Origin of the sequence: Methanosphaera sp. ISO3-F5 (assembly GCF_034480035.2) — an archaeon.
In the GTDB taxonomy this organism is placed as follows: Archaea; Methanobacteriota; Methanobacteria; order Methanobacteriales; family Methanobacteriaceae; genus Methanosphaera.
The window spans coordinates 1,141,191-1,198,861 of the sequence record NZ_CP118753.2; the positions used below are offsets into that span (position 1 = coordinate 1,141,191).

Here is a 57,671-nt window from a genome sequence, read left to right on the forward strand (position 1 = left end):
SWKTAAAYWSTWCTNWTKTMWMTWAATNRATAMWATYANRYATRWCTNWTGWATAWRYWSAGNGCARKTSAWWTRWWGANWYGRTAYCGWMWWTYTTWGWWWKKTKAKAWKMMTANWSWMAKAANAYMWWTMTYMRKSTWSWTKMAKKGTYANAGNMRTRTTKWAYGWWRAYRKYWYAKSGWWRMAKWCWWRWWYTMWGCAWANWWWSWTWWMWAMCKMTGNAARYTWTSTRWTWMRWRTWWRTKKTKTARWMGGWSWARTTCTGNWTTMTATACKYYATMKTNGNNGANAYAAMTCYTNANRMWCANSWTAWKGTRYCATTNNWWTWRYTAAMTTTGTAANNNNTNNAAGRWATWYWWTAWWWTCTTNWTMATCAKKKWCTNKKWMTWATYWKMWTKCGNATTMYYYKWARTKKMANNWWCKWMMWWSTWTTAKGKAYWKKWYTWTKMWKYMYTTAKTKWCWRYWTNNWTTTYANAAYGMSWATKRYTTAYRWWWATYCATATNRWYWKSATMCTRWTTKGYTAAANNWWKTMRCRKWMTWTKTTGNNYKWSRAGNTSTWYTAATNGYANWAWGAARTANSKAKYWTTSWWMYATNATGTTKANRMAKSATTNNWMYARTKANTYATNAKYYWMTGNMAYYMAYAANTKATNMTKWWWKCTANMATSGATRRTGKTTNNTWWRGYTNCRYYYWTTTKTMTANGANTGNYANARWKKARKWTCNCTANGWTRYTYTAANAWYSAWRCTMKYWYTTWTKAYYATWWTAKTWAKTKWAWMAKWTAWACATRWAATTNCNTWRYTMKTKGRAKRRTKWWWTWAKYRKCKRANYKRKASTNTWATWSSAKRWWTWTSKTTANGTWRTWGTMTNATTARTTAKYRTWWTSWTWGWMRTAKSTGCTRYWASTRAYGATNNWMCANTWAYANTTYATNNGWAAWTGTTKTAAWYRWTTSWRTACSTNWAYSARWKAAMYTAYCMWTWWYYWMTWTRAMTAATWYARSKWKTAAAYYWTSWMWWMTWWSSYWWRWAKMMKAWSMTSANAAYWYYARWAAAYYWAWTKKWTKYWATKSWTTWRATKANAMWGTNCTRGCWKRTGAANNAATGNKTAANCMAKTANYATKYWAKATMATNNAMCWRCWGNYRTWYTCGGNAGNWWAAWYWWWTTNANTAYATKWARWTAYWYTSATNKRAYANKAATASTNTTTKATNWATAWTWCRKAAAYWGNRATAWWSWRYWRKAYASKATTANTWTTRWRWACATGANTNAMRTSANRAYMACMAWAMYATYAYWWAAWGTTTWKKAWASWTRAYRTKATRYRAWRAWARWYAYYANAYYARAMAYAATANNWGAWWAATGRWCNAWWYSTMTANAMTKACYATNRYAKTAMYRMYTAWSWSKKTRWTKWWGGSTNTAASTKWAGYWKTWWYACATNWATAMYWTAGKWWWTSAKKWARAATYWCMCWTWKTNNTRSTWMAWRMTRTAATCGRSNTTANNNKCTTWTNRAATMAAANCAWGAASTTNTNGAWTANTAAKTWYRKMATWWKYKKTAWTMAWAMYRWYTACNTTKANTGKAAANNNGAKYYACNWTANYTWTWCTGNRTSKKSYRMMRGTWTANRTTANSSTWWYRRWMCAWMAATTNNSTMASATTNSACANNAAWWKTARMMMWYYWRTRMAWARWCWGANAAGANTTYATTNCMWWYTANSTRYWAYCRTATNSATNATGNNTANRYCWTCWRCNAAKARATTRATNNARYRTATRATNCNSWKSATRWRTWCTATNANCTNATWAYRTANWSAYRYAKTGNNMKTCWWWKAAMTMARMWTNNGACNATAKTYMTWWMWATRKMARTWWTRGTTTTGNSWRYMATATATAMTNMATANATNMCATCAWMWCTTWTWWWTANWAYKYMMARARRARKAWWMWTTAAMAAWWWTNNNATATANTCSKMCCNRWAGNWMAWCANATRMMTMAANNSTKAAWAGMAWTNACTTTTTATCAAAATATTTAAATACTATTATCAAATAATTATTAACTATACAATAAGTAATAATTTATTATCTATATTTAATATTTTATTATTTGGTGTATTTTTTTGAAAGTTGTTATGTATAAAAGTTTTGTTGTTCGTATCTATCCTGATGAGGTTCAGGAGAATTTTTTCACCAATCAGTTTGGTTGTTGTAGATTTGTTTTTAATACTTTTCTGGATGCCAAAAAGAAAGCATATACTGAAAATATGGAGTATTTGTCTTTTTATGATTGTTCAGCTATGTTAACTGAGCTAAAAAAGTCTAAAACTTGGTTAAAACGAGTTGATTCCACAGGTTTAATTGAATCATTGAAAAATTTAGAAAATGCATTTAACAGATTTTTTAACCAAATCAGCAAGTATCCACGCCATAAAAATAAATATAATCCAGTACAATCTTATAAAACCAATAATATCAATAACAATATCAGAATTAAGGACAAATTTATTCGTCTTCCTAAGGTAGGTTGGATCCGATTTCGTACCCATCAAAAGATAACTGGCCAAATACAATCTGTAACAGTTAAACAAAAAGCATCGGGCAAATATTTTATTTCTATTTTATGTAAAAATGTTATAAGACATATTTTTAAGAGTAATAATCGTAGTTGTGGTATAGATTTGGGAGTATCACGTTTTGTCACAATAAACACGGGCAAAATAATACAGTTCCCACAACAAAACAAAATCATACAATTAAATAATAAAATACGAAGATTACAAAGAAAACTATCCAAAAAAGAATTTAGCAGCAAAAACTATAATAAAATCAAAAAGAAAATAGCACAAACCTATGAAAAAATACATAACATACTAGACTATCACTTCTATAAGATAGCACAACAATTAACAGAAAAATATCAAGTAATCTGCATGGAAACACTAAACATCAAAGGTATGCTAAAAAACAGCAGACTATCCCGTAGTATACAAGAAAAATCATGGCACATGTTCACAAAAAATAATAGAACAAAAAGAGCATATGAACACGGACGAACACTAATACACATCGACCAATGGTACCCCTCCAGTAAAACATGCAACAACTGCCAATACTACAATGACAAGTTAAAACTCAACAACAGAACATGGACATGCCCACAATGTGGAAACACACATGACAGAGACATAAACGCAGCCAAAAACATACAACGAGAAGGATTAAAAAAAATATAATTATATAAACAAAGTATTTTATATGTGAACCGAGGGTTTCCCGGAGATCGCCTGTACCACTTACTATGCTTAGCATTAGCGGCAATTAGGCAGGAATCAAATGAAAAATACAATTACTCAATATGAGTGAGAATTGTATTATGATGAAGAAAGGAAAATATTGAAATAAAATATTTCCCTCTGTAAAAAAACTATATTTGGGTTATTACTCATATTTCTCTCAATGCAAGGTTTTCTACAGAGCCCATATATACTTCAAACACGATTAAAGAAATAATTGAACCTATACCTAAGCCTAATATAAATCCCATTAGCAGGCCATTTAATCCGAAATTAAGTGTAATACCAATTAAGTATGCGATTAATATTACAAGGAATAGTTCTCGTATAAATGTTAATAATAATGAGAGTGCACCTTTACCCATTGCCTGAAATACCATTGCACATACTCCACCTACTGGTGTAACTAATAAGAATAACAGGGTAACTCTTAATACATGAATAATCAAATGATAAAATTCCATATTGCTTTTATCAACAAACAATAATGCTATTTCCGGTGCAAAAGCAAATAACAGGACCGTGATTATTAATGAAATAATAAGACTAATCTTTATACCATAATGACAAGTTATTTTAACCTTTTCATATTCCTTTGCACCATATGCGACGCCGGCAACGGTTATTGCTGATGTTCCTATAGCTATACAAGGCATCATACCTAATTGTATGATAGAAAAGCTGACATTAAAAGCTGCTATTACATTAGTTCCCGCCACTATAACTAATAAGACATTAAGTATCATGTTAACTACTGATATGATAAACTCTTCTAAACTGGCTGGAACACCAACATTTAAAATTCCCCTAATTAAGGTAGGTTTAAACTTAAAATTACTGATTTCATAGTTCAGATAAGTGTTTTTCTTAATAAACAGCCAATAAATTGATACTAATGTTGGAATGATAGTAGATAATACTGTAGCAAGTGCTGCTCCTTTTAGTCCAAGATGGAATGTGTAAATGAATATGGGGTCCATTATAATATTCAATATGTCAACTGATGCCATTGAAAAAGTGGCCTTTTTCATATCTCCCTCAGTCTTAGTTGGCTGGAAAAGAGAATGTTGAACAGGAAAGCAAATGTGCCCAGTACTAATATAATTCCATAGTCACGAGTATATGCTATGATGGTATTTGCTCCCATAATAGACACTATCTGATCATAATATGGTAATATTATGGCAGGTATTAAGATGGATAATACTGAAACTATAATTATTGAGTGTAAAGCAGTGTTTGAGGCTTCATCATATTCATTAGAACCAATATGCCTTGATATTAATGAATTAGCACCTGCACCTATGCCATTACCAATACCGATGATAATCATAAATATTGGTGTTACAAATCCTATGGCAGCTAATGCATCTGTTCCTAAGCTTGCCACCCATATTCTGTCAATAATATGATTGAAACTTATTAAAAGTAATGAAAATATCATGGGTAATGCAATTTTAATTAATGCTTTTCTAGGATCTCCTCTTAGTATTTTTATATTTTTATTATCATCCAAATTCTATGTCTCCATATATTATATTAATATATATGCAATAAGAAATTATTAAATTATAATTCTTATCATTTTATTTACCTGAATGAGTATCATAGAATTTATTTATTTAATGTTGAACTTTTTGAATAATATTGTATTATCACAATCACAGTCAATAATAATTATTTATAGAAAAAAATATATTTTATTCAATTTTTAAATAAAATATTCTCTATTTTCTAAAAAAGAAATAGATTAATCTAAAATAGTTAAAACTAATATTCAATGCTTAAAAAATTTCTTTAAATTTATAAAAAGAGAATAAATAATGGTTATTTCTCTAAATAAAGTAAGATTAATAATAATTAATATAAAAAAGTCTAATACCATTACAATCAATATAAAAAACACAAATATTTTTATTAACATTATAAAAACATTAGTATAATCTTAAAATAATCCAAAACATTCTAAATAGTCTTTTATACCTTTAACATCTTCTAAATGGGTTTTAAAAATAAATTTTCTACAATACATTTATAAGTGATAAAAAACTTAACATATAACTAAGTTGAAAGTATTAAGACTTTTCGACAATTTAAGAAAAAAATACATTAAATCCAAATTATTATAAATAAGGAGGTTTTATAATTAAGGGTTATTATGGAATGATCTTATTACTCATTGCCATAGTAATGATGATAGGATCAGTAGCAGCAACTGACACTGCATCCAATGACACAATAACAACCAATAATAACGTAGCACAAGCTACACAAACAACAACCGATACACAGACAACATCAACAGATTCAAGCCAAACAAATGACATAACAAGCAAATCAATAACAAAAACTATCAGCAAAGAATCAGTTAAAAGTAGTTCAAGTACTGCTAAAACTACTTCGACAAGTAAGTCAAGTACAAAAACAAAAATAAATGACATAACAGCTACCCGAAATTCCAAAGTTACCTTCAAAGCCGTAGTAACAACAACAAGTGGAAAAAATGTACAGAGTGGAACTGTAACATTTAAATTAAATGGAAAAACAATAGGAAAATCCAAAGTATCAAAGGGTAGTGCTAAACTAACATATACATTACCATCAAAATTGAATGATATAAAATACACTATAACAGCAGCATACAATGGTAACTCTAAATACACTGAATCAAGTAATAAATGTGTATTAAAACTTAAATCTAACCTGGCAACAAAAGTAACAGTTAAAGATATCACTTCAGTACAAGGAGATACAACAACACTAAAAGCAGTTGTAACAACATCTGATGGAAAATATGTGCAGACAGGAAAAGTAGCATTTAAAATTAATGGAAAAACAGTTGGTACAGCAAGTGTATCAAATGGTGGAGCAAAACTAAAGTACACCATACCAAACAGTTATAAAGATAAACAATATACTATTACAGTAGTATATGGTAAAAACGAATATTATAATGGAGCAAAATCAACAGGATTATTAAAACTCACAGCAAAACATAATCCAGCAATAATTATAAGCTCAAATTCAGCCATAGCTGGTCAAACAACAACATTAACCGCTAAAATTACCTCAAAAACAGGGGTAGCAATTAGTGGAGGAAAAGTTGTTTATAAATTAAATGATAAAACAATAGGTTCAACCACATTATCTGGTGGTGTTGCAAAAATCACATACTCAATACCATCAAGTTGGAGTGGTAACTATAAATTATCAGTAGTCTATGAAGGATATGGGAAATATAATCCTGCTGAAGAAAGTTCAACATTCAAGGTCATAAAACCTGTAACTAGTAAAGTTACTATTGATACAACAAGTGCATACTCAGGAGAGTCAATAACATTCACTGCCAGAATCACTGATTCATCAGGAAATAAGATTAGTGGTGGTAAAGCAGCTTTTAAAATAAATGGTAAAACCATAGGCAGAGTTAGTGTAACCGGTGGTGTTGCAAAACTAACATATAAAATACCATCAAGCTGGAATGAAAACTATAAAATAACAGTTGTATATGGTGGACATGGAAAATATACTAAAGCATCAGCAACAACTTCTTTAACAGTATCCAAAAAAGGAAAAATTGTTGTACCTGCAGGATACTCAAGTTATGTTAAATCAACAAGTAATTGTCAAGTATCCAATAGTAAAATTAAAAGTTTAGCAGCATCTTTAACTTCTGGAAGTTCAAATGCACTTTCAGCAGCAAAAAGTATATTTAATTATGTGCGTGATAAAATATCATACACCTTATACTATAATACTAGGGCTGGTGCAGTTGGAACACTTAACAGAAAATATGGAAACTGTGTGGATCAAACACACTTATTAAATGCTCTTATGAGGGCAAGTAATATTCCTGCACGTTATTGTCATGCTACCTGTTCATTTAGAAGTGGTCTGGTAACAGGTCACGTATGGTCTGAAGTATATGTGAATGGTAGATGGTATAAATGTGATACTACTTCACGTAGTAACGGTTTTAACAATATTGTTAACTGGCGTTATTCAACTACTGTTAGAAGATACATTTCATTACCGTTCTAATATTTAGGGTTCATGCAATTTTTTTTAACCTTCAAAATTTTATCTTTTTTTATATTTTTTATCATATAATATAATTCCAAGAATTTCTTTTATTATTCTTTATAATATTATCCCCAATAAAAAAACTATAATAATATATAATTAACATGATAAACATTTACTTATAAAAGGGGATAATAGAAAATGACTAATTTTGACAAAGAATTATGTGATCTATTAAGAGCAAGATTTCCATACATACAAGTCTCAACATATGAAGAAGAACGACTAATTAACGAAGTTAAACGAATAGTTTCAACACCAGAATTAATACATACAGTAAGAAATGTATACATTTGGAAGTCATCCGAAGGATTCAGAGACGAAAATGGATTTATCATAGAAGACACACAGGAAAAAACATCAGCATTAAATTATGTAAAAAACTATGAAGGACCAGCAATATTCATATTCCTAGACTTTCATGTATTCTGTGAACAAATTAATGGAATCCTTGACTATAATATCATAAGAAACTTGAAAGATTTAATGCCTAATCTTAAACAAAGTTTACAACCCAAAAATATAATATTTGTATCTCCAACATTTAATGTTCCCGATGACCTTAAAAAAGATATTACAGTAATGGACTTTGAACTTCCAACAGCTGAAGAAATAGAGGAAGTTCTAGACGAAATTATTGAAGCCAATGCTGGCGGAAATTTAATCATTAACTTAAACGAAAAAGACAAGGAATCTCTTGTTAAGGCCGCAATAGGATTAACATTACAAGAAGCAGAAAATGCATTTGCAAGGGCAATGGTAGATAATGGTTCACTCAGTGGGGAGGATGTGGATCTTATTCTGAAAGAAAAAAGTCAGGTAATTAAGAAGAATGATTTGCTTGAATATATTGATTCAAAAGTAAATATTGAAGATGTTGGTGGATTGGAAAATCTTAAAAATTGGCTGAAAAAACGTGACAAGTCATGGTTATCTTCTGCAAAAAAATATGGTTTACCATCACCACGTGGTGTTTTATTAACAGGAGTACCTGGATGTGGTAAGAGTTTAATAGCTAAGAGCATATCCTCTATGTGGCATTTGCCATTACTACGTTTTGATGTTTCAAAAGTATTTAATAAGTTTGTTGGTAATAGTGAAGCTAACATGAGGGAAGCTATAAAAACAGCAGAAGCTATTAGTCCATGTATCTTATGGATTGATGAGATTGAAAAGGGTTTCAGTGGTTTAGGTAATAGTGGTGATAGTGGTACTAGTAGCCGTATTTTCGGTACCTTCTTAAGCTGGATGCAGGAGAAAACTAAGCCCGTATTTGTTGTTGCTACTGCTAATAATATACATGGATTGCCATCTGAGATGATGAGAAAGGGACGATTTGATGAAATTTTCTTCATTGATTTACCTACTTTTAATGAGAGAAAACAAATATTTAAGGTTCACCTGGAGACTCGTATTAAGGATCCCTCTGTTATTGGTGATTTTATAATTGATGATGCTACATTGAATCATTTGGCTGGTTTAACTGAAGGTTTTGGTGGTGCAGAAATTGAGCAGATAGTTATTATGGGATTATTTGATGCATTTGCTGATGATAGAAGTATTACTATGGTGGACTTTGAGAATGCTGTTAAAAATACTGTTCCTTTAAGTATTACTCAGGCAGAACAGATTAGAGCTATCAGGGAATGGGCTGATGTTCGTGCTGTTGCAGCTACATCTCAGGTTGATAGAAAAGAGTATAATGATAGTCATGTTGAATTTGATAATCCTGGTGATGAGGGTGGTGATGATTCATCGGATATTAATGAGTCTAGGGGTGGAAGAACTTTAGACTTTTAATAATATATTTTTTTAAACATAATGGAATAAATTAAGAAAAAATATAAATACTATATATTCCTAAATAATATAAATAAAGTAAGTATATGATAAAAATTATTGATTTTATAAAAAAAATAGTGTTAATAAACATTATTACAAGTTTTTATGGAATTAAATAAATCATATAATTATATAAAATAATCCAAGGTGGATACTATGATTTTAAACTTAGAATATGTAGATGTATTAGATATAGATGGAATGAAAAAAATTCGAAACGATATAGGATTAATATACCTGGATGATGATGGAGTATACAAAACCGCAAGAATGGATTTTAAAGAAAACTTTGGAACTTTAGAGCATTATATGAAAACATCATATGAATTAGTACCTATCAAAGAATTTAACGAAAAAGAATTAAAAATTATGGAAGAAGATAATTTTGAAGGAAAATTCATTTATAAAATAGTACTAGAAAATGGTGAAGTATTAACCCATGAATACACATTTATGGGAATAGACGAAGATAATTTTGATGTAGTACCTACTAAAATTCCCGTAAAAAATAAGTATACAGTAGATCCAACAAAAATAACTATCACTAAATGGTATTATCTAAAAAATAAGAATAACATAGAATATGTTACATTAAAAGAATTAACAGAAAATATGGAAAAAGAATAGAATTAAAAATTAAATGATTTTGAATAAGCTTTATTCATTGAAGTCTTATTCACACCATCCACTTCTCTAACACTCCGGGTATAAATTACTATATCAACACGTGAAACATTAGTATCCTCTGATAAATTTATATTATTATTGATCGGAAAACTTCCCATGTTCACATGGTCCAGCGTATTGCTGCCATTAGCTATTGTTTGATTGTTATCTGAATAAAGAAGGTATTGACATTCAACATGATTAAAATGTCTGCCAACCAGTAAATTGTAGGTTAAGTTATATGTACCTGGTTTATTAGTATCTTCTTTTAAACTGCAATCGGTCAATGTAAAACCTGAGTGGTCAGCTAATGCAAATACTAATACTGCTAAAATAGTAGTTATAATAATAACCATTGTTGATATAGTGCTTTGTTTCATAATATCACATACATACTAGTATATAATATTATGTTTAATCTTTAATATACTTGTTTTCAACAATGCAAACTTCTTAAGATTTTTTATTCACTTACTTTTTTTTCAGCTTTCACATAATAATTGAACATTTCTTCATCATTTAATTCTTTTATTTCTTCTAAACTCTTATCCTCTTTTAGCATCCTCACACATTCAAATATTACTTCAACATTTTCTACTTCACATAATGATTTAATGTAGTCAGATAATGATTTTTCATGTTCATAGTTTATTTCACATACCATAATATCAACTCATATTATACACTATGTAAACATTATATTATTAAAGTTTTTAATCATTTAACTACAAAGATAATACTATAATAATAGTTAAGGGAATAATTTTTATGGCAGGCATAATATTAGATGATAAAGAACATGCATTAGAAAGAATAGAATACATTAAAAGTTTAAACTATACTGATAAGGAGTATAAGAAAAATCTGCGTAAACACATGTTCAAGTATAAAACAAGGGCAAACGGTATTCTAATTAAAAGAATGACTGCTGAACAGGAACTGTTCATGTTTGAAACATATGGCTATAAAAACTTGGAAAAATATGCATTAGACATACTTGAACAGAATATCCAGTATTGTAATGTTCTAGAGCAGGACACACATTCAAAACAAATAGAAAAAACAATAGAATACATGGAAGAAAGCAATAATAAGGAATACTTATTATCATTAAAAGATTTTGCTACAAAAACTGCATACAATTGGTACATACCAGTAGATAGGTTAATCAATTGGATTGACTGTTATATGATACAAAGAGATGTATTCTTTGAGTATGCATCTAATGAACAAACACTACTCTTTGCACCTAACTATTTCACAGATAGTGTGCTTTTAATGATGGTTGAAACCGATAATATTGAAGAAGACTATGAAGCAGACATAGATACAATAGTTAATGTATATGATACGCTTGTAAAAGGAATAAGCAAAATACTAGAAGAATTACCAGAAGAACAAATGATAGAAAACTTATTCACAATAAGTGACGAAAAAAAGGAAGAAAACAGTAAAATTATCAGCCAACTAGCAAAAGACTATTACAATTACATAGAAGAATCATCAGACGAAGAAGAAACAGAAACAGGAAACTAAAGAAAAGAAAATATGATAATATGAGGATATATATCAACACAGACAAAAACAAGGAACTAGCAATTAAAACAAAAAAAGAACTAATAAAAGCATGCAATGAATTAAAAATAACAGTCACAGATAACCCCCAATATGCAGACTTAATATGTTCCATAGGTGGTGACGGAACTTTCCTATCCTCATCACAACTCTCCAAGGGATGTCCAATAATAGGAATAAACTGTGGAACACTAGGATACCTGACAGATGTAAACCCACAAGAAATCAGAAAAGCATTATCAGATATAAAAGAAGGAAAATATTATATTGAAGAAAGAATGATGCTCGAAGGAGAAATAACAAGAGCAAATGATGAAAAAATCAGTATACCCCCAGCACTAAACGAAATTTCCATCTCAAAGAATACATTAGGAGTAATTAAATTTGACACAATAATAAACGAAAAACTAATAAACTCCTACACCGCAGATGGAATAATAATATGCACACCAACAGGATCAACAGCATACAACTTATCATGTGGAGGACCAATAGTAGAACCAACAGCACAAATAATCACCCTCACACCCATAGCTCCACACACAATAATCAACAGGAGCATAATCTTATCAGAAAATTCAACCATTAAAATCAGGATAAATGAAATAAGAAACAAAAAATCAGCATACGTATTATATGATGGAAAACCAATAGAAATCCGAACAGGAGACACTGTCTGTATAAGAAAATCAAAACAAGTAACTAAGATAATAAAATTAAATTGGCAAAGTTTCATAGAAACAATAAGAAACACAATAAAATAAGAAAAATGGGAAAAAATATGTGGGGGGTTAGAATGATTGGGTACCACTTGATGGTTCAAGACTAACAGACCTAGAATCAAGCTCATTTCCCTGAGAATCATATATTGTAACTATACAATTACTTGGATACAATTCATAACTATCTGCAGCAGGTAATGTAATATATCCTGATGAATCAACAGTTTTAGCAACTAGCCGACCACTGTTTAAGTTACTGCCATCACGACTGTACAATGTACTCATTTTAACGTTTTCACCGGCATATTCAGAACCTACATATACTGTACAAACACTTTTATCCTTCGTTCCACTACCAGTACTTATAGTTCCGGATAATATTTTCATATTACTTACATCACTAGTTGCTTTTTCAACTGGAGCTGTATTTTCGGTATTATTGTTTTCATTAACTGGTATGGTGTTTGTATCGTTATTATCTGTGTTGTTGATAATAGTATTGTTATTAATTGTATTGTTTGTATTGTTTGTATTATTATGGGTCGAGTTATTTTGCATTTCATTAATTATATTAGTATAATTATTGGATGAATTATCCGTAATATTCACATCTATTATTCCAATAAAACTGGTTGCATTAATTGGAATTATTAACTGTGGAGTGCCATGCTGTGAATCCACCGCATTAAATGCATCATTAGCTGCACTGGAAACTTCCTGTGAAGCAATTATATTAGCTCCTAATGGTACTAGAAATAATAGGATAATTACGCCAATTATTGTTCCAAGTAACAGTTTTAAACCATAATTACTATCTCCACCAATACTATCCATTTAAATTACCCCTATTAATATTGTTGAAATTATTATTATAATTCATATTATTATTTAAGTTCTGATTAAATCTTATAAGAACATCATAAGGCTTACTTACATAATAATAAACAATAATTAATGCCATTATGATTGCAAGAATTATTAAGAAAATGCCTATATACTGTAAATATCTAATAGCAAGAAGAATACTGAAAAGATTTAATGGTAGCACTAAATCTGTGATTCTTAAAACATCAACTACTAATCCTGTTAGAAAAGTTATTGCCCCAATTAATGACACAAGTAATAATACATGTACTATTATAGGACCAAAATTCTTTTTAATTAGTCTTGTTTGATATTGAGCTGAAGAAGAATTATCTATTTTAAATCCATTCATCTGGTAATAATTCAGATTTTGATTATATTCCTCCATATTATTAGCATTGATTATAATACTCATGTTATCACTCAACTAAAAAAATTTTATTATTAGTTAAATAATAATATGTACTCTGATAAGATAAATAGGTTAGCTTTTAGTACATAATTGATGATAAGGAAAATAATTTAAAAAAAGTTAAGGAAAATGTGATTAAATGAAATTTGTTACACCTTTTATACCATTTCCCTCTTCATTCGGCACATCAGAATTATAAAAGTTTTCATCATCATACTTTGAATGTAAACTACCATCATAACTAGTATTTAATGTATTATTACCTACACTTAGAACACCATTCACATCATTAAATACTATTAATCCACGTAAATGATTTCCCTCAATACTATTGTTGAATTTATTATCTTTTATTGATATATTTCCAAGATTATTGTATATGACCCCACCACGTGAATAATTACCAATGAGTACATTATTGAATTCATTATTCTCTATTTTAACTGTGGCATTACGATTAAATATTACTCCACCCTTACTACAAGTGGATATGGATGTAGGATCAGGGTTGATGTTAATATTTTCAACTTTATTATCTGTGAATTCCATGTTTCCTATTTCATGATATAATATTCCACCTCTTAATTCACCTTTTGTTGTATCATTGATGAATTCGTTTCCGGAGATTTGAATGTCTGCTTCGTAATTATCTATTAATCCTCCTCGTATTACTCCTTCTTCGTCCATATGGTTGTCTATAAATTTGTTGTTAATTATGCGAGTATTTGTCTGGTTGAATGAATGTATGCAGCGTCCTGTATTGTTTATAAACTGGTTATTTTCGATAGTGTTATTTCCATAGGATACCATGTATACTATTGAGGTTTTATCATTATTTGTTTGTATTTGCTATATTTTCTTTAAATATGCAGTCTTTAATTGTTATTGATCCACCAAATTCTCCATTACTCCAGATAGCACCACCAAGTTCATCAACTGTATTATTTATGAATGTGCATCCTATGATATGGCCAGTACCTCTATTTGTTACTGCACTACCCTTGTTTTTTCCGTAATTGTTGATAAAACTACAATTTTTCATATATAATTCTGATGCAGTTATCATGGTAATTCCACTTGATGAATTAGTATTTACTGGTACTGTATTTTGAACGGTTAAGTCTTTTATTTTAAGATTAGAGTATGCTTTCATGAATTGTTGTTTATTATTTCCATCTATTATATGATTATTACCATTTATTGTGTATTGAGCATCATTATGATAATTTCCGCAGGTAATGGTGTCTGTTATATTATAATCTCCATCATTTAGGTTAAATATGTAGGATTTATTCTCTTTTTTTGATGTTTTTTCTATTTCTTTCTTTAATTCATCATAATTATTAACTTCTATAGTTACAACTTCAGATCTGTCTTCTGGTTCATAGTTATCTTTTGTTTCTAGTCCCACTATTGCTTTAACATTATTGATTTTTTCATTTATCTTGTTGTCTTGAATAGTTATGGCTGTGAAAGCAGTAACTGTTAATAAAATTATGAGAAATATTATGAGATAAACTCTTTTCCTCATAATTAATATGCCCCTCCGTGTATTGTATAATTATTTATAGGTTTATTATCCTTTATATGTATTTGTATCTGCTTATTATTATTTTTTTGTTTTAGTATAATGCTTTGAGTGCTTGTTATTTGTATTTGCAGATGATTAACTTGTAATTATAAAAATATATATACTTCTAAAGATATAAATAACAATTAATATATCTATAAAAACTGATATTCACAAAAAAATTATAAAAAAAAMCAAAAAAAAGAGTGAACATATGACCAAATTACCATTAACACCATTAGGAAGAATTATAAAAAAAGGCGGAGCAAAAAGAGTAAGTAAAAGTGCAGAAGAAGCACTATCAGACTACCTAGAAGACATATCACAAGACATAACAATACTCGCACTAGAAAATGCAAAAAAAGAAGGAAGAAAAACCCTAAAATCACAAGACATAGAAGCAGCATACAACGACTTATTCTAAAACAACCAAAATAACTTCATAAATAAAAAAACAAACAGTATTTATCAAAAAAAACAGGTGAAGAAAAAAAATGATAATTACAACAACAGAAAACATACCAGGAAAAAACTATGAAATAATAGGCCTAGTACACGGAAACAACATACAATCCAAAAACTTCTTAAGAGACTTCACACAAGGACTACGAAACATAAAAGGAGGAGAACTAAAAGCATACACAGACATGATGATAGAATCAAGAAGTGTAGCAACCGATCGAATGATTGAAGAAGCACAACAATTAGGAGCAGATGCAATAATAATGGTACGATACGATACCAGCAGCATAGTAGAAAACTCCTCCGAAGTACATTGCTATGGAACAGCAGTAAAATTTATTTAAAATGAAAACAATTACTGGATTTAACTCTGTAACAATTATTACACAGTTTACATCTAGAAACACCATTCTTATTTTTTTTCCAATCAACTAAAAAATCCGCCTGAGCAACAAAAGGCCTATACATTGAAACAAAATCAATATCATCCCCATTCAAAACATTATTAATTTTATCCAAACTATCAAAGCCACCACCAACAATAACAGGCAAATTAATCCTCTTCTTTAACTCAACAGCATAATCAATTAACTCATTATTCTCCTCATCTTTAGTAAAATACAAAGGAGATAACGGCTTAGTCACTTGAATACTATCAGCACCATACTCTTCTAACAATTCACATATCTTAATACTTTCCTCTTTATCAATTCCACCCTTACGGCCATCATAAGCATTAACCCTACAATTAATATGCAAATCAAAATTATCCTTAATAACCTTAATACTTTCCAAAACAATTCTCAACCTAGCAAAAGTATCCCCACCAAAATCATCATCTCTCTGATTATAATAAGGATTAATAAACTTACTTAAAAAGAAATTATTACCCAAAGCTAACTGAATACCATCAAAACCAGCAAAAGATAACTTTTTAGCAGCAATAATTAAATCAGTTTGAATTTTACGAATATCATCCAAAGTTAAATCATTAACAGAAACATTCATATCAATGCCACGATTAAATTGCACAAACTCCAGCTGAGCAAGAATAGGAACATTATAAGAATGAACCATATCAGTAATTCGTCTAAAATCACCAATAAAATTAGGATCATAAAGTTTATGAGCATACTCATTAAACTTATTCTTAGGATACAATGAAATTAACTCACTAGTAATTAAGCCAACACCACTTTTAGCAATACTTTCATACCTATCATATACATCAGATGTAATTTTATTATTCTTAGTCTCTGACTCCCATAAACCAGTTCGAACAACACGACTTTGTAATTTCAAGTCACCAAGATTAGTCTCATCAAATAAATCTTTCATAAACAACAAGCTCCTACTTTTTAATAATATTTATGTAACTTTTTAAATTAAAAATTTATGAATTAAACAAAAAATAGAAAAATACATCAAAACATATACATGAAACACATGAAAAAACACACTCCAGAACAAAAAAGAAATCACTACAAAAAATACAAATGAATTGCTACAAAAAATTAAATGAATTGCTACAAAAAATATAAATGAATTGCTACAAAAAATATAAATGAATTGCTACAAAAAATATAAATGAATTACTACAAAAAATATAAATAGAAATGATGAAGTGTTAAAATGGAATACATGAAACGATTAATAGATAGGAAATAGACTTCTATCTGGATGTTATAGGTGCTATATTAATTGTTGGACCAAAGTGGTGTGGAAAAACAACAACTGCGGAACAACATTCTAAAAGTATGATTAAATTACAGGATAGAGATAAATCAACATTATATTTACAATGGGCAGAAATCAGACCATCCAAATTATTAGAAGGTGAAAAACCACGATTAATTGATGAATGGCAAGAAGCACCTATTATATGGGATACAGTTAGAAATAGTGTAGATGAAATTAATGAAGATGGATTATATATACTAACTGGTTCTACAGTAATTGATGAATCTGAAAAAATGCATTCAGGAGCAGGAAGAATTCATAGATTAATTATGAGACCAATGAGTTTATATGAAAGTGGAGAATCAAATGGAAAAATATCAATTATGGATTTATTTGATAATCCCGAATTAGATATTGATGGTATTAAATCAGATTTAACTATAGAACAATTAATATTTGCTGCATGTAGGGAGGTTGGCCTGCAAGTTTAAGAAAAAAAACAGAACTTGCCAAATTATCTATAGTATATTCCTATTTGGATAATATTTGTAATACTGATGTTTCAAGAGTAGATGGTGTTAAAAGAGATTCTAAAAGAGTTATTAATTTGTTAAGATCGTATGCAAGGAATATTGGTACTAATGTTAAGGATACAACAATATTAGCTGATATTAAAACAAATTTTGAGGATATATCATTACAAACATATTATTCTTATGTTGATTCATTAAAAAGATTATTTGTTATTGATAATATTGATGCCTGGACTCCTAATATTCGTTCTAAAACATCAATTCGTTCTAATACGAAAAAATTGTTTATAGATCCATCTATTGCTGTTGCAGCACAAAATTTGGATCCTCATTCTTTGGAGAATGATTTGAATACTTTTGGTTTTATCTTTGAAAACTTATGTATTAGAGATTTAATTGTATATTCTAGTCCTTCAAATGGTGTTGTTTCTTATTATAAGGATAGGTTTGGTTTAGAAGTTGATTGTGTGTTGCATTTAAGGGATGGAAGATATGGTTTAATTGAATTTAAATTAGGTAGCAAAGAAGAAGAAAAGGGTGCTCATAATTTATTAAAAATTAATGACTTAATAGTAAGAAGCATGAAGAAAATGGTATGATAAAACCTAGTTTTTTAGCAATTATTACTGCTGGTGAATTTGCTTATACTAGGAGTGATGGTGTGAAGATTATTTCTATTGGTTGCTTAAGATAATTATTTCTATTGGAAAGTTTTTATTATTTTTTTTACATTTATGAATTTTATCTTCTTGTTTTTCATTGTTTTTGGGGTATTTTTTTTTACTTCGCTATACACCGATATAACGAAGTAAAATCATAATTTTTTGAGCAGAAAAAAGTGCCGAAAAACCATACTAAAATAGTAAAAATACAACATTACATATACATCATATAAGTTCAAAATACTATTTTAATAAGATTTTCTGAAAAACATCAAAAAATTGAGTAATACAAATAAATAATCATACAATAGACAATAAAAAGTATTAAGTATTACTATATGATATCAAAACAAATTTGAAAACCCAACCCCCTAATCATATCCAAATCTTCATCAAAAGAAACACCCAAAGTAGTAAGCATATTACCAAGTATAGCAGAATTACTACCAGACATAAAAGCACATCTTCCATGATCAACTAACAAACTCCTACCACCAGCCATACGGATAAAAGAAGACGGATTAATGAAACGAAAAATTGCAATAATACGACAAACCTCATCATTATCCAACACATCATTACTACCCACAAGTGTACCAGGAATAGGATTTAAAACATTAATAGGAATAGAACGAATATTTAAATCACGTAAAGTAAATGCAAGATCAACTCGGTCCTCAAAACTTTCACCCAAACCAAAAATACCACCACTACACGCTAAAAGACGAGTATCATTAATCTTTTCAAGTGTATCAATTTTATCACTATATGAATGAGTAGAACATACATGGGGAAAATACTTTTCAGAACTTTCTAGATTACAATGAACACGCGTAGCACCAACTTCATTTAACTTTCTTATTTCATCTGAACTTAACAATCCAAGTGATACACAAATATTAATGTCATTTTGCAATGTTCGTAATTCACGGATAACTTCAATAATAACATTAAACTCAGAAGAAGATATTTTACGACCTGATGATACGTAACTGATTCTTTTAAACCCATGATTATATAAGTTTAATGTTTCCTGTTTAAGTTTATTCTTATCCATAAGATTGTATTCTTCTATTTTTGTATCATAATGTATTGATTGTGCACAAAATACACAGTTTTCACTGCATTTGCCACTTTTAATATTAATTATTGTACATGCATCAAACCTGTTTCCACAGAAATGTTGTCTTATTTCATTAGCTGCTTGACATAACTCATTTAATGGTGCATTTATTAAAGTTAATGCTTCTTCTTTAGTTATTCGGTGTCCTTGTATTATCTTGTTTTTCAGACTTTTAATGTTCATACTTTATACCATTAATATTTGATGTTAATATACATTATGGGTGAATATATTAATATTTTTAACTACAAATTAATCATTAAGTGTAGATTTTTAAAATATATTGGTTTATGGGAGGGAATATATATTTTTAATAATTTGGAATATTTTAAGAAAACATCAGAAACTCTTAAAGAGGCCACTTTAGCTGAGACTAATCGGTCTGCATTAACAGAGACGTTACTTTTTATTCTTTTATATGTGGCAATGATACTTATTACTGGATTATTCATGTATGTAATAACATTGGGTATTCCTGAGAACACTGATTCTTATTTACTGTTATCATTGGGTGGTTTTATTGTTTCAATTATTTTTACCATTTTTGCAGTTACAAAGATTGAAAAACGTAGCTTAAGGAGTTTAGGTTTTAGTCGTGAAAATATTGGATCTAATTTATTGAAAGGATTTGTTATTGGCTTTGTAATGTTTGTGCTAGTAGTTTTTATTGGTATGATTTTGGGTCAATATACTTTTATGGGATTTGATTTTTCATCTTTGTATCTGGCTATTCCATATATTATAGTGTTTATTATTCAGCCGTTTGGGGAAGAGATTTTTACTAGGGGTTGGATTATTCCATTATTTTCAAAAAATTATAGTGTGTTTACTGCTATTGTGGTTTCTACTTTATTTTTTGTAGTGGGGCATGTTGGTAATAATGGTTTTAATATTGTTGCATTGGTTAATATTTTGTTGATTGGTGTTTTATTATCATTATTGTTTTTAAAATTTGATAATATTTGGATTTGTGGTGCTTTTCATTCTGCTTGGAATTTTACTCAAGGTTATCTTTTTGGTTTTAATGTTAGTGGTCTTAATATGAGTTCTTTACTTCATTTTAGTCAAGCTGCTCCTAATATAGTTAATGGTGGTAGTTTTGGTCCTGAAGCGGGTTTGATTACTACATGTATTAGTGTTCTGATAATAATTTATTTGTGGTAAGTTTATTTGTTGGATAATTTTTCATGTGGATACTACATGGTTTGAATATTTTTTTTTATTTTACTCTATTCTTTTTTTTATGTTTACTATTTTTTTTTAAACCAGGTTTTTTTAGTGTATTTTTTATTTATTAATTTGTCTGTGTTGTGTAATAATAATCCTTTTTAGTAATAACTGATATATAAATAAGTAGGTAAAAATTATTACTTAGGGATTTATAATCATTTATTTTAGTATGTGTTTGTAATGAAAAGTTGTAGGGTTAAGGCTCTTGAATATATTCAAGAGGACAAGAATGAGGATATTAAATCGTTTATACAAATCTATTTATCCATAGGTGTCATGCTTTTAATTATTATGGCTATAATATTGAGTATTGATGATAATTATAACTTATTATTGGATCATAATATTGTGGGCTTAATATTATTAACTATTATCTTTTTAGCTTTGACATTGATTGTTTATGCCTTAGTGTTAAAAATGAGACAGAATGTATTTGAAGAGTCTGTTTTATCAAAGGATAAGAATGCCTTGCTTAATTGGATGAGGAATTTTAATAGTTTTGCCTCTGAAGAAAAAGATTTTATAAGTTATTTTGATGTTTCAAGAAATGCTAATGGTTTGAATATTTTATTATTGCCATTTATGTTTTCATGTTGTTTTTATTTGATTGGTAATGATTTTTTTATTGTAAGTTTGTTTCTGGTATTTGCTTCTTTGGTGATAACTGTTTTAACTCATTGTTTCCCTGATAAGTTAAGTGGTATTTGGGGGATGGATGTTCGTGGGGTGGATGGTTTTAGGAGGTTATTTGTTTTAGGACATTTAACTTTTGTTTTTGCTTTTTTAATGCTTTGTATTATTTTTTAATTACTTTTTATTTTATTTTTGTTGATGTTTATTGTTTCTTTGAATTCTTGGTAATCGTTTTTAAATTCTTCTTCTTTTATGATGTCTGATTGAAATTTTATTACTGAAAGGAATAGTGAACTTAATGCGTTGATAATTTTCTGTAGAAATGTCAAATTTGTTATAATGTCATCTATATCTTTTTGTCTATTTTCATCAAATTTTTGGATTAGTAAGTTGTTTAATGATTCGTTGATTTGTTTGAATATGTTGTCTATCATCTGGTTTATGTCAAAGAAATCTTTGATTATTTTATCGTTAAGGTATGTGACTGATTTGAAGAATTGGAATAATAGTTTGATTAGTGTTTTTTGTGTGAAGCTTAATAGGTGTTTTGTCCTTTTTGCTAGAAATATTATTGATTTTTCGTCCAGGTCATGTTTTGTGAATCCTTGTAAAAGGCTATTAATAAGATTGTTGAAAATTCTAATTTTAAATTTAATTATTTTTATTAACATTTTTTTTCATTCCTATTAATCTATTATTTTTTAATATTATTATATTTAACAGATAAAAGTATTGTTTAACATATATTTATTAATTTTGACTTTGCTTATATGTTTGTATATCTTTTTTTTATTTTTATTTATCATTTTGGTAATATTTATATACTTAATTATTCATAATTATAATTATCAGAGTATTACTTTCAAAGTAAAAATTATGAACTCTGAATAAAATACGAGGTAACAAATAAAACTTATGAACCCCGAATATAAAACAAGAGAAGAAACAGATTTTAAAATAATAAAAAACCCAGACAACAAAGAAACATTAACAAACTTCATAAAACAAGAATACCCCTACATAACACAAGCAATGAAATATGAAGAATACAAAATAGAATACGAAGAATACGACATACTACAAGAATTACTATACGACAACAAAGTAATAGGAATACTAAGCATAGAAGTAAATAATAACACAATACGAACATTATGCATAAACGAAGTATACATATTACCAGAATACAGACATAACGGCATATTCCATGAAACACTATTAAACCTACTAACACAACCAAACATGACAATAGCAATAAAAAATCCAAACAGAACAATCATAGACTTACTACTAAAATACAAACTAGCAAAAAAACTCAAAAATAACATAGTATTAAGCTACATAGATTTCATAGTAGAAGACAAAAAAATATACACCAACAAACAATTAACAATCAAATACGAAAATAATTACATAAAAGACGAAAAAGTACCAACAGATTTCTATGATCTAAACATAAACTCTTGTGTATTCATTGAAATAAATAACTTAAATGACATAAAAAAGAACAAAGCATACATCATAAAAGCACGCTTAACTGATTCAAAAAACGAGAGATACTACAATTTATTAAAAAATGTAGATGAAACATATATAGAAAATTTAAAAGAAAGAATACTAAACATAAACGATGAAGACATAACCTTCCTCGAAAATGTAAGAAAAAGAATAGATGAATATCTTGATATTAATGACATATTAGGAACAGAAAATAACTTAAACCCAATATTCCAGGAAAAACTAGAAGAACACAACCTATCAATAGAAGATGGATTCATCATAAGAAACAAAGTAAACAACGCATTAAAAAATAATGAAATCATACCAAAATCAATGGTTATACGAACATTATACTTACTTGAAACATACAATCAAACCGATTCCCAACTAGAACATTACACCAGTAAACCAGCAACAGAAGACAAATGTCCATACTGTTCAAATAACATCTCATTAATGGAGGAAGTTTGCAGTAAATGCGGATACAATCTCTTATTAGACAATCAACCCCAGGATCTGATAGAGAAAATAACTGAAAAAATGATGTTAACCACATTACCTCCCAGATTAACATTAAAAGAAACTATAAACAATAAACAGCAGAAAATATCAAATATCCTTAAAGAAGAACTAGACTACACATCCTATGATGAAGATGAAGTATACACTATACAGAATATCATATCCACTTACCAGTTTTTAAAGGATATCAATGAAATATTATATTTTGAAATATATAATTATGACTTGCTAAATAATATACAAGAAGGCAGTACATTACATTATGCATTAAAAAATAATTTAATACAAGAAATGAATGATTACCAGTATTATATTAAATTATTAGAGGATTACTTGCCGGACAGGTATTTAAAAAAAATATTATCCGAACATAATTATGATATTGATGGAGATAAAGATGACTTAATTTATCGAATAGAGAAAAATATAAGTCCAAAAGATATCTTTGGAGTAAAATATGTTCTGACAAAAAAAGGAAACGAATACATAGTAAATCAGGATTACCTGGAAAATTACCTGGAAAACTTATCAGAATTCACTTTCTATGAATACTATGATTTTTATAATAAAAACAAGGACAAATCATATGATGAGTTAAATCGAGAATTTATTGAATATATTAAAGAAATTGCATTAGAAACAGATAATTATTATAAGTATCATGACCTTATCCGACATAAAATAAACAGTTCTGATTTAGATCAGGAGGAATTCTTAGTATTATTTACTATGCTATTCATTATTGATATTAATTATTGGATAAATTCTAAGAATCATAGGAAGACTAATAAGCCTATAAGTGTTAATGTTTTAACGGAATTTCCTGAAATTAAAAGATTATATTATCAAAATGATATAGAAGATATTTATTATAAAGCATTTAATTCTATTATGATACCTTCTTTAAAGAATAATGAGGATTTGGTTAAATTTTATTTAAAAAAATCGTTAGAATATGATGATATAGATGATGTTAATAGAGAAATTGAATATAATATTTTTGTGGATGAATATTTACGAAGATATTCTATTTAACTTTATTTCTCTTTTTGATGTTTATATTAGGGAGATATTGTTTTATCAGTTATTGTATATTATTTAATGGATTGTATGAATGATTATATCTTTTCTTAAGAATTGTTAAATTATATTGATAGTATATACTTTTAATAATATATTTATTGAATATAAAGAATAGTTTATTATTTAAATTGTAATTATTAATCATATTTATTATTAAAAATTTATCATTATTTATAATGATTGATATAATTTAATAAAATATAATCAATAATTGAAATTGTTTAATATATGTTTTTACAATTTATAAAATTTAGAAACACTTATTATATACCACTACAAATAATTAAATATAAGGAAAAATCTTATTTGATTATCTATAGAGGTGTTATTATGAGCCCTGAACCATCATTCACTCAATCTTTAAGAGAAGAAGGTTTCATTGAAGGAAGTGAAAGCGGAACAAAAAATAGTGAAATAAAAGAAGAAATTAAGAATAATGTAGAAGAAACAGTAAAAGAAACTGTTCAAAAAGATGTTGAAGAAACAGTTAACAATGCAAAAACAACAGTAGACGATGCAAAAGCTACAGTCGATGATGCAAAAGCTACAGTTAATGAAACAAAGGAATCAATTAACAAAAATGAAGTAGTTAAAAAAGAATCCAGTTCTGGTAATTCAACAATCCTAATAGCAGCAATAATTTTAATTATTATTATAATACTAATATTATTCTTATTATAATTTCTATTTTTACTTTTTTTTTGAAAAAAAACTAAACAATATTCAAAAAATATTTTTAACAAACATAACAACCCCCATATATAACAATAAAACTAATTTTAACAGCACATTAAAAAAAATAACCCATCTAAAACATTATCACTCCAAATACAAAAGCATTGATTAAACTAAATTATAGAAAGATATTTAACTAATCAATAAAATAATAAGAGTAACAAATAGAATAGTTCTATTAAAGGAGTGGTAAAAAATGAAAAAATTGGGATTCGGATTAATGAGATTACCACAAACAGATGATAATCCAGAAAATATAGATCAAGAACAATTAAATCAAATGGTAGATATTTACATGGAAAATGGATACAACTATTTCGATACTGCATACCCCTACCATAACGGATTAAGCGAAACAGCACTAAAAAAAGCAGTAGTAGATAGATATCCAAGAGAATCATTTAAAATAGCAGACAAATTACCAATCTTCTTTATACACGAAGAAAAGGATATGCAACCCTACTTTGAAGAACAACTCGAAAGATGTGGAGTAGAATACTTCGATTACTACATGCTACATAACGTATGCTCATGGAATGAATATGCATTCACCAAAGTAGACTCATTCGGCTTCTTAAAACAAAAAAAGAAAGAAGGACTAGTAAAACAAATAGGAATATCCCTACATGACGAACCAAAATACCTCGAAAAAATATTAGAACAACACCCAGAAATAGACTTTGTACAACTACAAATCAACTACCTTGACTGGGAAGACAAAGCAATACAAGCAAAAAAATGCTACGAAATTGCACGAAAATATAACAAACCAATAATAGTCATGGAACCTATACGTGGTGGAGGATTAGCAAAAATACCAGAAGAAGCAGAAAAACTAATGAAAGAATATAACCCTGAAACAAAACCAAGTTCATGGGCACTACGATTCTGTGCAGGACTACAAGATGTAGTCATGGTACTATGTGGAATGAACAACATAGAACAAATGAAAGAAAACATAGAATCAATGAACGATTATCAGCCAATAAACAAGGAAGAAGAGGAAATACTCGAAAAAGTAGCAGATATAATACATTCAGCAATAGAAATACCATGCACATCATGTAATTATTGTCTGGAAACATGTCCACAAAACATATACATATCCAAATACTTTGAATTATACAATGCAGAAAAACAAACAAAATGGCAGGGATTTTCACAACAATTAAACCTATACCTCACATATATAGAAAAAAATTATGGACGAGCAAGAGACTGCGTAGAATGTGATGTATGCATACATCAATGTCCACAAAGATTAGATATTCCAGGATATATGAAAAAAGTATCCGAAGAATTTGATGATGCAGCTGATGCAACAAATGAAATATTTAGTTAAAACATATTTCAATAAAACTCCACCCCCATCCTCCCTTTTTAAGTGATCTAAAATGGAAAACACATTAAACAACCTAGAAATATATGATAATATAAAATTCATGATAAAATACTGTGACACATTCCTAGACTACTGTCATAACGAAAACTTATCCATAGATGGAAACATAGCAGGAGAAATAGTTGATTCATTAACAAATCTAGAAGAATACCTTGAACAACCAGATGAAACACTAACTAACGAAGAACTACAAAGTATCTATGAAGACTTATCAGACATATACTATGGCTTAACCACAATCAATGATATAAAATTATTCAATAATATTCACATAGTATACTCTAAAGTATTAAAAGAAACAAAGGAAATACTCATAAAAACAGGAATAGAAATGGAATAATGGAGGGGATAATGATGAATAAAATACTATTCGAACCTATCGGTTATATTCATTCAGAATATGAAGATGTTAATCAAATGCCCAAAAGCAGCACGGAATCATATGATAAAACAGCAGAACTAATAGTAGACGAGAAATACCTGGAAAGTATGTCCGATATTAAAAAAGATGAAGAATATATGATCATATTCTATTTCCATAAATCAGAAGGATTTAAACAAAAAGTCAGGATTAGGGGTACTGGACCAATAACAGGACTATTCTCTACACATGCACCAAACAGACCAAACCCTATAGGAGTATCCACCATTAAAATTAAAGATGTAAAGGATAACATAATTACATTTAATGGTGTTGATATGCTTAATAACACCCCAGTACTCGATATAAAGAAAATATTTAAATAATGTTACTCATAGAATTTAGCAACTATTTTTAACATTTCAGGTATATTAATATGTTGTGGACAGTAGTCTACACATGAATTACATTCAATACAATCAGATGCATATATATTATCAGCTGATACTAAGTTTCTATAGTACATGCCCAGTGAATGATTATTATCAAGAAGATGCTGTGAATTATATAATTCAAAGAATTGGGGGATGCGTATACCCTTTGGACAATAATCTGTACAGTAATTACAGGATGTGCAGTTAATATTCTTATTATCAGATATTTTTATAACAACTTTTTCTAATAAATCATAATCTTCGTGAATGAGCTTTTTGAAACTGTCATGTATTGCTATGTTTTCTTTTACCTCCTCCAGGCTATTCATTCCACTTAACACTACCAGTATATTATCTAAGGAATAATTAAATCTGAAACACCATTCCAGGGGACTATTACTAGTATCATAATCATTTAGCATCTTTTGAGCTTCACTTGGCAAGTTCAGTAAAGAACCTCCTTTTAATCCTTCCATGATAATAACTTTCTTTGCATATTTACATGCTACATTGTAACATTCTTTTGCATTGATAACCTTATTATTCCAGTCCAAATAGTTAATTTGTAACTGCACAACCTCTATTTCGGGGTGATTAACTAATATTTCCTCTAGAAACTCCGGACTGTCATGACAGGATATGCCTATGTGCTTAATTTTTCCTTCTTCCTTCTTTTCATTTATGAATTTAAAAGAATCTATGCGAGTAAATTTATCCTTATGCTTACTACTTACATTATGTAACAGATAATAATCAAAATAGTCTACTCCACACTTTTCTAATTGTTCATTAAAAATTTCTTCCATATCCTCTTCTTTTTCCAGATTAAAAATTGGCAGTTTACTTGTTAATATGAATGATTCACGCGGATACCTCTCGGTTAATACTTCTTTAACTATTAATTCACTGCTGCCCTTATGATATACATGAGCAGTATCAAAATAGTTAAATCCTTTACTCATATAATAATCTATCATTTCCTTTACTTTATCCACATCAATAAGTTCTATTTTATCGTTTAATACGGGTAATCTCATTAATCCAAAGCCTAACTTTTTTAACATTAATACACACTTTCCTTTTAGATATTATATGTTTTTACTGATATTTTATATTTCTATTAAAGGAAGATTTAAAAACTAATACATTATAAATATATTATAAGGTGTTTAACATGAAAATTAAATGTGATATATGTGGATATGAATTTGACCATACTGAAGCTGAAACATGTGACTGTGGATATGATCCGGCATCAGCTAACTTAAAATGTCCAAAATGTATGATAGACTTAATTCTTCCACCAGAACTTGAGGAAGAAAGACAAAAAGAGATTGATAAAAATTCTATTTACAGTAAATTAGAAAGAGAACTGGAAGATAAATAATAATTTATCTTCAAAAAATACTTTTTTTTATGGGGATTTATGTTTCATAGAAAAAAATGATGAAAAAATATTATTTCTTCTATGACCCAATAAATTCGATAACTTATGTTAAACATTCATTTATCCAGCTAATTAAATTACCAGTACTGTTACCCTTTCTTTCAGCAGTAGTATGACCTTGACCCCAAACAGTTTCAAAGACAACACTTTCAACACCACTAGTCTGATTTAAAACTAAAGCAAGATCAGCCTCAGTAGTTAAAGCTGTATTTCCTTGTTCAATACCTGATATTATCCTCCAATACTTAGCAACTTTAGAAGATTGATAACCATCATAACCTTCACAGATAAAATACATGGGATTATACATGTTAACGCGTGTCTGAATACTATTATTTAAAGCATCAACCTTTGATAAGTCATTTTTATAATCATCTATAATTGTTCTGTTAAAATCTTCATAAGATGAATATTTATCACTATTATTTTCTAATAAATCAGCAAATACTTTATTAAAATGTAATGAATCAGAATTGTTAATACCGAATAAGTCATTCTGTGATTGATTACGATTCACATTATCAAATGCTCCAATTCTCTTTGTAGGCTTTTTAAATGTTTTTACAAAACCTTCAATATTATCAACTTCAACGGTATTATTCTCTGCATAGTAGTCAACCCAATAAATTTTATTATTTAAAGAATCCACATACTCCTGAGCATTATTATAAGTTTTAATTTCTCCAGTACTGTTAGAAGTATATGGGAATTCTGTATCCTTTAAGAAATTATTTAATGAATCTTCAATTACTGATTTAATATAATCATAATAAGTACCATTATTATAAATACCGGTACTTGATTTTTCTAATTTTAATTCTTTTCCATTAGAATCTTTTAAATTCAGATTATTAATATAATTTGCATATTCAATGGCTAAATCATCAGATAAGCTAGAAGTCCAAGAATTGTCTTCTCTAACACCATTATCCGAGTATTGACCTATATTCCATTCATATGAGAAATCTGCAGAATCGAAACTAGTTATAGGACACCAGCACATTGAACCAGTCACATTATCTGATATACTTTTTCCTTCTTTATCAACCATAGCTGCTCCAATACTTTCAAGATAAGGATAATATAATTCACTGTCTCCAGTAGTGCCTAATAATGCACTCTGTCCACCTCCTCCGCTATGACCAAAAGTAAATAGGTTATCAGTGTTACCTGGTAGTGTGTCATTATTAAATCGTAAATACCTTATTGCAGCCTTTAAGTCCGTAACTCCCCATGGTGCACCTCCATTGTATGTGATGTTATTTTGTTTTCCTCTACAACCAGGATATACATAGATCATACCGTTACTTGTATAATTTGCAGCTTCCTCTCCACTATAAGTATCTGGTGATTTACGTTCAGTATATCCTCCAGTGTGGATTGGCATTAGTAATGGTGCATTTTTTGCAGTGAAGTTTCCAATTTTTTCATCTGTTACTTTACAAGTATAGGTGCCGTTTTTATTGTCTGTTGCATTGAAGTATTTGCCTGGAACATATATTGCTAAACTTTCATGTTCACTTGTTTCGGGGTTTGTGCAATAAACAAGACCTAATTGATAATAAATGTCATTCTCAGAATCATATTTCCAGTTATTCATATTTATTGATAACTTTTGTGTTAATTCAGTTGTATTATAATCCTTTTTATGTTGATTTTCATGATTTTTGTTATTTATGTATAGTCCACTAATAATAATGATAAGTAATACAAATGTAATAATTAATAATTTATGTATTTTTTTCATAATTATCAACTAACAACTTTTTTTTATAATAATGCTTTTTGATATAATTATATTTATCTAAATAGTATTTAATTAATTCTAATAGTCATATGCTTTCGAAAGAGTTTATTACAATTAATGCTAATAGTTAATATAAAATATTTTTTTTGAACTTTTTATCATATTTCAATATATGGATGTATTATGTGTTTATTAATATTGCGATTAATAAGGATTTTTTATTAAAACAATTAAATAATAATGATAATATTGTTTAGAGATTAATAATTACTTAAATTTACTAAAATATTAAAAAAACATATTAATAAAGAATTGGATATATTAATATATAAAGTTATAATTCTCAGGGCGAGGTGAAAGTCCTCACCGGTGGTAAAAAAAATTATTTATAAGTCCACGTGCAAAGAAAATATTTTTTGCTGATTTGGTGAAAATCCAAAACCGACGGTTAAAGTCCGGATGATAGAGAATATAAAATATCTAATTCTTATTTTATTAGCCCTGTTTCATTAAAAAAAATAATAAAAGATAATAGAGGAGATAATATGGAACATGAAGAAATGTTAACAGGTAATTACAAAGAAAGAGTAGAAACTGCAGTAGAAGCTATAAAGAACAAAAAAGGTGTAATAGTAACCGATGACGAATCACGAGAAAACGAAGGAGATATGTTCTTTTCTGCTCAATATGTTACTAATGAACAAATGGCATTATTAATAAGAGAAGGTAGTGGAATAGTTTGTCTATGTATGACAGAAGAAAAGGCAGATGAACTAGAATTACCATTAATGGTAGAAGACAATACAAGTACATATGGTACAGGATTTACAATTACAATCGAAGCAGCAGAAGGAGTAACTACAGGGGTTTCAGCTGCTGATCGTGTAACAACTGTTAGAGCCGCATCCAATGATGATGCTAAACCTGAAGATTTACATCATCCTGGTCATGTATTCCCCTTACGTGCTAAAAATGGTGGAGTACTTGAAAGGGATGGTCATACTGAAGCTAATATAGAATTAATGAAACTTGCAGGTCTTAAACCAATGGGAGTTTTATGTGAAATAACTAATCCTGATGGTACTATGGCTAGAATGCCTGAGATTATCGAGTTTTCTAAAGTTCATGATATGCCGATAGTTACTATTAATGATATTATTCAGTACATATCTGAATAATTATTATTACTTAAATGTTGATGTTTTGTATTGGTTATGTTTACTTTCTAGTAATTATGTATTGATTTTTTAATTATTCTAGCTAGTAAACATGTAAAAAATATATGTTATATCATATAGGGTGGGGGTTATGAATGGCACAAAAAAATATAATTATTGCATTGATTTTATCATTTTTCTTTACTGGTCTTGGACAAGCATATAATGGTTTAGTTATTAGGGGAATAGTTAGTTTTGTAATTGCTATCGTATTGGGATTTTTAAACATTTATGTTTCAAGAATATTTGTAATATTTGCTTTAATTTGGGCATTATATGTTTTATATGACACATACCAATGTACTAATGCTATAAACAATAACGAAGCAATTCCAAAGTTTTTAACACAATTTGATTTAGAATAAACAAGTTATTATAAGTTCTAAACAATTTTTTTAAAATTTATTATTAAATTAGTTAAATATAAAATTATAATATATATAGGTGGTAGTAATGTTACTAGAATGCTTAGCAGTTGGTCTTGGGGGCTTTATTGGTTCCGTACTAAGATATATCATAGGATTAATACCAATACAAGAAACAAGCATATTTCCAATAAATACTTTCATAATTAACATACTTGGAACAGTATTAATTTCAATCATAGCATTTTACATTACCCAAAATGTAAACTATGATGAAAACCTCATATTATTCCTTAAAGTAGGTCTTTGTGGAGGATTCACAACATTCTCAACATTTGCTCTGGAAACAGGAGATCTTATCAAATCAGGAAATGCAGAGATTGCTTTCATATATGTATTACTAAGTGTAATAATTGGTGTAACAGTAATATTCATTCCAGAACTATTAGTAAATTCATAATGAATTAATTATTTCAAATTCCTCTAATTTTTCCATGAATAATTTTCTTTCTTTATATTTATTTTTCAAGACACTTATAACATTTTTAACGATAGGTGTACTATTTTTATAAGTAATCATAATATTAAGATAATGAATAATTAAAGTATAACCTGATATATTCTTAGAATTCATAGCTTCTTTTAGAATAAACTTTTTATAGACATCAAGTATTTTATCCGAATATCTATCACCAATACTGTTCTTATATTCTTCAAAAACTTCAATTCGACAGTTATTCAATATGTTTTCAAAGAGATTATCATATTCTTTTTCATATAGGTACAAATGATTTAAGAATTCATACGCATAAGTTTCATCATAAAACTCGATTAATTCTTTTTTTTCAACAGTCCACTCTTCTGTTGTGCATAATTTCTTTAATTCTTCTATATAAGACATGTCTTTAATATTATAATCATAGAGTATGTTTTTTAATTCATCGATAGCATTTATTTTATCATTTTTAATCTTATATAATTCAAATAGTAATAGGTTAGTTTCTAATGAATATGTGTCTCCATGAATTTCTTTACTTTCTAATAGTAATGATATGGCATTGTCAATATTTTGTTTACCTATTTCTTCTTCTACCAGTAAATTCATTACATCTTCATTATTTCTGTATTTATATAAGAATTCTTCTTGATTTTTAGTAGGATAATTTAACTTCTTCATAAGCTGATACTTGTTTAACAGTATACTGGAGGATAAATTATTTTCTTCCATTAAATTGTCTAAAACATGATCTAACTGTTTATAATATTGTTGTTTAGTAAAGTTTGATAAGCAGATGCTTATAAAGAATGGTGTAATCTCTTCATTAAAATCATAAGAAATCTTATTCAACAAGTAATTAAGAACTTCTTCATTATCTTTATCTGATTGTACTGCAATAATTTTCTCAAGATAATAATTACAGCTACTTAAAATACTGTTTATATCAATATACTGTCCTACATTACTCTTATCGGATATTTTATCATAAATAATGTATAATAATTGTAGCACATACCCATATTCTCCTTTTTTATATAGCATACTGATCTTATCATCAATAAAACTCTTTAAATACCGGTTAAAAGGAGCTTCTTGATAGAAACCATTTTCATTATATAATTCAACTACGTCAATATTAAAAATGTTATCCAGCATACTTTCGTAATTATAGAAATCTTCAGGACTAAAGTCTTCCTGAAACTTGCTGATAAATTCTTCCATAAATTCTGAATCATTACAATATTTATCATATACAAATCTACGTAGCTTGGTGTCATCAAGATTTTTTAATATGTCTGAAAATAATGTTAATTCGTTGAAGTTATCATCTAGGATGTTATTACGTGTATTATGTTCAATTTCTTCTTTTTTATAGAGTGTTGCAACCATGTGTTTACAATTAAAATCAGCATAACAGTATGGGCAGGTACAATATAATGAATCAATTTCATTATCTTTAAATGTAATCTTTACTTCATAGATATTGGATTTAGATCCTTCAACTTTGCTGGTTATTGAATCATCGGTTAAAACAATGTCATAAACTTTATCTGAAATGTAGTAATTGTATCCTCTATCTAATCTGTCTTCATCAAATAATTCTTTCCAATTCATTATATTGCACCTAATATTTTCTTATATTAACATATATAGTTTTTTTTATGAAATATCTTTTTGAATATTAGATGATTTTTAATGTAATTAATCCTAACTTATTTCTGTATCTGTCTACACTTTTTGGATGTAATTTGAAAATAACTTTATCTGCATTATTTAAATTATTAAAAAATTTCTTAGATAATGTAAATGAAGTAGTGGGAATTCTATCTTCTTTAATAGATTTTTTTCGTCTATAAATTAAGTTTACAGTAATATAAGTTACAGGTAATGATGGTTTAGTATCTGTAACTATAACTTGTCCATAAGTATTTTCTTCTTTAACTAAATATAATGAATCATCCTTAATGTTAAAGAATTCGTATAATTCTTGTGGAAAACTTGTGAAATAACTTATATAAGTTTTTTCTTGTCCAGATTTTGATTGGATTTTTCTTGAATCCTTATTAAGTTTTAAAATCCATTTAGTGGATATAATTCCTTCTTTAAAATTCTCTGATAATTGAATCATAATATCCCTAACATTGTGAAAATACTTTTAAAATATTAATTGATTTATTCAAATCATTTCCATTGTTAAGTGTAATACTATCAGAATTTCTATTATTTAAGTCTCTTATATCTTTAAATTTATTCATCATAACTTTTTCCTTCTAAATTTTAGTATAAGAGTAAATAATATAAAATAAGAAAATCGCTATGTTTATTAATACAAAATAATAAACTATTAAGCGTACATGTAAAAATGTATACCATAATTAAGGAATATTTCTAGTTTATATTACTCTTGTATACGCCAATACACAAGATAAGAATAATATATTCTAGATTTTATTCTTATTTTAGTTATTTACTACTTATTTTCTTAATATATTTTTAAAAGCATTTAAATCTTTTTTATAATTTTTAATATATCATAGGTTAATAATAAAAACTATAATTTTCCCTAACCGTGATAACAGAATTTCATTCTGTTTATATAATAAAATTTTAAAATTTTTAATTATCAAAGAAGGGAGGATTAAAGTTGGATAAAAAAATATTATTAGGCTTGTTAGTGATATTTACGGTCATGATAGGATTATCAAGTGTAAATGCAGGACTATTTGATTTTGGAAGCAGCACCAATAATGATATAAATGTTTCAAATATTGAAATAGTTAACCAAGGTTATTCTATGTATGATGTTAATTGTGAAGTAACACCAAAAAAAGATTTTAACTACCTTGAAATGTATGTAATATTCTATGATTCAAATAATGCAGTGGTAGATAAAAGCGTTATGGTATGGAATATTAATAACCCTACTAAAGATCAAGTTATAAAAGTATCAGGTAAAGCATTTATGACTAACAATAATGTTGAACCAACAAGAGCTGAAGTATATATCACTGACTCTGTTGGAGATACTACACCAGAAAACGCAATATTTTCTCAAAATGTAACAATGAATTAAATAACTAAGGTGAAATGATGAAAACATGTCCTCAATGTAAATCTAATAATGAAGACATTGCAAATCACTGTACTAACTGTGGATATAACTTCGTACAAGAACAAAATAACCCTAATGCAGAAGTACAGAACATTCCTGATAAATACTCTGAAAATGAGTTAACAAATACTAATATGCAACAGAATATTCCACAAAATAATGTTAACTATCAACAATACCAAAATCCTAATCAGGGATATAATAATCAGCAAGTCAGGCCTCAAAATCAAAAGAGCAAAGCTGTTGGATTAATTTTAAACATATTAGTGGTAGGATTAGGTTATGCTTATGTGGGTAAGTGGGGTGAAGGAATAGTATTATTTGTAGTATATCTATTAATGTGGATTTTAGGTTTCGCATTATTGTTCCCATTTATTATAGCAATAGCATTATGGATTTACTCATTAATAAAAACTAATCAAATGATAGATAATTATAATAATGGACTTCCGTATTAATTGTATGTGTATTAATTGTGTTATATGAAATATGTTTAATCTCTAACCTTTTTTATTATTTTTTTTTCAAAAAATATTTTTAATAGTATAAACATAAAAATTAATATAATTTATTTGGAGGATAATTTTATGGTAGATGCAAATATGATTACTGGTTTGTTATCAAATGGTAAATTATCAGCTAGTGATATAACAAAATTAGTAGGAGAAAAAAGTCCATTACCAGTTCCTGAAGCTATTGTTCAAGGATTACTTGATCAACTAGTTAGTCAAGGAAAAATAAATAAAACTGAAGAAAATGGTGAAATGTATTATCATTTATGATAATTATTCAATCTTTTTCTTTTTGTGTTTCTTTATATACTTCGTTTAGTATTGCTAATGCATTATGTGTTCTTGGAAAGCCGATGTATGGTATTAATACTGTGATTACACTAACTAATTTTTCTATATTGTTTCCTAATTCTAGGTTGCCCTTTGCATGTATTCTTAATTGATTTTCACATCCTCTTAATGAGAGTATGTATGTGAATGACAGTAATTCTCTGTCATTGTCTGATAATCCTGTTCGTGTATAGAAGTCTCCGAATGCATAGGATGATATGAAGTCCCATATGTGTTTTTGTCCTTCGGGGGTGTTTTCTATGTTATTGTCTATGAATTTTTTTCCAAAATTTCTTGTTTGAATTTCATATCCTTCCTGTAACCTATCCTCGTATTTAACTGTTGTTTGTGATGGTAATGGTAATTTAATCTTTTTCTCGTTAAATATTCTGTTAGTGATTTCAAAGAAGTCATATGTTTTTGATAGTCCAATGTATGCTAATGATTGGTACAGTATTTCTTTTATTTCTATAGGTGTGACACCTATATCAAGTGCTTTAATAATCATCTTTTCATATAAATTATAGGACTGATTACTGACAAGACAAGCAATAATAACAATTAAACGCTCCCTATCACTAAGAACACTTTCATTTAAAACCTGTTTAGACACAAAATTATCAAGAATACACGTCAAATCAGGATCAGTTTCAACTAAAACAGAATCAAGATTTGAAATAATTTCTATATTTTCATTCATAATATAACCCATAAAAGTTTTACTAATTAATAGATATGAATATTAAAATTAAAAAAAGTATCAATAAAAAAAAGATAGTTCCAATTAGAATACTAAAAAAAATATTCCAATGTTTCCTGAACTGTTGTTGTAACAACAAAAAGATCATTATTACCAGAATCAACAAAACCTTCATCAATCATTTCATTCAACATATCCAACATCTTATCAAAGAAATGATTATAATTAAAAATAATAATGGGCTTTTCATGTAATCTAAGTTTTTTAAGAGTTAAGACTTCAAAAAATTCATCTAAAGTACCAATACCACCAGGAGTAACAAGAATACAATCAGAATTTTCTAGAAATTCCTTCTTCCTATCATCCATACCACTAGTAATAATTAATTTACTATAATCTTCAAATAAGTCCTCAAAATCACTCATCAATTCGGGATAAATAGAAATAATTTCACCATCATTATCATAAACTCCCCTGGCAACAGCACCCATAAGACCTTCAGCACCTCCACCAAAAACAAGACAATGTCCATGTTTTGCAATTTCAACACCTAAAGAATATCCAACTTCCAGAAAGTCCTTGTCAATGTTTCTGCTTCCAGCACCAAATAAACAAATTCTCATATAAATCGCCACAGTTTAAGTTTCTTTTAATAGCAACTGGTCAAAATTTATTGTCATATACTTCTTAGAATTTATTGAAAGATTATCCAATAGTAACTGAGCCTCATCGATAGTTATAATATTATCATTATATTCATTAATAATAAAATCACTAATTTGCACAGATTCAATATTAAACTCATTGAAATTATCATTATTTCTATTAGATAATATTGTTAACTTATTATATTTTGCAATTGTTATTGCCGCAGATTCAAGTTTTCCCCGTGATTTACATTCAATACCCTTAATTAATTTCTTATATAATAGGAATTCATCTGATTCAACTTCAAAATCTTCTAGTATAATGAACTTATTTTTTAATAATTTTTTTATAGATTTTTGTAAATCTTCACCCATTTTACATTTAAATTCATCATATACAATTTGAGGAATCACTATATTTGAAAAAATCTTTGTTAAAATTTTATTATCTGCCATTAATAATGAATACAAACAATCAAACTCATAAATTAATAGTTTATTCTTCAATCTAATCAATCATCCGTAATTAATTATATACTAAATTATCATAAAATCCATCAATTAATAATTCATTCATTTTACTTTCACTAATTAAATCATTTTCATAAGTTTTATTAACCAGCTTAATATAATTGCCTAAGATCATGTTTTTATCTTCGGAATAAGGTTGATACAGTTTTAAATCATATCCTCTTAATTCAGCATTATACATAATATCAGGACTGAATTCTTCAGCAGTACGTTCACTTATTTTACCTAAAGTCTTCAATCGTCTAAGCATAGCTCGATGACTTATTTGGAAGTATTGTTCTGCTTGTATAACATCATCCAATGTCCATTCTGTAATATTATTTTCTATTTCAAAATTATATAATGCACCATTACTCATTAATAATGATGATGCAAAAATGTCAGCTTTCTTTTCTATTTCATCATTCTTATGGTCTATATCACAGTTAATGAATTCATCATCATATTTTAAATGGTATATTTCATGGGCTAAAGTAAATCTTTGTCTTCCTAGGGGATGTCTTGAGTTGATAAAGATTATATTCTGGTTTTTAGTTTTAATAGAAGATCCGCTAAGATTATCTTCTGTTTCAAAGAAACATATTGTTACATTATTTATTTTTTCAAGAACTACCCTAAAAATGTCAATAGGAGTATATTCATCAATTTTCCATAATTTCCTACAAATTGCTGCTTTTTCATATAATTCAAGATAGTCTTCATCAAATTCTTCATTATTATTTGTTAAACTTTCTGTTTTGTCTGCTAAAAATTCAATATTTCTGATAATCTTATTCATATTAGCTATTGTATCTAAATTTAGATTTTCGACATTAGACCTGAATGCAATGTTATGTTTTGTTTCATCTTTTATTCCAGATGTAATATATTCTTCATCACAATTATATAATTGACATAATTTTTCTAATGAAGATACTTTTAGTTTTCTCTGATTATTTTCTAATTTAGCTATTTGACCTTGTTGGAAGTCAAGATATTTAGCTATTTGTTTTTGCGTAAAATGATGAGATTTACGTAAAAGTTTGAGTCTATCGCCGATAGTTTCAGTCATATTGAAACCTCCATAATAATAAATACTTTAATATATATGTATGGAATATATAGTATAAATAATTATTTAAGGCCTTATTCCAGGAGTAACATTATGGATAAATTTGTAGTACTTGATATAGAAAGTCCAAACACTTATTTTAATTCGGTATCAGCTATAGGTATAATAATAGTTGAAAATAACAAAATAACTGATAAAATATATAGTTTAATCAATCCAGAAGATGAATTTGAGGAAGATATTATTGAACTCACTGGCATAACACAGGAAATGGTTGAAGATAAACCTACATTCAATGAATTTTGGCCAGAAATAGAAGAACTACTAGTAACTAATACTATTATTGGACATAATATAACATATGATTTAACTGTTATCTCTAATTCATTAGAAAATTATAATATCAATGTTCCAGATTTTAAATATATTTGCACCTATAAATTATCTTATAATCTTCTGAAACTGGAAGCATATTCATTAGAATATATTATGAATCAATTAAATTATGATTATGATGCACATAATGCATTAGCTGATGCAGAAGCAGCATATTACTTATATAAACATCTGGATAATTTACAAAAAATAACACCAATTAATCAGAAAATTTTCTGTAATAAAGACAAGAATAGCAGTATAAACGAAAAATTATATCCAAATATAAATGAATTATATGGTATGATACTAGAATTCAGATATAAAGAAAAAATAACAGAAAATCAGATAAATCTCTTCAAAGAATGGATAAATAAAAATAAGGAATATTCGGATATTAAAGAAATAAAGAATATAATCATCAGATTAAATAGCATAATAACAAAGAATACACTAAACAAAGAAGATAAAATAAATATTTCAACAATAGTTACTAGTGTAAACAAATCCAAAAAATATTCCAATGAAGAACTTAATTTACAAGTTTTAATAGGAATAATAAAAATGTATAAATGTAGCAAAGAAAATAATACTGATGAAAAAGAATTTTTAAAAAAATGGTTAACATATTATACATTACCTAACTCAATTAATGCCTCTATTCTACTTAAATCACTGAATTAATTATCTTTACTCAAAATATAAGTTATATGATATTCAAATATAAATATAAATGTTATATTGATTTTATTATAATTTACTTTATTGAAACTTTAAATTATTCAATAAATAGCATATTTTTATAATTTGGTGATTTTATATGTTAAATAATTTCTTTAAATTAGAAGAAAATTATACCGATATAAAAACAGAAATTATAGCTGGAATAACAACTTTTCTTGCCATGGCTTATATTTTAGGTGTTAACCCTGCAATGTTAGCAGAAGGAGGAATGCCGGCTACGTCCATATTTTTCTCCACAGCTTTAGCATCTGGAATTGCATGTATAATTATGGGATTAATTTCCAATTATCCTATAGGGTTAGCTCCAGGTATGGGTATGAATGCATTATTCACTTATACTATTATATTATCAATGGGTAATTCCTGGCAAGCAGCTCTATCAGCTGTTTTTATAGCAAGTATTTTATTCTTTATCATAACAGTATCTGGTCTAAGACAAGTAATATTAGATGCTATTCCATTAAACCTAAAACTAGCTATAGGTGCGGGTATAGGATTTTTCCTAGCATTTATTGGTTTGCAAGGTTCGGGAATTATTGTATCTGATCCTTCCACTATTGTAGGTATGGGTAATATTCTATCAGCTCCAGCTTTACTGGCAGTTATAGGTATATTATTAACATTAATTCTTTACATAAGAAAAGTACCTGCTGCAGTATTTATTGGGTTAATAGTTACAGCAATAATTGGAGTTATATTCACATTATGTGGTTATGGTATTGGAGAAACAGCAATGCCCGTACTTCCTACTCAGATAATATCTTTTAATTTTGATACCACTGTGTTTTTAGGATTCTTAAATGGTTTTGGGGAACTGTTCTCAAATATTCCCAATCTGGTGATGATATTGTTCTCAATTATCTTTGTAACATTCTTTGATACTACTGGTACATTAATTCCTTTAGCAAAAGAATGTGGATTTGTTGATGAAGAAGGTAAGACAAAGGGTATAGAAAAAGCATTTATGGGTGATGCTGTTGGTGGAATTGTTGGTTCTGTACTTGGAACCAGTACTTTAACTGCTTATGTGGAAAGTGCTACAGGTATTGGTTTAGGTGGTAGAACTGGATTAACTGCCATAGTTACTGGGATAATGTTTTTATTATCTATTTTCTTTGCACCAGTTGTGTTATCTTTATTCACATCATCTGTTACTACCTGTGCATTAGTAATTGTTGGTATATTGATGATTGTTCAATTGAAAAATATTGAATGGGATAATCTTATCGTGGCAAGTTCAACTTTCATGACTATTATCATGATGTTATTAACTTATTCAATATCACTTGGTATAGCTTGGGGATTCCTTGTTTATGCTATTACTAGTTTAGCAACTAATAATACTGATGATATTAATTGGATAACCTGGATTATGGTTATTATATTTGTATTATATATCTTCTTTGGATTATAATATGTTAAAAATAGTTTTAATGGATAAACTTAAATCCATTCTAGTTTTCTTTTTTTTAGATTAATTGCATGATAATTATTTTAAAGATTCTTGCTGTTATTACTAGGCCTATTGCTCCTATAATTCCAGTGATTAATCGTAGATAATTGTTACTTTCTCTTAGTCCCATATATTGTGTTGTTCCATCTATAATATAGGGTAATTGTATTAGAATAGCAAATATTAGTAAGTTATATGAGTAATATACTGGAACTAGAAAAGAGTATATGCAGTAGCCGATAGTTCCTATTATTAAACCTGTACACCTAGCACATACAGGGAATTGATGTCCTCTGAAAAAGAATGACCTATCCGGTCTCTGATGGCACAAATATTTCATGAAACTCATAATCTTATATAGTTTTTTATAATATATATTAATTATAGGTGCATATTATGAATAAAAAACGTTGCGAATATTTTGCTGATAAGGAAGATATTTATATTGAATATCATGACAATGAATGGGGTACTCCTGTTTATGATGATCAGAAATTGTTTGAAATGCTTCTTTTAGAATGTTTTCAAGCTGGTTTATCCTGGATTACTATTCTTAAGAAACGTGAACATTTCCGTGAAGCATATGATGATTTTAATTTAGAGAAGATTATATGTTATGATGAGAATAAAATTGAAGAACTCATGAATAATAAGTTAATAATACGAAATAGGAGAAAGATTGAAGCATCAATCAATAATGCCCGTATATTTAAGGATATTCAGAAAGAATTTGGTAGTTTTTCAGATTATCTCTGGTCTTTTACTGATAATAAGGTTCTTAAGGATACTGATGAAAATTATCTTACAAAATCCAATACTTCTGATTTATTATCCAAGGATTTAAAAAAAAGGGGAATGAAATTTGTGGGTAGTGTAACAATTTATTCTTATCTGGAAGCTGTTGGTATCATCAATAATCATACTCATGATTGTTATAGGTACTAATATAATAATCCCATGAGTAATGTTAGATATGATGGAATTTTTCCTTCATCTTTATTTATCCATAATATCTCTGTATCAAATATTTCTTCTGTGGTCTTTGAAACTAGTGCTCCTAATGATTCCATACTATATAACTTGTTTTTAGGATACCTGCATGGTTTTTTGTCTTTTCTTGTGCATTTATTACATAAATTACAGTATCCTGTGGATAATATCATTGCATCATCGTATTCTTCGGGGTTCATCACTTTTTTATGTAGTTCCTGGAGAATTTTACGTTTTTCATTATATAATGTTATGTTTAGTATGATGTCTATGTCTCCTTTTGAAAATTTGTTTTCTGTAATGAATTCATCATAATTTAGTTTTAACAGGATTAAATCTATGTTAGCATATTTTTTCCATACTTTTAGTATGTCATCTTCGAAGGGTGGACATGACCAGTTGTTATTGTATTGGTCACATATTTTGCATGTTTTTTCTGTAATTGTAAAATCCACATAGTCTTTATAGTATTTTGAGACAGGCATTGTTTTTGTTACTTTTTCTAGTGTATATGATTTTTCAAAGCGTAGCATTTGATTATTATACATTTTAACTCCTTACCTGTAATTTTATTATCATTTAATATCATTTTATTTATTCAGTATTATTGAATAATCATAAGTTTTTATATTTCATTTTATTGATATACTCATGATTAATAATAATTATATGTTCCAAAATACTTGAAAAAAGAGTCTTTTTTTAAATCAAAACTGATTTATATAAAGTTTTATAGAAAAAAATCTAAAAATACTGATTATTATAGCAAAATACATTTATATAATTGATTATATAATGATTACTAGAAAACCTGTTATAAAATAATATATTATAATAATCATAATCAATAAATCAATGGTGAAAATATATGTCAAAACAAGATTGGAGAAACTTAATAAACAAATGGGAAAAAGATGGAACAATAAAACACGTAACAGAAGAAGTAAAAAAAGAATATGAAATAAGCACATTCATGATAGAACTAGAAAAACAAAACAAATACCCAGTAATGATATTTGACAACGTAGAACAAAACAAAATACCAGTAATCACAAACGTACTAGGAACACGTGAAAGATTTGCACAAGCAATGGGCGTTGAAGGAAAAAATGTTGCAGAAGAATATGCAAAAAGAATAAAAAATCGTATCGACACATTTAAAATAATAGAAAACCCACCATTTCAGGCAAATTCAATGATAGGAGACGAAGTAGACTTATACAAATTACCAATAATAACCCATTTCCCAATAGATGCAGGACCATACTTAACTAGTGGACTAGTAATAGCCAAAGATCCAGAAAGCGGTTCAGAAACATTAGGCTTCCATAGAATGCAACTAAAAGGAAAAGATAAACTAGGCATATCATTACATTCCAGACAAAGATTATGGGAATACTTCCGAAGAAGCGAAGAACGAGGAGAAAACCTTGAAGCCGCTATCGTAATAGGAGTACATCCAAACATATCACTCGGTTCACAAGCACTAGTACCATACCATAAAGGAAAATATGGAGCAATAGCAGGATTATTCGGAGAAGAACTAGAACTAGCAAACTGTGAAACAGTAGACATACAAGTACCAGCATATGCAGAATTTGTAATAGAAGGAGAAATATTAGCAAATGTAAGAGAAAAAGAAGGACCATTTGCAGAATTTACAAACTATGCATGTCATAGAAGTACTGAAAACTTATTTAAAGTCAAAGCAATACATTACAGAGAAAAACCATTATTCCATGATTTAACACCCGGATTTAGCAGCGAACACATAACAGTAGTAGCAATACAAAGAGAAGGAGACGTTCTTAATGCACTTAGACAAACATTACCTAATGTTAAAGCAGTAAGTTGTCCAGTATCAAGTTGCGGAATATTCCATTGCTACATATCCATGAAGAAAATAGCCGAAGGACAGGCAATGCAAGCAGTATTCGCAGCATTTGCTGTTGACCATCATATTAAACTGGCAATAGTAGTGGATGATGATGTGGACGTATTTAATGAACAAGAAGTATTATGGGCTATGGCAACAAGATTACAGGCAGATAAAGATGTAATTATAATACCTCAACATATGGGTATGGGTGAAACTTTAGACCCATCTACTGATGAATTAAGCAGAACCAGTAAGATGGGAATTGATGCAACCAAACCATTAGAAGGATTTTCACCTAAAATAGAAATGAATCCTGACGTAGAAGAAGCAGTTAAACGTTTAAACAAATATGTAATGTAAGAAAGTGATAAAAAATGTTAAAAATTGCAATAGATACTGGTGGAACATTCACAGATTATACCTCAATAGGTAGTTTAAACAATGAATCTGAAGAAAAGATTTTTATCAAAAATCCAACAAATCATAAAAATCCAGCTGATGGAATTATTAATGGTTTAAAAGAGTTAGCTGATAAATGGGGTTGTAATCTGGAAACATTATTATCAAATACCTCACAGATTAGTCATGGAACAACACTTGCCCTTAATGCTTTAATAGAAAAGAAAGGAGTTAAAACTGCACTGTTCACGACCGAAGGTTTTCGTGATGCATTAGAAATCAGACGTTCACAGTTAGATAACCAGTGGGATATTCGAGCAGTTACTCCACCCGTATTAGTACCTAGAAGATTACGTTTAGGAATAACTGAAAGAATAAAATATGATGGTACAATCATTAAAGAATTAGATGAAGACAGTGTAAGAAGAGCATGCAGGAAATGTGCCAGGGAAAATGTTAAATCAATTGCTGTATGTTTCTTATTCAACTTTTTAAATCCTGAACATGAAAGACGTGTTAAAGAAATTATAAACGAGGAATTACCTGATGTATTTGTATCATTATCTAGTGATATTTCTCCACAGATAAGAGAATATGAAAGAACCACTACTACTGTTATTAATGCATATGTTACTCCTATAGTTTCCACGTATTTAGAAGATTTGAAGAATAAATTATTCGAGTATGGATGGGATAAGCCAATTAATATTATGATGAATAGTGGTGGTTTATCTGATATTCCAACTATGAATAAAATATCAGCTAAATCATTACTTTCTGGTCCTGCTGGTGGTGGAATTGGTAATGAAAATCTTAGTAAAATTCTTGGAAAGAAACATTTAGTACTGGGTGATATGGGTGGTACTAGTTTTGATTTGCATATTATAGACAATAACGAAACTAAGTTAGTACCTGAATCTCGTATAGAGGGTTATCCTATTACCTTACCTATGATGGATATTAATTCTATTGGTGCCGGTGGTGGAAGTATTATCAGTGTTGATGAGGGAAAAAGAGTTCTTGTTGGTCCAGAATCTGCTGGTAGTGTACCAGGTCCTGCATGTTATAATCTTGGAGGAGAAAAACCTACTATTACTGATGCATTGTTAGTTCTTGGACTTATTGATGAAAGTAATTTTTTAGGTGGTAAAATTGAGTTATCCAAGGAAAATGCTGTTAATGCCATAAGGGAATATGTTGCAGCTCCCCTTGATATTAGTGTTGATGAAGCTTGTATCATCGTTTATAAGGTTGCATGTGAACTTATGGCTGATTCTCTCAGATTAATTACTATGAAAAGAGGTAATGATCCTCGTGATTATAGTCTTGTTAGTAGTGGTGGTGCTTTTGGACTTTTTGCTGCTAATATTATGGATTCTTTAAAGATGAACGAGGTTTTAATTCCAGTGCAGGGGCCTGTTTTCTGTAGTTGGGGAATGCTTGGTGCTAAACGTAGGTATGATATAACAAAAAGTTTCTTTATGGAGAAAAAGGATTGGAATGCTGATATGATTAATAGTATGATTATGGGCATGAAAGAGGAGTGTATTGATGAATTATTAAAGCTTGGCGTATCCCTTGATGATTGTAGTTTTGAGTTAAATCTTGAAATCAGGTATATTGGTCAGCATCATGAGATAAGTATTCCGGTTAATAAGTTAGAATTTGATGATGGTGATGTTGATATTATTGATGAACTGTTCCATGATACTCATTATGATATATATCAGTATTCTCAGATAGAAAATGATTGGGAAATTATTAATTTACATTTAGCAGGTTATGAAAATGATATAGTTAATCCATTGTTTAATTTTGATGAGAATAATGTTGATAATTATACTGTTACTATTAATGGTGAATCATTTAATTGTAGTGGAAGTATTGATGTTAGTGTTTATTCAGAAACAGATTTGGATAAAGTTATTAGAGGACCTGCTATAATTAAGTTTGATTATACTAGTGTTTTAGTTCCTAAAGGTTTTGTTTCTGTGTTGTTGGATGATGGTATGTTAAGTATTAAACTGGAGGATGATTAAATTGAATGCTGAGGATATTATTAATCGTACTGTTATAGCTAATAGGTTAGATAGTATTACACAGGAAATGGGTATTTCATTGGAACATTCTGCTCATTCACCTATATTTGCTGAAGCTTGTGATTTTGCTTGTTGTATCTGTGATTATAAGGGTGATCTTGTCAGTCAGTTAAGTGGTATTCCTATTCTTGCTACTGCTGGTTCATTTAGTGTTAAATCAGTTATTAAAAAATATGGTGCTGATATACATGATGGTGATGCTTTTATTATAAATGACCCATATGATGGTGGAAATCATTTACCAGACATAGGAATTATAACACCAGTATTTAATGATGATGAATTATTATTCTTTTGTGTAAGCAGAGCACATCATGGTGATATTGGTGGTTCAACTGCGGGCAGTTATAATCCAAAAGCTACAGAAATATTTCAGGAAGGAATACGAATCCATCCAACCAGAATAGTAGAAGACAATAATATAAATAATGACATAATGGACTTAATAACATTAAACACTAGAAATCCATCAATGTTAAAAAGTGACTTACTAGCACAAATGGGTTCAAATAATGTTGCAAGAAATCGTTTAGAAAAAATGATTAAAGAATACGGAAATGAACTGATAAAAAAAGTAGTAGAAGAAAACTTAAACCAAGCAGAAATATTAACCAAGAAAAGAATACTTGAAGTACCAGATGGTGAATACTCTGCAACCAGTTATATTGATGATGACAGCTTCCAGAAGGAACATATAAAAATACATGTAACAGTAAAGATTAAAGACGATAATTTAACAGTGGACTTCACTGGAACAGATAAACAAGTGAAAGGATTTGTAAATACAAGTATTGTCACAGCAACAGCTGCTAGTGGTATTGCATCTTTATGGTTTTTAGGTGCAGATATTCCACGAAATGGAGGGGCATTCAATGCTATAAATGTGGTTCTTCCAAAGGGGTCACTGGTTAATCCATATGAACCAGCACCAATGACATTATCCACATTAACTCCTGCTAGTGAGATAATCGGAACAATTTTCAAAGCATTGAATAAGGCTGTTCCTGACAGGTTACCTGCAGGTTACGGTAATTATATTGGACCATCATATTATGGTATTGATCCTCGTAATGGCAGATTTTATGTTGGATTTTCATTCTGTTCACTTGGAAGTGGTGGCGCTATGAATGGATTAGATGGTAAACCTTACATGTCACCAATGTCCAATTATGGTGGTGTTAAAGCACCAAATATTGAATCTAATGAAGTACAGTATCCACATATTACATTAAGACATGAAATGGAATGTGACACTGCAGGTGCTGGAGAATTCCGGGGCGGTGCAGGTATTGAATATGCTTTCCAGATTTATGATGAAAGCAGTGAAATTGTAATGTTTGGTGATGGTATTTATAATGCACCATATGGATTGAATGGAGGTAAAGATGGATCCTTTAATAAACCTTTATTTAAGCATGATGGTAAATGGATACAAACAGAATCAAAGGAATATCCACGTAAAGTATCTAAGGGTGATATAGTATCCATTCATTCTGCTGGTGGAGGTGGATATGGAAATCCATATAAACGTGACATGAATAAAGTATTGGAAGATTATCTTGATGATTTAATATCAAAAGAAAATGCTCTTAAAGTTTATGGTGTTGTAATAAATGATGATGATACACTCAATATTGAAGAAACTTTAAAAGTTAGGGGTTAAAGTATGTTTAAATTTTCATTTGGTTCAGGAAATACATTAGTTGATTATACTATTGAAAGAGTAGGTGATGATTTACATATTTCTATAACCGGTGGTGATATTCATATTGGTGGTATTGGTTTAGTAAGTAATGAAAGTTATAATATACTATCAGTTCAGAATCATAGAGAGTATGAACTTATACAACCATTAGCTAAAAGATTAACAAAATATGAGGATATAACTATCTTAATAAGTGCTGGTATACATGTTGATGACATAACTTTAGATGAGATTAAAGAGATTGTTGAAAATAATAATATAGCAATAGATAAGATAGACAAATTTATTTGTTCAGAATATGAAATGTTTCATGAATTTATGTAATAACATTTAATACATTATTTTTTTCTTATTTTTAGTTTAAACTAAAATTATAATCACAAATTTAGTATAAACTAAAATTATTACTTTTTTTATCATATAATTTAATAATTAATACTATTTTTTAGTTTAACTTAAAAATAGTTAGTTTTATAAACTAATTAATCATAATAATAATTAAATAAATATTACGTGGTTAATATGACTGAATATTATGATAAAATAAGACGTGTACTATTAATAGTCCTAATCAGTAATTTAATAATAGGTTTAGCAAAAGTACTTTATGGAATTAATACAAACGTTCTAAGTATAACTGCTGATGGTTATGACTCTTTATTAGATGCATTGACTAATATTATAGGAATAATAGCAGTATACATTTCAGGAAAACCATACGATGCAGAACACCGTTATGGTCATACAAAAGTAGAAACTTTTGCATCAATTCTAATATCTGCAACATTATTTATAGTAGCCTATGAAATTATCACAACAGCTATAGATAGATTCTTTAATCATATAGTACCAAGTATTAGTATATCCACATATAGCGTACTAATAATTACACTTATTATCACAGTAGTAATATCACGTTATGAAAAGAAAATGGGTGAAAAATACAATAGTAATCTTTTAATATCAGATAGTGAACATATTAAAAGTGATGCATTAGCAACTGGAATAATAATTCTAAGTTTAATATTTATACAGAATGGACTAACAATTCTTGATCCAATATTATCCATATTAATTTCATTAATGATTATGAAAACAGGAGCATCAATACTTAAGACCAACCTAGACATCTTATTAGACATAAACATTATTGACTGTGATATTATAAAAGATGAATTAAAATTTATTTATGGAGTTAATAACATACATAATGTAAGAACTCGCGGAACAAATTCTGCAGTATATGTTGATATGCATCTAGTAGTTGATGATAATTTAACTATCGAACAGGCACATCAAATATCTAAATCTTGTAAAAATACATTATATAAGAAGCATCCAGAAATCAAAGATATATTAATTCAACTGGAACCAAATAGTGGTTTATATGATGAAATAAACTATAAACATTTATAGTGTGATAATATGAAGAATGTGAGAAAACCTGAAGGTAAAAAAGGCGAAGAAGTATTGGAACGTATGAATAAGAATCATACCCCAGTATCATTATGGGCTTTATCACACCTTAATATAGAAGATAATGCTCATGTATTGGATATTGGTTGTGGTGGTGGAATTAATCTGGAACGTTTACATAAATTATCGCCCAATGGTAAAACTGTTGGTATTGATTATAGTAGCACAAGTGTGAAAAAGTCAATTGATTTTAATAAGGATTATGTTGAAGAGGGTAAAATTAGTGTAATTGAAGCTAATGTCCAAAATATTCCATTAGAAGATAATTCTATAGATATTGCAACTGCGTTTGAAACGGTTTATTTCTGGCCAGATATTGTTAATAGTTTTAGGGAAGTAAGACGTGTTTTAAAGGATGATGGATTATTTATGATAGTTCTTACTACCAATGGTGATAAAGATAATTTGTATGAGGATTTAAAAAAGCAAGTTGAGTTAGAAGTATATGATGATGAGGAATTGTTTTCTTTATTAAAAGATGCTGGTTTTATTGAGTTAACTGCTTTTATTAAGGTTCATGATACTAAAAAGGAACATATTAGATCATTTGTAGATGGTAGTTTTAATGAGATTATTATTGATGATAATTTTGTTGATGATGTTGATGATGGTCATCATATGGCTCCAGAATGGTTATGTGTTGTTGCAAAAAAATAATAAATTTGTATATAATTTGTACATATTAGTAACATTTATATACTATATATGCTAATTTAATATTGTGTACAAAAAATATACACATATCTATATCGTGAAGAAAGTATAAATTAATTAGCCAAAGACAAATAAACTTAAAAAACTTCACAAAACTTATTAATTAAATAATATCGGAAAAACTTAAAATGAATAAAACAAGAATACATATAATAAGAGATTTTAAGTTTTAAATACTAAAAACATAAATTAAGAAAACTTAATTTATTTTTACTTTTTTTATAATATATAAATAAACAGTTATAACAATTTAAAAATTTCATTATTAATAAAAATGGAATAATATATTTAATATTTTATTTTATAAAAAACCATAATTAAAGAAATTCTAGTAAATATATTACATTCAAGATAATTTTAAATAATAATTATTATAATAATTACAATACAATTTATTTTTTTAATATCCTAAAATATTCCATTTTTAGTAACTAACTATTTCTAGCAATATTTTAAAAACTTTATTGCTAATAATAAATTGGATTATTTTATATATAAATATTTTGTTTTTTAAATCCAAAAATAATATTATTTCTCAACACCCCATAGATTACTTACCAAGACCCCTTTGATTACTTACCAAGACCCCCCTTGATTAGTTACCAGAACCCCTTATTACTTACCAAGAGCCCTTGGATTACCTTTATATTAAACAAAAAACAACCATTAAACAAGGAAAAAAGAATGATGTATATAGGCTTATCGGAAGGGGAAGAAAGATCTATAACACATATCTTATAAAAAAAGACCTACCTAAACGGAGGATCTAAAAACTATATCTTATTTTTTTAAGATAATTTTAAGTCAATACATTTGGTGATTAAATATAAATCATCCAAATAAACTTTTAATTATTAAATACTTTACTTTATATACTTATTATTAGGTGAATTCTATGGAATTTTTTAATAAAGTAAATCTTAAACAATTTAAAACATTAAAATACATTACAGAAAATGTTCAAGATGACCATATAATGTGTAAAATAAACTGTGAATTACGATCCGATAAAATTGACACACCCTTCTATTTAGACACAGAAGTATCAATATCCCATTGCACAGGCACATATAACAAAGGAATACTACATGCAATGGATGTATTTAAACACCATCGAATGTATAATATAACAGAAAACAAATATAATGAAATTAAAGATATAATAGAATCAACATTCACACAAGATAATTCTCATATAAAAACGGAACTATCCGAAAAATCAGATATAATAAAAATAGAAGTAATGGAAGTATCCGATTTGAAGGAAATATTTAACCAATACCAAGAATTCTTTGACATTATAGACGAATTAGCTTAACAAAGCTAATCTATTCAGTTCATATAATAATTAATATTTCTTTAACAAATTTTATTTTAAAAAATTTTTTTTATTATACATATATTATTATAAATTATCAAAAATAAAGAATTATATAATAAACTTTACTTAATAATTGATTAAATTATTACTACAAGGGGATAATGTAATTATGTCTTTATTAGATAAAATAAACGATTCCATACCAGAATTAGATAATAAAGATTCTTCTAATCATACTAATTCACAAAATTTAGATAAAATTGAAGAAAAATACACTAATGCTATTCAGGAAAACAAAAAATTAAAAGAACAATTAAAAAAAAGCAAATGCCATTAATAAAAAAAACCGCACAGAAAATAACGAACTAAAAGCCTTGATTCAAGATTATAGTTCACAGATTGATTCATTGAAAAAATCATATGAGGGAAGAATAAATAATTAAAAGATCAAATTAATTTCGAAAAAGAAATTAATGAAAAATATTTAACTAAACTGGTTAAATCAAATAATGACTTGTACTCTAACATAAATGAATACAAAGATAAACAATCACAGAGTAATAAAGAATTAGTGTCCTTATTAAATAACCAACAAAAATCCCTTGAAGAGAATAAAAGAAGTACAGAAGAAATTAATGTTATTAAAGATTTAATTACTCATAAAGAGGAAGAATTTACTAACATTATTAATGAATTAAGGGAAGATTCATCCATATTAAAAAATGAATTAATGGCTGATTCTTCTAAGTTAAGGAATGAATTATCAACCCAAGTATCCAATCAAACTAATAATATTCAAAAAGCATTATCAGATAATGGAAATGAAACAGTTAACCAATTAATTAATGGGAATGAAACAGTTAACCAATTAATTAATTGGAATGAAACATTAAATCAGTTAATTAATGATAATTTCAGACAATTAAATGATAATATTTCACAGAATGATCAAAAGTCTATGGTTATTTCTTCAGCTATTTTAGAAAAAATTAATGATATAAATTATAACAAGAATTTTGAAGATATGAAATCTTTAGTAGCTGATAATAAAAAAGAACTTACCGAAACTTATGATAAAATTATTAATGTGTACAATGAGACTTCAGAAAAACTTATTGATGATGTTATGGAAAGAATTAAGGTTAGTAATAATGAATTAATTTCAAATATTTCTGATGATTCTATTAAGACTAAGATTAATATTTTGAATAAAATTTCTGATGATTTACATAGGGGTAATTATGTTAATTTAATGGCTTATAAAAAGATTAAAGATTTGAATTTGTTTGATGAAGTATATTATAAGAGAACTTATGATTATACATTGGATATTGACCCTTTATTGCATTTTATTTATAAGGGTTATGACGAGAATAAAAAACCTTCTCCAGAATTTGATCCAATGGAATATAAACAATCCCATGAAAACATTAAAAAGTCAGGTCTTAATCCGCTAGTTTATTTTGTAAACCGTGGAATAAATGAAGGAAACATTAAAATAAACAATGACTTAGAAGAAGTTAAACATATCAACAAATATACTATAGATGAGGATATTGAAAACTTTGATATTAGAGGAGTTAAAAAAAGTAAGAGAAAACCAAGACTAATAGTATCCACAACATCCGTACCCGAACATATGAATGATCTTCACTATACATTATACTCCCTACTAAATCAACAACTAAAAGCAGATAAAGTAATATTATGGTTAAATGAAGACAAATATCCTAACCAGGAAATAGACTTACCACGAGAAGTGTTAAAACTAAAACAAAACGGTTTATCAATAAGATTCACAAAAAACTATAAAAATTTTAACTCAATTATACCAGTACTAACAACATACCCTAATGATATAATCATCACAGCTAATGACAACATATACTATCCACAAGACTGGCTAAAAAACTTATATAATACTCATAAAAACAATCCAGAAAACATTATAACATATAAAACACAAAACATAACAACAAACTCAGAAAATAATATTGAAGAATACGAAAAATGGGAATTAAATAATAATCAGAAAAATATATCCTATCGTAATATAGCAAACCATAAGGCAGGAGTATTATACCCTCCTAAAACATTACACGAAGATCTCATAAATAACAACAAATTTAATAAGTATTCAGAAAACATAGATACATGGTTATGGGCTATGACCATACTTAATCATAATAAAATAAAAACAATACCTAATGACTTAATTTATGAATTAACTTATGTTAATCCGGCACGTGAAATAAAATTATTTAATAACCATAAAAAAATTCATAAAAATACTAAAACAGATATAAATACATCCCTTAAAAACATAGTAAATAAATATCCAGAAATAATAAATATTATCAATGAAGAAAAAAATTAGTGATAACAATGCAAGAAGAATATGAAAAAGCAGGAAAAATAGCTTCTAAAGTACGTAAAGAAGCAGCAAAAAAAATAACTGCAGGTATGAAAGTAATTGACTTTATTGATTGGATTGAATCAGAAATTACAAGTCAAGGTGTAGGCTTATCTTTTCCATGTAATATTTCCATTAACCAGATAGCTGCACACTACACTTCACCACCAAACGATGATACAATATTCTGCTATGGAGATATTGTAAAAATAGATTTAGGTGCAGAAGTAAACGGATACATCTCCGATACTGCTGTTACAGTAGTAGTTGAAGGAGATAATGTTGAACCAGTAGATGAACAAGGAAATCCTCTTAAAATGCCCGGCAGATTAGATGATGGTAATCCAGTAGTTACAGATGAAGATATTGAATTAAGACAAAATCTAGTGGAAGCTAGTAGTAGTGCTTTAGAAAATGTTTTAAGCATTGTAAAAGATGGTGTAACATTAAATGAGATAGGTAAAACCGTCCAGGATACTATTAATTCCTATGGATTTACTCCTATTGTTAGTTTAGCAGGTCATAGTCTTGAACAGAACAATTTACATGCTGGTATATCCATCCCAAATTATCCGGATGCCAGTACTTACACATTAAAAGAGGGAGATCATGTTGCAATTGAGCCTTTTGCCTCTAGTGGTGCTGGTATAACTAGTGATATTCCCGAGTATTATATTTATTCATTTATGAACAATAAGCCTGTTCGTAATCCTCAGGCTAAAATATTATTAAAAAATATTTCAAAAAATAACAGGTATTTCCCTTTTGCTCAAAGGCATGTGAAAACTAGTATGGACAATAATCATTTTATGCGTGCTCTACGTCCTTTGATTATGAATGGTTCTATTTATCCTCATGCAGTCCTTAAGGATAAGGCTGATGGTATGGTTGCTCAAACTGAGCATACTGTTATTGTAGAAAAAGAAGGTTGTGAAGTTACAACCTTATAATTTAACTATTTTTTTTTTTGAAAGATTAATTTTGTATATTACGTCCCTTATTGTTGTTATTACAGGTATTAATAAGAACAGGTATATGCAACGTGGGGATACATTATAATCTAATAAGTTTATGATGATTGTTAATATCATTGTTATTAGAAATGTTTCTAAAACATATTTTCTTTCTTTGTCACTTGGTTCGTTTTCTAGGAAGTTTCTGCTATATGCATAATTGTATAGGTATGTGAATGATGCTAATACTATAAATACATTCAGTCCGAATATTGCTTCTGATAGGAAGAAATGTGAATAATTACCTATTATGGATGTGGTGAATGGTATGAATGATATGCTTAATAAGAATAACATGTTTATCCATAGGTAGGGTATGTTTAATTTCCTGATTTTAATAAATTCATGATGGTAAATCCAGAATGATGCTAATAATACGAAACTAATTATTGTTATTCCTATTGTTGGAAGTAAGTTTGTTATGAATGTTATGAAGTTTGTGTAATTGGTTATTTCTATCTCGGGTAATGATACTCCGAATATTAATAATGTCATTACCATTCCAAAGATTCCATCTGTTAATCCGAGAAGTCTGCCAGGATCAATATCTATATCTATTTCCAATGCATTAATAATTCTTTCATAGTAGTTTAGTTTTTGATTTATTCTGTTTAAGTCTTCAATATTGGGATTGTCATCATTCTTAATTTCATTCAGGTCATTTAGTAGTTTTTTATATCTTTTTTTATTTTTGTGTTTGTCTTTTTCTTTGATATAATCTAGTTTCTCTGTTATGTCTTCTAACATTTCTTTAATTTCTTTTTCATCATTTGATTCTATGTTAACACTATCCACATTTTATGTTATTCTTTATATTTTTTATTCATCATATTTTTTTGTTAAATTATTTTTTTTCATTAATTATTTCAATTATTTTTATCATATATGAATATATGAAATATAGAACTTTGGGTAAGACTGGGATTAAATCATCTATTTTAGGTTTTGGTGCTATGAGACTTCCATTAAATAGTGATAATCCTGAGGATGTTAATCTTGATGAAACAAGGAAGATGTTGGATTATGCTGTGGATAATGGTGTTAACATGTTTGACACGGCTTTAGTGTATCATACTATTGATAGGTCTAAACCGGGTGTTAGTGAGACTATTCTGGGCAATTTTCTAGGGGAGTATGATGATTTGCATATTAGTACTAAGATGCCTTCCTGGAATATTTTGTCTTGGGAGTATTTTGATAAGACATTGGATCAACATTTGGAACGTTTGAATAGGGATTCTATTGAAATGTTTTTTGTTCATTCTATTAAGGATTCTTATTATGAGACTATTAAAGAGAAGGGTTTGTATGATTTTATTGATAGGGCTATTGATGATGGTCGTATAGAGCATGTTGGTTTTTCTTCTCATGCTTCCTATGATGTTTTGATGCAGATTTTATCTGATTATGATAAATGGGAGTTTGCTCTGACTCAGATTAATTATGTGGATAATGAGGAGAATCCTGGTCTTAAAGGTCTTAGGGAGTTTAAGAAACTTGATATTGGTACTATGATTATGGAGCCTTTGCGTGGTGGTCAGTTAGCTGAGAATCAGCCTGAACCTGTTA

General features: G+C 27.8%; 58 protein-coding genes, 1 pseudogene and 1 riboswitch (1 of these 60 only partly in view). Of the genes and pseudogenes, 37 read left to right on the top strand and 22 right to left on the bottom strand.

The annotated features are described in order from the left end of the window. Nucleotides 1-2,096: 2,096 nt before the first annotated feature. Nucleotides 2,097-3,209 (top strand): RNA-guided endonuclease TnpB family protein, encoded by a 1,113-nt coding sequence (locus PXD04_RS16830; protein ID WP_323735976.1) that lies wholly within the window; start codon nucleotides 2,097-2,099, stop codon nucleotides 3,207-3,209. Nucleotides 3,210-3,418: 209 nt separating this feature from the next. Here the strand turns inward: PXD04_RS16830 and PXD04_RS16835 are convergent, their stop codons facing one another. Together PXD04_RS16835 and PXD04_RS16840 are read right to left on the bottom strand one after the other, a co-directional pair. Further along, complete coding sequence (locus PXD04_RS16835; RefSeq protein ID WP_323735977.1) at nucleotides 3,419-4,300, bottom strand: MATE family efflux transporter; 882 nt, start codon at nucleotides 4,298-4,300, stop codon at nucleotides 3,419-3,421. Then, the gene (locus tag PXD04_RS16840; RefSeq protein WP_323735978.1) at nucleotides 4,297-4,785 is read right to left on the bottom strand and encodes an MATE family efflux transporter; all 489 of its coding nucleotides are present in this window, start codon (nucleotides 4,783-4,785) and stop codon (nucleotides 4,297-4,299) included. Before PXD04_RS16840 ends, PXD04_RS16835 begins: the two co-directional genes overlap by 4 nt. Before the next feature lie 647 nt (nucleotides 4,786-5,432). Here PXD04_RS16840 and PXD04_RS16845 point away from each other — a divergent pair. The 3 genes from PXD04_RS16845 (at nucleotide 5,433) to PXD04_RS16855 (ending at nucleotide 9,821) form a co-directional block, all read left to right on the top strand. Then, a complete protein-coding gene (locus PXD04_RS16845; RefSeq protein WP_323735979.1) occupies nucleotides 5,433-7,310 on the top strand; it encodes an Ig-like domain repeat protein in 1,878 nt (625 codons plus the stop codon). A gap of 183 nt (nucleotides 7,311-7,493) precedes the next feature. Beyond that, entirely contained in the window at nucleotides 7,494-9,152 is a 1,659-nt protein-coding gene (locus PXD04_RS16850; protein WP_323735980.1) for an AAA family ATPase, read from the top strand. 198 nt (nucleotides 9,153-9,350) lie between these two features. After that, nucleotides 9,351-9,821 carry a hypothetical protein gene (locus PXD04_RS16855; protein ID WP_323735981.1) on the top strand — a complete coding sequence of 157 codons (471 nt, stop codon included), beginning with the start codon at nucleotides 9,351-9,353 and terminating at the stop codon, nucleotides 9,819-9,821. A gap of 2 nt (nucleotides 9,822-9,823) precedes the next feature. On the opposite strand, the gene PXD04_RS16860 is transcribed toward PXD04_RS16855, so the two are convergent. Both PXD04_RS16860 and PXD04_RS16865 read right to left on the bottom strand, forming a co-directional pair. Next, the gene (locus PXD04_RS16860) at nucleotides 9,824-10,240 is read right to left on the bottom strand and encodes a hypothetical protein (RefSeq protein WP_323735982.1); all 417 of its coding nucleotides are present in this window, start codon (nucleotides 10,238-10,240) and stop codon (nucleotides 9,824-9,826) included. 83 nt (nucleotides 10,241-10,323) lie between these two features. After that, nucleotides 10,324-10,524 (bottom strand): hypothetical protein, encoded by a 201-nt coding sequence (locus PXD04_RS16865; RefSeq protein ID WP_323735983.1) that lies wholly within the window; start codon nucleotides 10,522-10,524, stop codon nucleotides 10,324-10,326. 104 nt (nucleotides 10,525-10,628) lie between these two features. Between PXD04_RS16865 and PXD04_RS16870 the strand changes: the two genes are divergently transcribed. Both PXD04_RS16870 and PXD04_RS16875 read left to right on the top strand, forming a co-directional pair. Continuing rightward, a complete protein-coding gene (locus tag PXD04_RS16870) occupies nucleotides 10,629-11,396 on the top strand; it encodes a hypothetical protein (protein WP_323735984.1) in 768 nt (255 codons plus the stop codon). Continuing rightward, nucleotides 11,363-12,199, top strand: a complete 837-nt coding sequence (locus tag PXD04_RS16875; RefSeq protein WP_323737469.1) for an NAD(+)/NADH kinase — start codon at nucleotides 11,363-11,365, stop codon at nucleotides 12,197-12,199. The genes PXD04_RS16870 and PXD04_RS16875 overlap by 34 nt, the downstream gene beginning before the upstream one ends. A gap of 27 nt (nucleotides 12,200-12,226) precedes the next feature. Here the strand turns inward: PXD04_RS16875 and PXD04_RS16880 are convergent, their stop codons facing one another. The 4 genes from PXD04_RS16880 to PXD04_RS16895 form a co-directional block, all read right to left on the bottom strand. Further along, nucleotides 12,227-12,991 (bottom strand): hypothetical protein, encoded by a 765-nt coding sequence (locus tag PXD04_RS16880; RefSeq protein WP_323735985.1) that lies wholly within the window; start codon nucleotides 12,989-12,991, stop codon nucleotides 12,227-12,229. Beyond that, the gene (locus PXD04_RS16885) at nucleotides 12,984-13,436 is read right to left on the bottom strand and encodes a hypothetical protein (RefSeq protein ID WP_323735986.1); all 453 of its coding nucleotides are present in this window, start codon (nucleotides 13,434-13,436) and stop codon (nucleotides 12,984-12,986) included. The genes PXD04_RS16880 and PXD04_RS16885 overlap by 8 nt, the downstream gene beginning before the upstream one ends. Before the next feature lie 132 nt (nucleotides 13,437-13,568). Then, nucleotides 13,569-14,279, bottom strand: coding sequence for a right-handed parallel beta-helix repeat-containing protein (locus tag PXD04_RS16890; RefSeq protein WP_323737470.1), 711 nt, complete (start codon nucleotides 14,277-14,279; stop codon nucleotides 13,569-13,571). Further along, on the bottom strand, nucleotides 14,266-14,964 hold the full coding sequence (locus PXD04_RS16895; protein WP_323735987.1) for a hypothetical protein: 699 nt from the start codon (nucleotides 14,962-14,964) through the stop codon (nucleotides 14,266-14,268). Before PXD04_RS16895 ends, PXD04_RS16890 begins: the two co-directional genes overlap by 14 nt. A gap of 208 nt (nucleotides 14,965-15,172) precedes the next feature. Here PXD04_RS16895 and PXD04_RS16900 point away from each other — a divergent pair, with 208 nt between their 5' ends. Both PXD04_RS16900 and PXD04_RS16905 read left to right on the top strand, forming a co-directional pair. After that, nucleotides 15,173-15,427 carry a histone gene (locus PXD04_RS16900; protein ID WP_323737471.1) on the top strand — a complete coding sequence of 85 codons (255 nt, stop codon included), beginning with the start codon at nucleotides 15,173-15,175 and terminating at the stop codon, nucleotides 15,425-15,427. 70 nt (nucleotides 15,428-15,497) lie between these two features. Continuing rightward, nucleotides 15,498-15,809, top strand: coding sequence for a heavy metal-binding domain-containing protein (locus PXD04_RS16905; protein WP_323735988.1), 312 nt, complete (start codon nucleotides 15,498-15,500; stop codon nucleotides 15,807-15,809). Here the strand turns inward: PXD04_RS16905 and PXD04_RS16910 are convergent. Then, nucleotides 15,802-16,803 carry an NADH-dependent flavin oxidoreductase gene (locus tag PXD04_RS16910; protein ID WP_323735989.1) on the bottom strand — a complete coding sequence of 334 codons (1,002 nt, stop codon included), beginning with the start codon at nucleotides 16,801-16,803 and terminating at the stop codon, nucleotides 15,802-15,804. The two genes, PXD04_RS16905 and PXD04_RS16910, sit on opposite strands and share 8 nt — an antisense overlap. Nucleotides 16,804-17,097: 294 nt before the next feature. Between PXD04_RS16910 and PXD04_RS16915 the strand changes: the two are divergent. Further along, nucleotides 17,098-18,372, top strand: a pseudogene (locus PXD04_RS16915) (ATP-binding protein). Nucleotides 18,373-18,674: 302 nt separating this feature from the next. Here the strand turns inward: PXD04_RS16915 and bioB are convergent. Continuing rightward, nucleotides 18,675-19,646: a biotin synthase BioB gene (bioB, locus tag PXD04_RS16920; RefSeq protein WP_323735990.1), complete on the bottom strand. Its 972-nt coding sequence runs from the start codon at nucleotides 19,644-19,646 to the stop codon at nucleotides 18,675-18,677. A 36-nt stretch (nucleotides 19,647-19,682) separates the two neighbouring features. Between bioB and PXD04_RS16925 the strand changes: the two genes are divergently transcribed. Together PXD04_RS16925 and PXD04_RS16930 are read left to right on the top strand one after the other, a co-directional pair. Beyond that, nucleotides 19,683-20,627: a type II CAAX endopeptidase family protein gene (locus PXD04_RS16925; protein ID WP_323735991.1), complete on the top strand. Its 945-nt coding sequence runs from the start codon at nucleotides 19,683-19,685 to the stop codon at nucleotides 20,625-20,627. Between the two features lie 246 nt (nucleotides 20,628-20,873). After that, entirely contained in the window at nucleotides 20,874-21,500 is a 627-nt protein-coding gene (locus PXD04_RS16930) for a hypothetical protein (protein WP_323735992.1), read from the top strand. On the opposite strand, the gene PXD04_RS16935 is transcribed toward PXD04_RS16930, so the two are convergent. Then, nucleotides 21,497-21,997 carry a hypothetical protein gene (locus tag PXD04_RS16935; RefSeq protein ID WP_323735993.1) on the bottom strand — a complete coding sequence of 167 codons (501 nt, stop codon included), beginning with the start codon at nucleotides 21,995-21,997 and terminating at the stop codon, nucleotides 21,497-21,499. The genes PXD04_RS16930 and PXD04_RS16935 overlap by 4 nt on opposite strands. A 244-nt stretch (nucleotides 21,998-22,241) precedes the next feature. Here PXD04_RS16935 and PXD04_RS16940 point away from each other — a divergent pair, with 244 nt between their 5' ends. From PXD04_RS16940 to PXD04_RS16960, 5 genes are all read left to right on the top strand, one after another. Continuing rightward, the gene (locus tag PXD04_RS16940; protein WP_323735994.1) at nucleotides 22,242-24,383 is read left to right on the top strand and encodes a GNAT family N-acetyltransferase; all 2,142 of its coding nucleotides are present in this window, start codon (nucleotides 22,242-22,244) and stop codon (nucleotides 24,381-24,383) included. 378 nt (nucleotides 24,384-24,761) lie between these two features. Beyond that, nucleotides 24,762-25,112 carry a hypothetical protein gene (locus PXD04_RS16945; RefSeq protein WP_323735995.1) on the top strand — a complete coding sequence of 117 codons (351 nt, stop codon included), beginning with the start codon at nucleotides 24,762-24,764 and terminating at the stop codon, nucleotides 25,110-25,112. Between the two features lie 250 nt (nucleotides 25,113-25,362). Then, nucleotides 25,363-26,508: an aldo/keto reductase gene (locus PXD04_RS16950; protein ID WP_323735996.1), complete on the top strand. Its 1,146-nt coding sequence runs from the start codon at nucleotides 25,363-25,365 to the stop codon at nucleotides 26,506-26,508. 52 nt (nucleotides 26,509-26,560) lie between these two features. Continuing rightward, complete coding sequence (locus tag PXD04_RS16955; protein ID WP_323735997.1) at nucleotides 26,561-26,908, top strand: hypothetical protein; 348 nt, start codon at nucleotides 26,561-26,563, stop codon at nucleotides 26,906-26,908. A gap of 11 nt (nucleotides 26,909-26,919) precedes the next feature. Further along, complete coding sequence (locus tag PXD04_RS16960) at nucleotides 26,920-27,315, top strand: SAM-dependent methyltransferase (protein ID WP_323735998.1); 396 nt, start codon at nucleotides 26,920-26,922, stop codon at nucleotides 27,313-27,315. A 2-nt stretch (nucleotides 27,316-27,317) separates the two neighbouring features. On the opposite strand, the gene PXD04_RS16965 is transcribed toward PXD04_RS16960, so the two are convergent. Beyond that, nucleotides 27,318-28,427 carry an aldo/keto reductase gene (locus tag PXD04_RS16965; protein WP_323735999.1) on the bottom strand — a complete coding sequence of 370 codons (1,110 nt, stop codon included), beginning with the start codon at nucleotides 28,425-28,427 and terminating at the stop codon, nucleotides 27,318-27,320. A gap of 110 nt (nucleotides 28,428-28,537) precedes the next feature. On the opposite strand from PXD04_RS16965, the gene PXD04_RS16970 reads away from it, so the two are divergent. After that, nucleotides 28,538-28,750, top strand: a complete 213-nt coding sequence (locus tag PXD04_RS16970) for a hypothetical protein (protein ID WP_323736000.1) — start codon at nucleotides 28,538-28,540, stop codon at nucleotides 28,748-28,750. Between the two features lie 103 nt (nucleotides 28,751-28,853). Here PXD04_RS16970 and PXD04_RS16975 read toward each other — a convergent pair whose 3' ends face one another. Continuing rightward, nucleotides 28,854-30,557: a hypothetical protein gene (locus tag PXD04_RS16975; protein ID WP_323736001.1), complete on the bottom strand. Its 1,704-nt coding sequence runs from the start codon at nucleotides 30,555-30,557 to the stop codon at nucleotides 28,854-28,856. A gap of 335 nt (nucleotides 30,558-30,892) precedes the next feature. After that, nucleotides 30,893-31,032: riboswitch (FMN riboswitch) on the top strand. A 70-nt stretch (nucleotides 31,033-31,102) separates the two neighbouring features. On the opposite strand from PXD04_RS16975, the gene ribB reads away from it, so the two are divergent. The 3 genes from ribB (at nucleotide 31,103) to crcB (ending at nucleotide 32,599) form a co-directional block, all read left to right on the top strand. After that, nucleotides 31,103-31,735: a 3,4-dihydroxy-2-butanone-4-phosphate synthase gene (gene ribB / locus PXD04_RS16980; RefSeq protein WP_323736002.1), complete on the top strand. Its 633-nt coding sequence runs from the start codon at nucleotides 31,103-31,105 to the stop codon at nucleotides 31,733-31,735. 134 nt (nucleotides 31,736-31,869) lie between these two features. Next, nucleotides 31,870-32,139, top strand: a complete 270-nt coding sequence (locus tag PXD04_RS16985; RefSeq protein ID WP_323736003.1) for a hypothetical protein — start codon at nucleotides 31,870-31,872, stop codon at nucleotides 32,137-32,139. Between the two features lie 88 nt (nucleotides 32,140-32,227). After that, the gene (crcB, locus tag PXD04_RS16990; RefSeq protein WP_323736004.1) at nucleotides 32,228-32,599 is read left to right on the top strand and encodes a fluoride efflux transporter CrcB; all 372 of its coding nucleotides are present in this window, start codon (nucleotides 32,228-32,230) and stop codon (nucleotides 32,597-32,599) included. Here crcB and PXD04_RS16995 read toward each other — a convergent pair. Both PXD04_RS16995 and PXD04_RS17000 read right to left on the bottom strand, forming a co-directional pair. Continuing rightward, nucleotides 32,594-34,252, bottom strand: a complete 1,659-nt coding sequence (locus tag PXD04_RS16995; RefSeq protein WP_323736005.1) for a hypothetical protein — start codon at nucleotides 34,250-34,252, stop codon at nucleotides 32,594-32,596. The genes crcB and PXD04_RS16995 overlap by 6 nt on opposite strands. Nucleotides 34,253-34,319: 67 nt before the next feature. Then, nucleotides 34,320-34,766 carry a hypothetical protein gene (locus tag PXD04_RS17000; protein WP_323736006.1) on the bottom strand — a complete coding sequence of 149 codons (447 nt, stop codon included), beginning with the start codon at nucleotides 34,764-34,766 and terminating at the stop codon, nucleotides 34,320-34,322. A 516-nt stretch (nucleotides 34,767-35,282) separates the two neighbouring features. Between PXD04_RS17000 and PXD04_RS17005 the strand changes: the two genes are divergently transcribed. The 3 genes from PXD04_RS17005 (at nucleotide 35,283) to PXD04_RS17015 (ending at nucleotide 36,532) form a co-directional block, all read left to right on the top strand. Further along, nucleotides 35,283-35,711 carry a hypothetical protein gene (locus PXD04_RS17005; RefSeq protein ID WP_323736007.1) on the top strand — a complete coding sequence of 143 codons (429 nt, stop codon included), beginning with the start codon at nucleotides 35,283-35,285 and terminating at the stop codon, nucleotides 35,709-35,711. A 17-nt stretch (nucleotides 35,712-35,728) separates the two neighbouring features. After that, complete coding sequence (locus PXD04_RS17010; protein ID WP_323736008.1) at nucleotides 35,729-36,208, top strand: hypothetical protein; 480 nt, start codon at nucleotides 35,729-35,731, stop codon at nucleotides 36,206-36,208. A gap of 129 nt (nucleotides 36,209-36,337) precedes the next feature. Further along, nucleotides 36,338-36,532: a hypothetical protein gene (locus PXD04_RS17015; RefSeq protein WP_323736009.1), complete on the top strand. Its 195-nt coding sequence runs from the start codon at nucleotides 36,338-36,340 to the stop codon at nucleotides 36,530-36,532. 7 nt (nucleotides 36,533-36,539) lie between these two features. Here the strand turns inward: PXD04_RS17015 and PXD04_RS17020 are convergent, their stop codons facing one another. The 4 genes from PXD04_RS17020 to PXD04_RS17035 all read right to left on the bottom strand — a co-directional run bounded on the left by PXD04_RS17020 (nucleotide 36,540) and on the right by PXD04_RS17035 (nucleotide 39,521). After that, nucleotides 36,540-37,292, bottom strand: a complete 753-nt coding sequence (locus tag PXD04_RS17020) for a carboxymuconolactone decarboxylase family protein (protein ID WP_323736010.1) — start codon at nucleotides 37,290-37,292, stop codon at nucleotides 36,540-36,542. A 92-nt stretch (nucleotides 37,293-37,384) separates the two neighbouring features. Further along, a complete protein-coding gene (locus tag PXD04_RS17025; RefSeq protein WP_323736011.1) occupies nucleotides 37,385-37,915 on the bottom strand; it encodes a TIGR00730 family Rossman fold protein in 531 nt (176 codons plus the stop codon). 15 nt (nucleotides 37,916-37,930) lie between these two features. Then, nucleotides 37,931-38,446: a hypothetical protein gene (locus PXD04_RS17030; protein WP_323736012.1), complete on the bottom strand. Its 516-nt coding sequence runs from the start codon at nucleotides 38,444-38,446 to the stop codon at nucleotides 37,931-37,933. A 19-nt stretch (nucleotides 38,447-38,465) separates the two neighbouring features. After that, complete coding sequence (locus PXD04_RS17035) at nucleotides 38,466-39,521, bottom strand: XRE family transcriptional regulator (protein WP_323736013.1); 1,056 nt, start codon at nucleotides 39,519-39,521, stop codon at nucleotides 38,466-38,468. A gap of 93 nt (nucleotides 39,522-39,614) precedes the next feature. On the opposite strand from PXD04_RS17035, the gene PXD04_RS17040 reads away from it, so the two are divergent. Next, nucleotides 39,615-40,580, top strand: coding sequence for an exonuclease domain-containing protein (locus PXD04_RS17040; RefSeq protein ID WP_323736014.1), 966 nt, complete (start codon nucleotides 39,615-39,617; stop codon nucleotides 40,578-40,580). Nucleotides 40,581-40,716: 136 nt separating this feature from the next. Continuing rightward, a complete protein-coding gene (locus PXD04_RS17045) occupies nucleotides 40,717-42,054 on the top strand; it encodes an NCS2 family permease (protein ID WP_323736015.1) in 1,338 nt (445 codons plus the stop codon). A 55-nt stretch (nucleotides 42,055-42,109) separates the two neighbouring features. On the opposite strand, the gene PXD04_RS17050 is transcribed toward PXD04_RS17045, so the two are convergent. Then, nucleotides 42,110-42,433, bottom strand: coding sequence for a DUF2085 domain-containing protein (locus PXD04_RS17050; protein WP_323736016.1), 324 nt, complete (start codon nucleotides 42,431-42,433; stop codon nucleotides 42,110-42,112). 56 nt (nucleotides 42,434-42,489) lie between these two features. On the opposite strand from PXD04_RS17050, the gene PXD04_RS17055 reads away from it, so the two are divergent. Then, nucleotides 42,490-43,038, top strand: coding sequence for a DNA-3-methyladenine glycosylase I (locus PXD04_RS17055; protein WP_323736017.1), 549 nt, complete (start codon nucleotides 42,490-42,492; stop codon nucleotides 43,036-43,038). On the opposite strand, the gene PXD04_RS17060 is transcribed toward PXD04_RS17055, so the two are convergent. Then, nucleotides 43,035-43,631, bottom strand: a complete 597-nt coding sequence (locus PXD04_RS17060; RefSeq protein WP_323736018.1) for a DUF2284 domain-containing protein — start codon at nucleotides 43,629-43,631, stop codon at nucleotides 43,035-43,037. The two genes, PXD04_RS17055 and PXD04_RS17060, sit on opposite strands and share 4 nt — an antisense overlap. Before the next feature lie 320 nt (nucleotides 43,632-43,951). Here PXD04_RS17060 and PXD04_RS17065 point away from each other — a divergent pair, with 320 nt between their 5' ends. From PXD04_RS17065 to PXD04_RS17110, 10 genes are all read left to right on the top strand, one after another. Then, nucleotides 43,952-45,322 carry a UbiD family decarboxylase gene (locus tag PXD04_RS17065; protein WP_323736019.1) on the top strand — a complete coding sequence of 457 codons (1,371 nt, stop codon included), beginning with the start codon at nucleotides 43,952-43,954 and terminating at the stop codon, nucleotides 45,320-45,322. A 14-nt stretch (nucleotides 45,323-45,336) separates the two neighbouring features. Then, nucleotides 45,337-47,400 (top strand): hydantoinase/oxoprolinase family protein, encoded by a 2,064-nt coding sequence (locus PXD04_RS17070; RefSeq protein ID WP_323736020.1) that lies wholly within the window; start codon nucleotides 45,337-45,339, stop codon nucleotides 47,398-47,400. A gap of 1 nt (nucleotide 47,401) precedes the next feature. Then, on the top strand, nucleotides 47,402-49,123 hold the full coding sequence (locus PXD04_RS17075; RefSeq protein WP_323736021.1) for a hydantoinase B/oxoprolinase family protein: 1,722 nt from the start codon (nucleotides 47,402-47,404) through the stop codon (nucleotides 49,121-49,123). 3 nt (nucleotides 49,124-49,126) lie between these two features. Then, nucleotides 49,127-49,489: a hypothetical protein gene (locus PXD04_RS17080; protein WP_323736022.1), complete on the top strand. Its 363-nt coding sequence runs from the start codon at nucleotides 49,127-49,129 to the stop codon at nucleotides 49,487-49,489. Nucleotides 49,490-49,687: 198 nt separating this feature from the next. Further along, nucleotides 49,688-50,581, top strand: coding sequence for a cation diffusion facilitator family transporter (locus tag PXD04_RS17085; RefSeq protein WP_323736023.1), 894 nt, complete (start codon nucleotides 49,688-49,690; stop codon nucleotides 50,579-50,581). A gap of 9 nt (nucleotides 50,582-50,590) precedes the next feature. After that, nucleotides 50,591-51,298, top strand: a complete 708-nt coding sequence (locus PXD04_RS17090; protein WP_323736024.1) for a class I SAM-dependent methyltransferase — start codon at nucleotides 50,591-50,593, stop codon at nucleotides 51,296-51,298. 952 nt (nucleotides 51,299-52,250) lie between these two features. Further along, the gene (locus PXD04_RS17095) at nucleotides 52,251-52,673 is read left to right on the top strand and encodes a hypothetical protein (RefSeq protein WP_323736025.1); all 423 of its coding nucleotides are present in this window, start codon (nucleotides 52,251-52,253) and stop codon (nucleotides 52,671-52,673) included. 172 nt (nucleotides 52,674-52,845) lie between these two features. Then, entirely contained in the window at nucleotides 52,846-53,013 is a 168-nt protein-coding gene (locus PXD04_RS17100) for a hypothetical protein (RefSeq protein ID WP_323736026.1), read from the top strand. Between the two features lie 177 nt (nucleotides 53,014-53,190). Continuing rightward, the gene (locus tag PXD04_RS17105) at nucleotides 53,191-55,053 is read left to right on the top strand and encodes a hypothetical protein (protein ID WP_323736027.1); all 1,863 of its coding nucleotides are present in this window, start codon (nucleotides 53,191-53,193) and stop codon (nucleotides 55,051-55,053) included. Between the two features lie 8 nt (nucleotides 55,054-55,061). Then, entirely contained in the window at nucleotides 55,062-56,039 is a 978-nt protein-coding gene (locus tag PXD04_RS17110) for a M24 family metallopeptidase (protein WP_323736028.1), read from the top strand. On the opposite strand, the gene PXD04_RS17115 is transcribed toward PXD04_RS17110, so the two are convergent. Beyond that, nucleotides 56,034-56,897: a TMEM175 family protein gene (locus PXD04_RS17115; RefSeq protein WP_323736029.1), complete on the bottom strand. Its 864-nt coding sequence runs from the start codon at nucleotides 56,895-56,897 to the stop codon at nucleotides 56,034-56,036. The two genes, PXD04_RS17110 and PXD04_RS17115, sit on opposite strands and share 6 nt — an antisense overlap. Nucleotides 56,898-56,995: 98 nt before the next feature. On the opposite strand from PXD04_RS17115, the gene PXD04_RS17120 reads away from it, so the two are divergent. Beyond that, nucleotides 56,996-57,671: the 5' portion of an aldo/keto reductase gene (locus PXD04_RS17120; protein ID WP_323736030.1), read on the top strand. The gene runs 473 nt beyond the window's last position; 676 of the gene's 1,149 nt are visible here — the first part of the coding sequence; the start codon lies at nucleotides 56,996-56,998; its stop codon lies off the right edge, out of view.

What these genes read in the sequence shown, in the direction of transcription:
- PXD04_RS17020 (WP_323736010.1), bottom strand. Translation starts at nt 37,292, where the DNA reads ATGAATGAAAATATAGAAATTATTTCAAATCTTGATTCTGTTTTAGTT.
- PXD04_RS16850 (WP_323735980.1), top strand. Translation starts at nt 7,494, where the DNA reads ATGACTAATTTTGACAAAGAATTATGTGATCTATTAAGAGCAAGATTT.
- PXD04_RS17080 (WP_323736022.1), top strand. Translation starts at nt 49,127, where the DNA reads ATGTTTAAATTTTCATTTGGTTCAGGAAATACATTAGTTGATTATACT.
- PXD04_RS16960 (WP_323735998.1), top strand. Translation starts at nt 26,920, where the DNA reads ATGATGAATAAAATACTATTCGAACCTATCGGTTATATTCATTCAGAA.
- PXD04_RS17060 (WP_323736018.1), bottom strand. Translation starts at nt 43,631, where the DNA reads ATGTATAATAATCAAATGCTACGCTTTGAAAAATCATATACACTAGAA.
- PXD04_RS16945 (WP_323735995.1), top strand. Translation starts at nt 24,762, where the DNA reads ATGAGCCCTGAACCATCATTCACTCAATCTTTAAGAGAAGAAGGTTTC.
- PXD04_RS16975 (WP_323736001.1), bottom strand. Translation starts at nt 30,557, where the DNA reads ATGAAAAAAATACATAAATTATTAATTATTACATTTGTATTACTTATC.
- PXD04_RS16955 (WP_323735997.1), top strand. Translation starts at nt 26,561, where the DNA reads ATGGAAAACACATTAAACAACCTAGAAATATATGATAATATAAAATTC.
- ribB (WP_323736002.1), top strand. Translation starts at nt 31,103, where the DNA reads ATGGAACATGAAGAAATGTTAACAGGTAATTACAAAGAAAGAGTAGAA.
- PXD04_RS16895 (WP_323735987.1), bottom strand. Translation starts at nt 14,964, where the DNA reads ATGAGGAAAAGAGTTTATCTCATAATATTTCTCATAATTTTATTAACA.
- PXD04_RS17025 (WP_323736011.1), bottom strand. Translation starts at nt 37,915, where the DNA reads ATGAGAATTTGTTTATTTGGTGCTGGAAGCAGAAACATTGACAAGGAC.
- PXD04_RS16965 (WP_323735999.1), bottom strand. Translation starts at nt 28,427, where the DNA reads ATGTTAAAAAAGTTAGGCTTTGGATTAATGAGATTACCCGTATTAAAC.
- PXD04_RS16950 (WP_323735996.1), top strand. Translation starts at nt 25,363, where the DNA reads ATGAAAAAATTGGGATTCGGATTAATGAGATTACCACAAACAGATGAT.
- PXD04_RS17045 (WP_323736015.1), top strand. Translation starts at nt 40,717, where the DNA reads ATGTTAAATAATTTCTTTAAATTAGAAGAAAATTATACCGATATAAAA.
- PXD04_RS16865 (WP_323735983.1), bottom strand. Translation starts at nt 10,524, where the DNA reads ATGGTATGTGAAATAAACTATGAACATGAAAAATCATTATCTGACTAC.
- PXD04_RS17035 (WP_323736013.1), bottom strand. Translation starts at nt 39,521, where the DNA reads ATGACTGAAACTATCGGCGATAGACTCAAACTTTTACGTAAATCTCAT.
- PXD04_RS16940 (WP_323735994.1), top strand. Translation starts at nt 22,242, where the DNA reads ATGAACCCCGAATATAAAACAAGAGAAGAAACAGATTTTAAAATAATA.
- PXD04_RS17055 (WP_323736017.1), top strand. Translation starts at nt 42,490, where the DNA reads ATGAATAAAAAACGTTGCGAATATTTTGCTGATAAGGAAGATATTTAT.
- crcB (WP_323736004.1), top strand. Translation starts at nt 32,228, where the DNA reads ATGTTACTAGAATGCTTAGCAGTTGGTCTTGGGGGCTTTATTGGTTCC.
- PXD04_RS16995 (WP_323736005.1), bottom strand. Translation starts at nt 34,252, where the DNA reads ATGAATTGGAAAGAATTATTTGATGAAGACAGATTAGATAGAGGATAC.
- PXD04_RS16885 (WP_323735986.1), bottom strand. Translation starts at nt 13,436, where the DNA reads ATGAGTATTATAATCAATGCTAATAATATGGAGGAATATAATCAAAAT.
- PXD04_RS17090 (WP_323736024.1), top strand. Translation starts at nt 50,591, where the DNA reads ATGAAGAATGTGAGAAAACCTGAAGGTAAAAAAGGCGAAGAAGTATTG.
- PXD04_RS17085 (WP_323736023.1), top strand. Translation starts at nt 49,688, where the DNA reads ATGACTGAATATTATGATAAAATAAGACGTGTACTATTAATAGTCCTA.
- PXD04_RS16880 (WP_323735985.1), bottom strand. Translation starts at nt 12,991, where the DNA reads ATGGATAGTATTGGTGGAGATAGTAATTATGGTTTAAAACTGTTACTT.
- PXD04_RS16930 (WP_323735992.1), top strand. Translation starts at nt 20,874, where the DNA reads ATGAAAAGTTGTAGGGTTAAGGCTCTTGAATATATTCAAGAGGACAAG.
- PXD04_RS16870 (WP_323735984.1), top strand. Translation starts at nt 10,629, where the DNA reads ATGGCAGGCATAATATTAGATGATAAAGAACATGCATTAGAAAGAATA.
- PXD04_RS16905 (WP_323735988.1), top strand. Translation starts at nt 15,498, where the DNA reads ATGATAATTACAACAACAGAAAACATACCAGGAAAAAACTATGAAATA.
- PXD04_RS17040 (WP_323736014.1), top strand. Translation starts at nt 39,615, where the DNA reads ATGGATAAATTTGTAGTACTTGATATAGAAAGTCCAAACACTTATTTT.
- PXD04_RS16835 (WP_323735977.1), bottom strand. Translation starts at nt 4,300, where the DNA reads ATGAAAAAGGCCACTTTTTCAATGGCATCAGTTGACATATTGAATATT.
- PXD04_RS17110 (WP_323736028.1), top strand. Translation starts at nt 55,062, where the DNA reads ATGCAAGAAGAATATGAAAAAGCAGGAAAAATAGCTTCTAAAGTACGT.
- PXD04_RS16845 (WP_323735979.1), top strand. Translation starts at nt 5,433, where the DNA reads ATGATCTTATTACTCATTGCCATAGTAATGATGATAGGATCAGTAGCA.
- PXD04_RS17015 (WP_323736009.1), top strand. Translation starts at nt 36,338, where the DNA reads ATGGTAGATGCAAATATGATTACTGGTTTGTTATCAAATGGTAAATTA.
- PXD04_RS16910 (WP_323735989.1), bottom strand. Translation starts at nt 16,803, where the DNA reads ATGAAAGATTTATTTGATGAGACTAATCTTGGTGACTTGAAATTACAA.
- PXD04_RS16855 (WP_323735981.1), top strand. Translation starts at nt 9,351, where the DNA reads ATGATTTTAAACTTAGAATATGTAGATGTATTAGATATAGATGGAATG.
- PXD04_RS17010 (WP_323736008.1), top strand. Translation starts at nt 35,729, where the DNA reads ATGAAAACATGTCCTCAATGTAAATCTAATAATGAAGACATTGCAAAT.
- PXD04_RS16935 (WP_323735993.1), bottom strand. Translation starts at nt 21,997, where the DNA reads ATGTTAATAAAAATAATTAAATTTAAAATTAGAATTTTCAACAATCTT.
- bioB (WP_323735990.1), bottom strand. Translation starts at nt 19,646, where the DNA reads ATGAACATTAAAAGTCTGAAAAACAAGATAATACAAGGACACCGAATA.
- PXD04_RS17100 (WP_323736026.1), top strand. Translation starts at nt 52,846, where the DNA reads ATGTCTTTATTAGATAAAATAAACGATTCCATACCAGAATTAGATAAT.
- PXD04_RS17070 (WP_323736020.1), top strand. Translation starts at nt 45,337, where the DNA reads ATGTTAAAAATTGCAATAGATACTGGTGGAACATTCACAGATTATACC.
- PXD04_RS17000 (WP_323736006.1), bottom strand. Translation starts at nt 34,766, where the DNA reads ATGATTCAATTATCAGAGAATTTTAAAGAAGGAATTATATCCACTAAA.
- PXD04_RS17065 (WP_323736019.1), top strand. Translation starts at nt 43,952, where the DNA reads ATGTCAAAACAAGATTGGAGAAACTTAATAAACAAATGGGAAAAAGAT.
- PXD04_RS16985 (WP_323736003.1), top strand. Translation starts at nt 31,870, where the DNA reads ATGGCACAAAAAAATATAATTATTGCATTGATTTTATCATTTTTCTTT.
- PXD04_RS16970 (WP_323736000.1), top strand. Translation starts at nt 28,538, where the DNA reads ATGAAAATTAAATGTGATATATGTGGATATGAATTTGACCATACTGAA.
- PXD04_RS17050 (WP_323736016.1), bottom strand. Translation starts at nt 42,433, where the DNA reads ATGAAATATTTGTGCCATCAGAGACCGGATAGGTCATTCTTTTTCAGA.
- PXD04_RS17095 (WP_323736025.1), top strand. Translation starts at nt 52,251, where the DNA reads ATGGAATTTTTTAATAAAGTAAATCTTAAACAATTTAAAACATTAAAA.
- PXD04_RS16925 (WP_323735991.1), top strand. Translation starts at nt 19,683, where the DNA reads ATGGGTGAATATATTAATATTTTTAACTACAAATTAATCATTAAGTGT.
- PXD04_RS16860 (WP_323735982.1), bottom strand. Translation starts at nt 10,240, where the DNA reads ATGAAACAAAGCACTATATCAACAATGGTTATTATTATAACTACTATT.